64 protein-coding genes and 1 other RNA gene (2 of these 65 cut by a window edge) are annotated in these 56171 nt (G+C 51.4%); 43 read left to right on the top strand and 22 right to left on the bottom strand.

Features of this window, described 5'->3' with window-relative positions:
- A protein-coding gene (locus tag CWE23_RS13065) for a PilZ domain-containing protein (protein ID WP_126820470.1) crosses the window boundary here: on the bottom strand, positions 1–338 show its 5' portion. The gene continues 2170 nt to the left of window position 1, outside the view; the window shows 338 of its 2508 coding nt (coding positions 1–338); it begins with the start codon at positions 336–338; its stop codon lies beyond the left edge, outside the window.
- 62 nt (positions 339–400) lie between these two features.
- On the opposite strand from CWE23_RS13065, the gene radA reads away from it, so the two are divergent.
- Genes radA through CWE23_RS13045 form a run of 4 tightly spaced genes read left to right on the top strand, consistent with a single transcriptional unit; the run spans position 401 to position 4285 of the window.
- The gene (gene radA / locus CWE23_RS13060; protein WP_105306924.1) at positions 401–1768 is read left to right on the top strand and encodes a DNA repair protein RadA; all 1368 of its coding nucleotides are present in this window, start codon (positions 401–403) and stop codon (positions 1766–1768) included.
- On the top strand, positions 1758–2522 hold the full coding sequence (locus CWE23_RS13055) for an ABC transporter substrate-binding protein (protein WP_105306923.1): 765 nt from the start codon (positions 1758–1760) through the stop codon (positions 2520–2522). Before radA ends, CWE23_RS13055 begins: the two co-directional genes overlap by 11 nt.
- Positions 2519–3496, top strand: coding sequence for a FecCD family ABC transporter permease (locus tag CWE23_RS13050; RefSeq protein WP_126820469.1), 978 nt, complete (start codon positions 2519–2521; stop codon positions 3494–3496). Before CWE23_RS13055 ends, CWE23_RS13050 begins: the two co-directional genes overlap by 4 nt.
- A 24-nt stretch (positions 3497–3520) precedes the next feature.
- The gene (locus tag CWE23_RS13045; RefSeq protein WP_157982933.1) at positions 3521–4285 is read left to right on the top strand and encodes an ABC transporter ATP-binding protein; all 765 of its coding nucleotides are present in this window, start codon (positions 3521–3523) and stop codon (positions 4283–4285) included.
- Here CWE23_RS13045 and ettA read toward each other — a convergent pair.
- Positions 4282–5946, bottom strand: a complete 1665-nt coding sequence (gene ettA, locus CWE23_RS13040) for an energy-dependent translational throttle protein EttA (protein ID WP_105306920.1) — start codon at positions 5944–5946, stop codon at positions 4282–4284. The two genes, CWE23_RS13045 and ettA, sit on opposite strands and share 4 nt — an antisense overlap.
- Before the next feature lie 172 nt (positions 5947–6118).
- On the opposite strand from ettA, the gene glyA reads away from it, so the two are divergent.
- From glyA to ribBA, 4 genes are read left to right on the top strand one after another with little or no spacing between them, the layout of a single operon-like run.
- The gene (gene glyA / locus CWE23_RS13035) at positions 6119–7375 is read left to right on the top strand and encodes a serine hydroxymethyltransferase (protein WP_105306919.1); all 1257 of its coding nucleotides are present in this window, start codon (positions 6119–6121) and stop codon (positions 7373–7375) included.
- 43 nt (positions 7376–7418) lie between these two features.
- On the top strand, positions 7419–7868 hold the full coding sequence (nrdR, locus tag CWE23_RS13030; RefSeq protein ID WP_105306918.1) for a transcriptional regulator NrdR: 450 nt from the start codon (positions 7419–7421) through the stop codon (positions 7866–7868).
- Complete coding sequence (gene ribD / locus CWE23_RS13025) at positions 7861–8988, top strand: bifunctional diaminohydroxyphosphoribosylaminopyrimidine deaminase/5-amino-6-(5-phosphoribosylamino)uracil reductase RibD (RefSeq protein WP_105306917.1); 1128 nt, start codon at positions 7861–7863, stop codon at positions 8986–8988. The genes nrdR and ribD overlap by 8 nt, the downstream gene beginning before the upstream one ends.
- Before the next feature lie 10 nt (positions 8989–8998).
- On the top strand, positions 8999–10111 hold the full coding sequence (gene ribBA, locus CWE23_RS13020) for a bifunctional 3,4-dihydroxy-2-butanone-4-phosphate synthase/GTP cyclohydrolase II (RefSeq protein ID WP_105306916.1): 1113 nt from the start codon (positions 8999–9001) through the stop codon (positions 10109–10111).
- Positions 10112–10136: 25 nt separating this feature from the next.
- Here ribBA and CWE23_RS13015 read toward each other — a convergent pair whose 3' ends face one another.
- The 4 genes from CWE23_RS13015 to CWE23_RS13000 are packed head-to-tail and all read right to left on the bottom strand — an operon-like array spanning position 10137 to position 13496.
- Entirely contained in the window at positions 10137–11018 is an 882-nt protein-coding gene (locus CWE23_RS13015) for a ketopantoate reductase family protein (RefSeq protein ID WP_126820467.1), read from the bottom strand.
- Positions 11008–12339: an AmpG family muropeptide MFS transporter gene (locus tag CWE23_RS13010; protein ID WP_198678845.1), complete on the bottom strand. Its 1332-nt coding sequence runs from the start codon at positions 12337–12339 to the stop codon at positions 11008–11010. Before CWE23_RS13010 ends, CWE23_RS13015 begins: the two co-directional genes overlap by 11 nt.
- The gene (locus CWE23_RS13005) at positions 12339–12935 is read right to left on the bottom strand and encodes a peptidylprolyl isomerase (protein ID WP_105307774.1); all 597 of its coding nucleotides are present in this window, start codon (positions 12933–12935) and stop codon (positions 12339–12341) included. The genes CWE23_RS13010 and CWE23_RS13005 overlap by 1 nt, the downstream gene beginning before the upstream one ends.
- Before the next feature lie 21 nt (positions 12936–12956).
- Positions 12957–13496: a YajG family lipoprotein gene (locus CWE23_RS13000; RefSeq protein ID WP_157982932.1), complete on the bottom strand. Its 540-nt coding sequence runs from the start codon at positions 13494–13496 to the stop codon at positions 12957–12959.
- A gap of 146 nt (positions 13497–13642) precedes the next feature.
- Between CWE23_RS13000 and CWE23_RS12995 the strand changes: the two genes are divergently transcribed.
- From CWE23_RS12995 to ffs, 3 genes are all read left to right on the top strand, one after another.
- Positions 13643–14731 (top strand): ketoacyl-ACP synthase III, encoded by a 1089-nt coding sequence (locus CWE23_RS12995; protein WP_105306912.1) that lies wholly within the window; start codon positions 13643–13645, stop codon positions 14729–14731.
- Positions 14732–14790: 59 nt separating this feature from the next.
- Entirely contained in the window at positions 14791–15537 is a 747-nt protein-coding gene (locus tag CWE23_RS12990) for an enoyl-CoA hydratase-related protein (RefSeq protein ID WP_105306911.1), read from the top strand.
- 92 nt (positions 15538–15629) lie between these two features.
- An RNA gene (gene ffs, locus CWE23_RS12985) (signal recognition particle sRNA small type) lies at positions 15630–15726 on the top strand.
- A gap of 15 nt (positions 15727–15741) precedes the next feature.
- Here ffs and CWE23_RS12980 read toward each other — a convergent pair.
- Positions 15742–16650, bottom strand: a complete 909-nt coding sequence (locus CWE23_RS12980; RefSeq protein WP_105306910.1) for a histone deacetylase family protein — start codon at positions 16648–16650, stop codon at positions 15742–15744.
- A complete protein-coding gene (gene priC, locus CWE23_RS12975; protein WP_126820464.1) occupies positions 16651–17157 on the bottom strand; it encodes a primosomal replication protein PriC in 507 nt (168 codons plus the stop codon).
- Between the two features lie 492 nt (positions 17158–17649).
- On the opposite strand from priC, the gene CWE23_RS12970 reads away from it, so the two are divergent.
- The 17 genes from CWE23_RS12970 to CWE23_RS12895 all read left to right on the top strand — a co-directional run bounded on the left by CWE23_RS12970 (position 17650) and on the right by CWE23_RS12895 (position 32201).
- Positions 17650–18438, top strand: a complete 789-nt coding sequence (locus CWE23_RS12970) for a DUF3450 domain-containing protein (protein WP_105306907.1) — start codon at positions 17650–17652, stop codon at positions 18436–18438.
- Positions 18435–19805 carry a MotA/TolQ/ExbB proton channel family protein gene (locus tag CWE23_RS12965; RefSeq protein ID WP_126820463.1) on the top strand — a complete coding sequence of 457 codons (1371 nt, stop codon included), beginning with the start codon at positions 18435–18437 and terminating at the stop codon, positions 19803–19805. Before CWE23_RS12970 ends, CWE23_RS12965 begins: the two co-directional genes overlap by 4 nt.
- A gap of 4 nt (positions 19806–19809) precedes the next feature.
- A complete protein-coding gene (locus tag CWE23_RS12960; protein WP_105306905.1) occupies positions 19810–20334 on the top strand; it encodes a MotA/TolQ/ExbB proton channel family protein in 525 nt (174 codons plus the stop codon).
- A 12-nt stretch (positions 20335–20346) separates the two neighbouring features.
- Positions 20347–20748 (top strand): ExbD/TolR family protein, encoded by a 402-nt coding sequence (locus tag CWE23_RS12955; protein WP_105306904.1) that lies wholly within the window; start codon positions 20347–20349, stop codon positions 20746–20748.
- A gap of 1 nt (position 20749) precedes the next feature.
- Entirely contained in the window at positions 20750–21364 is a 615-nt protein-coding gene (locus CWE23_RS12950; protein WP_105306903.1) for an energy transducer TonB, read from the top strand.
- Between the two features lie 15 nt (positions 21365–21379).
- A complete protein-coding gene (locus CWE23_RS12945) occupies positions 21380–22663 on the top strand; it encodes a tetratricopeptide repeat protein (RefSeq protein ID WP_241970646.1) in 1284 nt (427 codons plus the stop codon).
- A 126-nt stretch (positions 22664–22789) separates the two neighbouring features.
- Positions 22790–22912, top strand: coding sequence for a hypothetical protein (locus CWE23_RS13960; RefSeq protein ID WP_262339843.1), 123 nt, complete (start codon positions 22790–22792; stop codon positions 22910–22912).
- A 42-nt stretch (positions 22913–22954) separates the two neighbouring features.
- Entirely contained in the window at positions 22955–23332 is a 378-nt protein-coding gene (locus CWE23_RS12940) for a response regulator (protein ID WP_126820462.1), read from the top strand.
- Positions 23333–23374: 42 nt separating this feature from the next.
- The gene (locus CWE23_RS12935) at positions 23375–23902 is read left to right on the top strand and encodes an adenine phosphoribosyltransferase (protein WP_126820461.1); all 528 of its coding nucleotides are present in this window, start codon (positions 23375–23377) and stop codon (positions 23900–23902) included.
- Between the two features lie 22 nt (positions 23903–23924).
- Positions 23925–25811 (top strand): DNA polymerase III subunit gamma/tau, encoded by a 1887-nt coding sequence (dnaX, locus tag CWE23_RS12930; protein WP_126820460.1) that lies wholly within the window; start codon positions 23925–23927, stop codon positions 25809–25811.
- Positions 25812–25826: 15 nt separating this feature from the next.
- Positions 25827–26153, top strand: a complete 327-nt coding sequence (locus tag CWE23_RS12925) for a YbaB/EbfC family nucleoid-associated protein (protein ID WP_105306898.1) — start codon at positions 25827–25829, stop codon at positions 26151–26153.
- A gap of 12 nt (positions 26154–26165) precedes the next feature.
- Positions 26166–26777, top strand: coding sequence for a recombination mediator RecR (gene recR, locus CWE23_RS12920; RefSeq protein WP_126820459.1), 612 nt, complete (start codon positions 26166–26168; stop codon positions 26775–26777).
- 72 nt (positions 26778–26849) lie between these two features.
- Positions 26850–28763 carry a molecular chaperone HtpG gene (gene htpG / locus CWE23_RS12915; RefSeq protein ID WP_105306896.1) on the top strand — a complete coding sequence of 638 codons (1914 nt, stop codon included), beginning with the start codon at positions 26850–26852 and terminating at the stop codon, positions 28761–28763.
- Between the two features lie 114 nt (positions 28764–28877).
- Complete coding sequence (gene adk / locus CWE23_RS12910) at positions 28878–29525, top strand: adenylate kinase (RefSeq protein ID WP_105306895.1); 648 nt, start codon at positions 28878–28880, stop codon at positions 29523–29525.
- Positions 29526–29601: 76 nt separating this feature from the next.
- Complete coding sequence (locus CWE23_RS12905) at positions 29602–30018, top strand: MAPEG family protein (protein WP_126820458.1); 417 nt, start codon at positions 29602–29604, stop codon at positions 30016–30018.
- Between the two features lie 7 nt (positions 30019–30025).
- Positions 30026–30808: an alpha/beta fold hydrolase gene (locus CWE23_RS12900; protein WP_105307773.1), complete on the top strand. Its 783-nt coding sequence runs from the start codon at positions 30026–30028 to the stop codon at positions 30806–30808.
- Between the two features lie 16 nt (positions 30809–30824).
- Entirely contained in the window at positions 30825–32201 is a 1377-nt protein-coding gene (locus tag CWE23_RS12895; RefSeq protein ID WP_105306893.1) for an MATE family efflux transporter, read from the top strand.
- Here CWE23_RS12895 and hisIE read toward each other — a convergent pair.
- The 8 genes from hisIE to hisG are packed head-to-tail and all read right to left on the bottom strand — an operon-like array spanning position 32198 to position 39278.
- Entirely contained in the window at positions 32198–32806 is a 609-nt protein-coding gene (gene hisIE / locus CWE23_RS12890; RefSeq protein ID WP_105307772.1) for a bifunctional phosphoribosyl-AMP cyclohydrolase/phosphoribosyl-ATP diphosphatase HisIE, read from the bottom strand. The genes CWE23_RS12895 and hisIE overlap by 4 nt on opposite strands.
- Positions 32807–32831: 25 nt before the next feature.
- Entirely contained in the window at positions 32832–33617 is a 786-nt protein-coding gene (gene hisF, locus CWE23_RS12885) for an imidazole glycerol phosphate synthase subunit HisF (protein ID WP_126820457.1), read from the bottom strand.
- Complete coding sequence (gene hisA / locus CWE23_RS12880) at positions 33599–34336, bottom strand: 1-(5-phosphoribosyl)-5-[(5-phosphoribosylamino)methylideneamino]imidazole-4-carboxamide isomerase (protein ID WP_126820456.1); 738 nt, start codon at positions 34334–34336, stop codon at positions 33599–33601. Before hisA ends, hisF begins: the two co-directional genes overlap by 19 nt.
- Positions 34330–34923, bottom strand: coding sequence for an imidazole glycerol phosphate synthase subunit HisH (gene hisH, locus CWE23_RS12875; RefSeq protein WP_105306890.1), 594 nt, complete (start codon positions 34921–34923; stop codon positions 34330–34332). The genes hisA and hisH overlap by 7 nt, the downstream gene beginning before the upstream one ends.
- Entirely contained in the window at positions 34920–35996 is a 1077-nt protein-coding gene (hisB, locus tag CWE23_RS12870; RefSeq protein ID WP_105306889.1) for a bifunctional histidinol-phosphatase/imidazoleglycerol-phosphate dehydratase HisB, read from the bottom strand. The genes hisH and hisB overlap by 4 nt, the downstream gene beginning before the upstream one ends.
- Entirely contained in the window at positions 35993–37063 is a 1071-nt protein-coding gene (gene hisC, locus CWE23_RS12865) for a histidinol-phosphate transaminase (RefSeq protein ID WP_126820455.1), read from the bottom strand. The genes hisB and hisC overlap by 4 nt, the downstream gene beginning before the upstream one ends.
- The gene (gene hisD, locus CWE23_RS12860; RefSeq protein ID WP_126820454.1) at positions 37060–38373 is read right to left on the bottom strand and encodes a histidinol dehydrogenase; all 1314 of its coding nucleotides are present in this window, start codon (positions 38371–38373) and stop codon (positions 37060–37062) included. Before hisD ends, hisC begins: the two co-directional genes overlap by 4 nt.
- Before the next feature lie 11 nt (positions 38374–38384).
- Positions 38385–39278 carry an ATP phosphoribosyltransferase gene (hisG, locus tag CWE23_RS12855; protein WP_105306886.1) on the bottom strand — a complete coding sequence of 298 codons (894 nt, stop codon included), beginning with the start codon at positions 39276–39278 and terminating at the stop codon, positions 38385–38387.
- A gap of 376 nt (positions 39279–39654) precedes the next feature.
- Between hisG and CWE23_RS12850 the strand changes: the two genes are divergently transcribed.
- From CWE23_RS12850 to CWE23_RS12800, 11 genes are all read left to right on the top strand, one after another.
- Positions 39655–39912: a hypothetical protein gene (locus tag CWE23_RS12850; protein ID WP_105306885.1), complete on the top strand. Its 258-nt coding sequence runs from the start codon at positions 39655–39657 to the stop codon at positions 39910–39912.
- A gap of 145 nt (positions 39913–40057) precedes the next feature.
- Positions 40058–41995, top strand: coding sequence for a DNA repair helicase YoaA (locus CWE23_RS12845; RefSeq protein ID WP_126820453.1), 1938 nt, complete (start codon positions 40058–40060; stop codon positions 41993–41995).
- On the top strand, positions 41970–42713 hold the full coding sequence (gene tsaB / locus CWE23_RS12840; RefSeq protein WP_105306883.1) for a tRNA (adenosine(37)-N6)-threonylcarbamoyltransferase complex dimerization subunit type 1 TsaB: 744 nt from the start codon (positions 41970–41972) through the stop codon (positions 42711–42713). The genes CWE23_RS12845 and tsaB overlap by 26 nt, the downstream gene beginning before the upstream one ends.
- 73 nt (positions 42714–42786) lie before the next feature.
- Entirely contained in the window at positions 42787–43086 is a 300-nt protein-coding gene (locus CWE23_RS12835) for a hypothetical protein (protein WP_126820452.1), read from the top strand.
- 27 nt (positions 43087–43113) lie between these two features.
- Positions 43114–43707 (top strand): Slp family lipoprotein, encoded by a 594-nt coding sequence (locus tag CWE23_RS12830; RefSeq protein WP_105306881.1) that lies wholly within the window; start codon positions 43114–43116, stop codon positions 43705–43707.
- Entirely contained in the window at positions 43707–44588 is an 882-nt protein-coding gene (locus CWE23_RS12825; protein WP_126820451.1) for an alpha/beta fold hydrolase, read from the top strand. The genes CWE23_RS12830 and CWE23_RS12825 overlap by 1 nt, the downstream gene beginning before the upstream one ends.
- Before the next feature lie 85 nt (positions 44589–44673).
- Complete coding sequence (fadD, locus tag CWE23_RS12820; protein ID WP_105306879.1) at positions 44674–46344, top strand: long-chain-fatty-acid--CoA ligase FadD; 1671 nt, start codon at positions 44674–44676, stop codon at positions 46342–46344.
- A complete protein-coding gene (rnd, locus tag CWE23_RS12815) occupies positions 46341–47501 on the top strand; it encodes a ribonuclease D (RefSeq protein WP_105306878.1) in 1161 nt (386 codons plus the stop codon). Before fadD ends, rnd begins: the two co-directional genes overlap by 4 nt.
- 21 nt (positions 47502–47522) lie before the next feature.
- A complete protein-coding gene (locus CWE23_RS12810) occupies positions 47523–47768 on the top strand; it encodes a YcgL domain-containing protein (protein ID WP_126820450.1) in 246 nt (81 codons plus the stop codon).
- The gene (locus tag CWE23_RS12805; RefSeq protein WP_241970645.1) at positions 47765–48808 is read left to right on the top strand and encodes a lytic murein transglycosylase; all 1044 of its coding nucleotides are present in this window, start codon (positions 47765–47767) and stop codon (positions 48806–48808) included. Before CWE23_RS12810 ends, CWE23_RS12805 begins: the two co-directional genes overlap by 4 nt.
- An 8-nt stretch (positions 48809–48816) precedes the next feature.
- Complete coding sequence (locus tag CWE23_RS12800; RefSeq protein ID WP_105306875.1) at positions 48817–49260, top strand: YcgN family cysteine cluster protein; 444 nt, start codon at positions 48817–48819, stop codon at positions 49258–49260.
- Here CWE23_RS12800 and dsbB read toward each other — a convergent pair.
- Positions 49240–49755 carry a disulfide bond formation protein DsbB gene (dsbB, locus tag CWE23_RS12795; RefSeq protein ID WP_105306874.1) on the bottom strand — a complete coding sequence of 172 codons (516 nt, stop codon included), beginning with the start codon at positions 49753–49755 and terminating at the stop codon, positions 49240–49242. The two genes, CWE23_RS12800 and dsbB, sit on opposite strands and share 21 nt — an antisense overlap.
- A gap of 149 nt (positions 49756–49904) precedes the next feature.
- Between dsbB and fadR the strand changes: the two genes are divergently transcribed.
- Positions 49905–50615, top strand: a complete 711-nt coding sequence (gene fadR / locus CWE23_RS12790) for a fatty acid metabolism transcriptional regulator FadR (protein ID WP_105306873.1) — start codon at positions 49905–49907, stop codon at positions 50613–50615.
- A gap of 66 nt (positions 50616–50681) precedes the next feature.
- On the opposite strand, the gene CWE23_RS12785 is transcribed toward fadR, so the two are convergent.
- Entirely contained in the window at positions 50682–51263 is a 582-nt protein-coding gene (locus CWE23_RS12785; RefSeq protein ID WP_105307771.1) for a superoxide dismutase, read from the bottom strand.
- Positions 51264–51464: 201 nt separating this feature from the next.
- On the opposite strand from CWE23_RS12785, the gene CWE23_RS12780 reads away from it, so the two are divergent.
- Entirely contained in the window at positions 51465–51806 is a 342-nt protein-coding gene (locus CWE23_RS12780) for a Grx4 family monothiol glutaredoxin (RefSeq protein ID WP_105306872.1), read from the top strand.
- 116 nt (positions 51807–51922) lie between these two features.
- Positions 51923–52528, top strand: a complete 606-nt coding sequence (locus CWE23_RS12775) for a peroxiredoxin (protein ID WP_105306871.1) — start codon at positions 51923–51925, stop codon at positions 52526–52528.
- Positions 52529–52580: 52 nt separating this feature from the next.
- Here CWE23_RS12775 and rnt read toward each other — a convergent pair whose 3' ends face one another.
- The gene (rnt, locus tag CWE23_RS12770; RefSeq protein ID WP_105306870.1) at positions 52581–53216 is read right to left on the bottom strand and encodes a ribonuclease T; all 636 of its coding nucleotides are present in this window, start codon (positions 53214–53216) and stop codon (positions 52581–52583) included.
- Positions 53217–53374: 158 nt separating this feature from the next.
- On the opposite strand from rnt, the gene CWE23_RS12765 reads away from it, so the two are divergent.
- A complete protein-coding gene (locus CWE23_RS12765; RefSeq protein WP_105306869.1) occupies positions 53375–54298 on the top strand; it encodes a flagellar protein MotY in 924 nt (307 codons plus the stop codon).
- Here the strand turns inward: CWE23_RS12765 and nth are convergent.
- The 3 genes in view from nth to rsxG are tightly spaced (at most 4 nt apart) and all read right to left on the bottom strand, a layout consistent with a single transcriptional unit that may run on beyond the window.
- Positions 54295–54930, bottom strand: coding sequence for an endonuclease III (gene nth / locus CWE23_RS12760; RefSeq protein ID WP_105306868.1), 636 nt, complete (start codon positions 54928–54930; stop codon positions 54295–54297). The genes CWE23_RS12765 and nth overlap by 4 nt on opposite strands.
- A 4-nt stretch (positions 54931–54934) precedes the next feature.
- Positions 54935–55627, bottom strand: coding sequence for an electron transport complex subunit E (locus CWE23_RS12755; RefSeq protein ID WP_126820449.1), 693 nt, complete (start codon positions 55625–55627; stop codon positions 54935–54937).
- A protein-coding gene (gene rsxG, locus CWE23_RS12750; RefSeq protein WP_105306866.1) for an electron transport complex subunit RsxG crosses the window boundary here: on the bottom strand, positions 55620–56171 show its 3' portion. The gene runs 108 nt beyond the window's last position; 552 of the gene's 660 nt are visible here — the last part of the coding sequence; the start codon falls outside the window, past its right edge; the stop codon is at positions 55620–55622. Before rsxG ends, CWE23_RS12755 begins: the two co-directional genes overlap by 8 nt.

Genomic DNA, 56171 nt, shown 5'->3' with positions numbered 1-56171 from the left:
CGGTTATTATTCTCGGCGTTTAAAATTTGTTCGAAGGTATCTTGGGTAAATACGCCACCATAGATTTTCAGACCGCGTTCGAAAATGTCTTTGGCAACGTCATCCAGATAATGTTTGCGGCCTAAGAACTCATAGGGTTGGCAACGGCCGCTGACGCGATTGCGCAAATCAACGGTCTGCAGACAGGGCGATGCCAGTCGTCGCAACTCCATTTTCAACTGGAAGCGCGTTGGTCCGTCCTCACCCTCGGTTAGGGTGCGGAAGATTTTGTCAAAGTCCGGCTCATTTACCACGAGTTTGAGCTGTTCGATTAATTGCTCAAAATGGTCATTCGGCATTATGGTATTTTGTTCTTATAATAGATGACTTTATTACGCATCATAGAACGAGTTGGCTAGTCATGGCAAAAACAAAAACCGCTTATGTCTGCAATGAATGCGGCGCAGACTTTCCCCGTTGGTTGGGGCAGTGCACCGAATGTAAGGCATGGAACACGCTCAGCGAAGTGCGCTTGAGCAATCCGAAAGCTCACCCCAGAGTTGCTGAGCGCAGCGGTTTTGCCGGTGCAACCCAGGCGCGGGTGCAAACCCTTAACGAAGTTTCGCTGGAAGAGCTACCTCGTTTCAGTACCACATTTAAGGAGTTTGACCGGGTGCTGGGCGGCGGTGTGGTACCGGGATCGGCGATTTTGATTGGCGGCTCGCCGGGGGCAGGGAAAAGTACTCTATTGCTACAAACCTTATGCCGCTTGGCCGAAAATAAAAAGACGCTGTACGTTACCGGCGAAGAGTCACTGCAGCAGGTGGCGATGCGTGCTCAGCGGTTGTCATTACCAACCGATAAACTCAGGATGTTGGCCGAAACGTCGATCGAAACCATTTGTCAGTTGGCGGACCAGGAAAAGCCGGAAGTAATGGTGATTGACTCCATTCAGGTCATGCACCTTGCCGACATATCGTCGGCGCCGGGCAGCGTTTCACAGGTACGTGAAACCGCAGCTTTCTTAACTCGATATGCAAAACAACACGGCGTGGCCATCATCATGGTCGGTCATGTCACCAAAGACGGTAGCCTGGCGGGTCCGAAAGTGCTGGAGCATTGTATCGACTGCTCGGTGATTCTGGACGGCTCATCTGATTCCCGCTACCGCACGTTACGAGGCACCAAGAACCGCTTTGGCGCGGTTAACGAGCTGGGCGTTTTCGCGATGACCGGCAGCGGTCTTAAAGAAGTGTCTAACCCCTCTGCGATCTTCCTGCAACGGGGCGAGGAGCAGGGCAATGGCTCTGTGGTCATGGTCGTTTGGGAAGGAACTCGCCCACTGCTGGTCGAAATCCAGGCGCTGGTTGATTATTCTGCGTTGGCAAATCCACGGCGCGTGGCGGTAGGGTTGGAAGCTACCCGGCTGGCGTTGCTGTTGGCGGTATTGCACCGCCATGGCGGATTACAGGTGTCCGATCAGGATGTGTTTGTGAACGTTGTCGGTGGTGTTAAGGTCACCGAAACCTCGGCCGATTTGGCGTTGCTGTTGGCCATTGTGTCGAGCTTTAAGGGGGAGCCGCTGGCGCGTGATTTAATTGTCTTTGGTGAAGTGGGGTTAGCCGGAGAAATTCGCCCCGTTCCCAGTGGTCTGGAACGCTTAAATGAGGCGGCCAAACATGGTTTTAAAAAAGCCATACTGCCGCTGGCGAATAAACCCAAGCAAGCGCCTGAGGGGATGACCGTAATCGGCGTTAAAAACCTGCAAGAAGCATTAGATGCGATTTAGCGGGTTATTAAGCGCCGTGGTGTTGCTGTTCAGCATCGCCTTGCCAACCCATGCTGATGAACGCTGGGTGTCGCTGAATCAGTGCGTGGACCAACTGCTGCAACGCTGGGCGCCTGAACAGTTAGCCGGTATTACTTACCTGAGCGGTGCGGACATTGATAAACCCACCCATAACGGCACGCTCGAATCGGTGCTGGCACTAAAGCCTGACCGGGTGGTCGCGACTCAGTTCAGCGATGCTAAGCTGGTGGCACGATTGCGTGACTACGTACCGGTCACCGTGTTGCCTCAACCGCAAAGCTGGTCGGCGTATCAGCAATGGTTGGCGCAGTTGGCTGAGCTGGGATTGACGGAGCAGGTCGTGCAGCATCAGCACGAAACGGAGAAAGCCTTAACACGGCTGGCGCAGCAACCACAAGACGTGGTTATGGTGATGCCAAACCAGTGGAGCTGGGGACGCAACACCTGGGCTAATGCCCTGATAGAACGGTTAAACTGGCGTAACCAGACAGCAACGTTGGGCTCGGGGTTGGTTGCCCTGCAATTGGAACAACTGATCCAATGGCAGCCGGATCGGGTCATCCTGGAAGGATTTAGCGGGCAGACGTTTGCACTGGCCAATCAATGGCAACGGCATCCGTTAATGCAACGCTGGTTGGAGCAACAACGGGTCATGGTCATTGACAGCGCGACGGCGGCATGTCCAGTGGTTAATATCGGAAACTATCTTGAACGTTTGGGAGCGGAACAATGACAGTGACGGCGCGCGGCTGGGGCTGGCTGTTCATACTACTCGCCGTGATATTAAGCGGTTGGCATCTGAATCAGGGCGCCGCCACGGTTAACTGGCTGGACTTGAACGATCTGCAGTACACCATCGTTATGGACATTCGTTTGCCGCGTTGGCTATTGGTATTGGCCAATGGTATGGCGCTGGGCCTGGCCGGTGCAGCACTGCAGCTGTTATTGCGTAATCCGTTGGCAGAGCCCGGCTTAATCGGCGTGTCGTCGATGTCGGCACTGGTGACCGTGACGTTACTGTATTTTGGCTGGTTAGCGGCATTTTCCTGGTGGTTACCGCTGGCGGCCGTTGCCGGTGGTCTGGCTGGTTTGTTACTGGTGGTGTTGCTGGCCGGCCGGCAGCATGACATCTACCGGATTATTTTAGCCGGGGTTGCGGTGTCGTCGTTAGCCGGTAGCGCGATGGGGTTGATCTTATACCTGGCCCCCAATCCGTTTGCCTTTCAGGAATGGAGTCAGTGGACGCTGGGAAGCCTGGCGAACCGCAGTTGGTCACACCTGGGCTTGCTATTACCCTGTTTACTGATTGGCACGCTGTTGCTGTGGTGGACACGGACGTTGCTGACCGCTTTAACGCTATCGGAACAGACCGTCGCTACTCTGGGTTTTCGCTTAGTCAGCCAGCGTAATGGTGTATTACTGGCCGTCGCTGTGCTGGTTGCCGGGAGTGTCGTCAGTGTCGGTATTATCGGTTTTGTTGGACTGTTGGCGCCGCATTTAGTGAGATTATTAGGGCAGGAACATCCGCAACGGGTGTTGTGGCTGAGTGCACCCGCTGGTGCCTTGCTGCTGCTGGCGATGGACATTGCTACACGGCTGATCAGTGGTGCCAGGGAATTACCCATTGGTATCGTTGCCGCATTAGTGGGTGTGCCATTATTGGTGGCGCTGTTGTTTCATCGCTATCAACGTCGTTTCTATGAGTGACCGATCATTAAGGAGCAGGGTACTGTGCTGAGTATTCAACAGCTGTCACTGGCCGGTATCCGCCGACCACGCTTGCAACAGGTGCAACTGCAATTAAGCGCCGGGCAACTGGTCGGTTTGGTGGGGGCTAATGGAGCCGGCAAAAGCTCACTGCTACAAGTGATTGCCGCGTTACTGACACCATCGGCCGGCGAAGTGCGCATTGACGGCACTGTCGTCACCTCGCTCGCGCCAGAACAGCGCGCACAAGTGATGGCTTACTTACCCCAGTATGAGCAGCCGCAATGGGACATTAAGGTACGGGAACTGGTGGATATCGGCTTGTTGCACCACCGTCTTAGTCGCCGCCAGCGGCAACTGCAGTTGCAGCATGTCCTGACGGCCTGTGATTTGTTGCAACTGGCTGAACGACCGCTATCGACCCTGTCCGGTGGCGAGCGACAGCGTGCGTTGCTGGCTCGAGCGATGGTTGGACAGCCGAAATTATTACTTTGTGATGAGCCAACGGCGGCACTCGACATTCAGCATCAGTTACAAACCCTGCAACTGCTGCAGCAACAGGCGCGCCAGGGACAACTGGTACTGTGCTGTATGCACGATCTGAGCTTAGCAGCACGTTATTGTGATCAATTGGTGTTATTGCATGAGGGGAGATTGCTGGAAGTAGGAGCGCCTGCAACGGTGTTGTCAGACGCTCATTTAGCCACTGCGTTTGGTATTCAGGCGCAGTGGTATTGTGACAGCAGCGGTGTGGCCTGGATACCACAACCGCTGCCGGCAACCGATTAACCGATAGGCTTGTATTTAATTCGGTGAGGTTCCATTGCCTGCTCACCAAATTTGTCTTTCATGTAAGCTTCGTAGTCGCTGTAGTTACCTTCGTAGAAGACCACTTCACCTTCATCACGGTAGTCAAGAATGTGCGTTGCGACACGGTCAAGGAACCAACGGTCGTGCGAGATAACCATAACGGAACCCGGGAATTCGAGGATAGCCTCTTCTAATGCCCGCAAGGTTTCAACGTCGAGATCGTTGGTTGGCTCATCGAGTAACAGAACGTTGCCGCCCGCGCGTAACAGTTTGGCCAAGTGCACACGGTTGCGTTCACCACCGGATAATTCGCCAATGCGTTTTTGTTGGTCAGTGCCGCGGAAGTTAAAGCGTCCGACATAGGCGCGGCCGTTAACTTCGAAGTTGCCAATTTTGAGGATGTCATTGCCGTCAGTGATTTCCTGGAATACGGTTTTACTGTCATCCATGTTGTCACGGAACTGATCGACACTGGCTAACTCGACGGTTTCACCGATTTCAATAGAGCCGCTGTCCGGCTGCTCCTGGCCACTGATCATTCGGAACAGGGTTGATTTACCGGCACCGTTCGGGCCGATAATACCGACAATCGCGCCTTTAGGAACGGAGAAACTCAGGTTGTCGATCAACTGGCGGTTCTCGTAACCTTTGCTGATGCCGTTAACTTCGATAACTTTATCACCCAGGCGCGGACCCGGTGGAATAAAGAGTTCGTTGGTTTCGTTGCGTTTCTGGTAGTCGCCGCTTTGCAACTCTTCAAAGCGGTTAAGACGTGCCTTGCTCTTCGCCTGGCGGCCTTTCGGGTTAGTGCGTACCCACTCCAGCTCCTGCTTGATGGTGCGTTGACGAGCTTTCTCCTGGCGTTCTTCCTGTTCAAGACGCTTCTCTTTTTGTTCCAGCCAGCTGGAATAGTTGCCTTCCCACGGAATACCGTAGCCACGGTCAAGTTCGAGAATCCAGCCGGCGACATTATCGAGGAAATAACGGTCGTGGGTAATAGCCACAACGGTACCGTTGTAATCGTGCAGGAAGCGTTCTAACCAGGCAACTGACTCGGCATCAAGGTGGTTGGTCGGTTCGTCGAGCAACAACATGTCCGGTTTTGATAACAGCAAGCGACAAATGGCGACACGACGACGTTCACCCCCCGAGAGGTTACCAATTTTCGCGTCCCAGGGCGGCAGGCGCAATGCGTCCGCGGCGCGTTCCAGGATGTTATCGATGTTGTGGCCGTCTTTGGCCTGCAACAGCGCTTCCAATTCGCCTTGCTCTTTTGACAGGGCATCAAAATCAGCGTTTTCATCGGCGTAAGCAGCGTAGATTTCGTCGAGGCGGGTTAATGCCTGTTTCACGTCAGCGACGGCCTCTTCTACGGTTTCTTTAACGGTTTTGGCTTCATCCAGTTGCGGCTCTTGCGGCAGGTAACCAATTTGAATACCGGCTAACGGGCGCGCTTCGCCTTCGTAATCCTGATCGACGCCGGCCATGATTCGCAGCAGCGTTGATTTACCGGCGCCGTTGAGGCCTAACACACCGATTTTGGCACCTGGGAAAAACGACAGTGAAATGTCTTTTAGAATGGTTTTTTTAGGGGGAACAACTTTGCTCACCCGTGACATGGAATATATATATTGCGCCATGCGACGAACAATCCTTGATTTGGTTTAAAGAGTTGCCGATAGTTTAAAGCCAAATGGCCCAAATGCCCAAATTTGTTTGTCGTTACAAACTAGGCATTACGGGTGGTTTTAGGTTAAAATGGCGGCACTCTGGGCGTATGCCCCAAGTCAAATAGGTAAAGTGGGAGCCGTAATGCAAAAATCGCAACAAAATATCGCCGAGTTTGATGCTGAACTGTGGGACGCAATGAGCAAGGAAGTAGAGCGTCAGGAACAGCACATCGAACTGATCGCCTCAGAAAACTACACCAGCCCGCGGGTACTGGAAGCTCAAGGTTCCCAGCTTACTAACAAGTACGCCGAAGGCTATCCGCACAAACGTTATTACGGCGGTTGCGAGTACGTCGATATCGTTGAAGATTTAGCCATTGAGCGCGCCAAAGCGTTGTTCGGTGCGAAATACGCGAACGTACAACCGCATTCGGGATCGCAAGCCAATACGGCCGCGTTCATGGCGTTGATGGAAGCCGGTGATACCTTCCTTGGTATGAGCCTGGCGCACGGTGGTCACTTGACGCACGGTGCCGGCGTTAACTTCTCGGGTAAACTTTATAATGCGGTGCAGTACGGTTTATCGGAAGAAACCGGCGAAATCGACTATGCGGAAGTTGAACGTCTGGCGCAAGAGCACAAACCTAAAGTGATTGTAGCCGGGTTCTCGGCTTACTCGGGTATTGTTGATTGGCAGCGTTTCCGTGAAATCGCCGATCAAGTGGGGGCTTACTTGTTGGTCGATATGGCACACGTAGCGGGTCTGGTTGCGGCAGGTGTTTACCCAAGCCCGATTCCATTCGCTGACGTGGTGACCACAACCACGCACAAAACCCTTGCCGGTCCGCGCAGTGGGTTGATCCTGTCAGGTAAAGATGATGAAAAGCTGCACAAGAAATTAAACAGTGCGGTGTTCCCTGGTAACCAGGGTGGCCCGTTAATGCACGTCATCGCCGCTAAAGCGGTTGCGTTTAAAGAAGCGCTGCAGCCAGAATTTAAAGCTTATCAGGAACAAGTTCTGAAAAACGCCAACACCATGGTGAAAACACTGCAAAGCCGTGGCTATAAAATTGTCTCTAACGGTACTCAGAACCATTTGTTCCTGGTTGACCTGATTGACAAAGACATTACCGGTAAAGACGCCGATGCTGCCTTGGGCCGTGCTTTTATTACCGTGAACAAGAACGCGGTTCCTAATGACCCACGTTCGCCGTTTGTGACGTCAGGTCTGCGCCTGGGGACGCCGGCGATTACCCGCCGCGGTTTCAAAGAAGCGGAAGCCGAACAGGTAGCGAACTGGATTTGCGACGTGTTAGACGACATTAACAACGAAGCAACCATTGAGAAGGTTCGCGAACAGGTGAAAGCCCTGTGTGCGAACTTCCCAGTGTATCAATAACGTATGATCGGAATTGGATCGTTAAGTTAATCGGAGAGCATCGATGCATTGTCCTTTTTGTGGCACCCAAGACACCAAAGTGATTGATTCGCGATTGGTGGCGGATGGCGCATCGGTGCGCCGTCGGCGCGAATGTAATCACTGCAAAGAGCGTTTTACCACGTTCGAAACCGCCGAATTAATTATGCCGCGAGTGATTAAATCCGACGGCAGCCGTGAACCGTTTAACGAGGATAAATTGCGTAACGGCTTGTTACGGGCATTGGAAAAACGCCCTGTCAGTCTGGAACTGATGGAACAAGCCATTAACAAAATTAAATCAGCGATCCGGGCGACCGGTGAACGTGAAATCAGTAGCGATTTCATCGGTAATCAAGTGATGGATAATTTAAAGCAAATCGATAAAGTGGCCTATGTGCGCTTTGCCTCGGTTTACCGTTCATTCGAAGACATCCGCGAATTTGGCGAGGAGATCGCCCGTCTTAATGACTGATCCTACCCAAGTAATCATTGATCATCAGATGATGCACCGGGCGTTGCAGCTCGGTCGCCGGGGCATGTTAACGACGGCCCCAAACCCTGCGGTCGGTTGTGTCATCACACAGCAGCAAAAAATCATCGGCGAAGGCTGGCATCAGCGTGCGGGTCAACCCCATGCGGAAGTGCATGCGATAGCCGCAGCGGCTGGACAAACTAAAGGCGCTACCGCTTACGTCACGCTCGAACCTTGCAGCCATTTTGGCCGCACGCCGCCCTGTGTTAATGCGTTGATTGATGCTGGAGTTGCGCGGGTGGTGGTGGCAATGGAAGATCCCAATCCGCAGGTGGCGGGCAAGGGCATTGCCCGCTTACGCGAAGCAGGTATCGACGTAGAGGTTGGTATTCTGGAGCAAGCGGCACGCGCACTTAATCCGGGTTTTATTCACCGCATGACCACGCAGTTACCCTGGTTGCGTTTAAAAATGGCTGCTTCACTGGATGCCCGCACCGCATTGGCTAACGGCGAAAGCCAGTGGATCACGTCGCCGCAGGCGCGTGCCGACGTGCAGTATTGGCGGGCGCATGCCGACGCGATTCTAACCGGTGCCGATACGGTACTGGCTGATAATCCGCGTTTAACCGTGCGTGCCGAGCAGTGGCCGGCCTCAAGGCCGTTACCGGATCCACTCAAACAACCGGTGCGTATTATCATTGATGGACAAAACCGTATTCACGATCAACTGGCTTTGTTTGAACAACCCGGGCCGGTCTGGCTGGTTCGTCATGAAGAAGCCGATGCCAGCCGCCACAGTCATTGTCACCAGGTGATAGTGCGGCGTACCGCGAATGGCAACGTGGATTTGCATGACATGATGCTGGAGCTGGCGCTACGTGAGATTAATCTGATCTGGACGGAGTGCGGTGCCCGACTGGCTGGCGCGCTTTGTGATGCAGGTTTAGTGAATGAAGTTTATTTATACCAATCCAATCAGTTGCTTGGTTCGGATGCCCGGGGCGTGGTTGATTTGACGTCACTGACTGCACTGACGCAAGCTCCGCGCATTCGTATTACCGATCGGCGTCAAGTGGGGCCGGATACTCGGATTATCGGTATTCCACAGAATCAACAGTAAAAGGTTAGCTATGGGCTTACACACTACCGAAGAAATAATTGAGGATATTCGTCAGGGTAAAATGGTCATCCTGATGGATGATGAGGATCGTGAAAATGAAGGCGATCTGATCATTGCCGCTGATTGCGTGACGCCGGAAGCCATTAATTTTATGGCGCGCTTTGGCCGCGGTTTAATTTGCTTAACGCTGACGGAAGAGCGTTGTAAGCAGTTAAACTTGCCGCTGATGGTGGACAAAAACAACGCGCCTTATGCAACCAACTTCACCGTTTCGATCGAAGCCGCAGAGGGCGTAACCACTGGCATATCCGCCGCCGATCGTGCGAAAACGGTAAAAGATGCAGTGGCCAAAGACGCAAAACCGGAAGACTTAGTCATGCCGGGTCATATCTTTCCGTTGAAAGCGAAAGCCGGTGGTGTATTAAACCGAGCCGGACATACCGAGGCGGGTTGTGATTTGGCGCGCTTAGCGGGTTTTGAACCTGCCTCAGTGATTGTCGAGGTACTGAACGAAGACGGCACCATGGCGCGTCGTCCGGATTTGGAAAAATTTGCCGCTGAGCATGGCATAAAAATCGGCACCATTGCCGACCTCATCGAATACCGTTCGATGAAGGAAAAAACCGTTCAGCGCGTGGCTGAATGCCGCTTACCCACCAGTGCCGGTGAATTCACGCTGATTACGTTTCAGGATTCTATTGATCAACAGGTTCATCATGCGCTGGTTCATGGTGAGGTTGACCCGAACAAACCGACCAATGTGCGTGTGCATTTGCAAGATACCTTCCATGATACCTTGCTGACTGAACGTGCCACTAAGCGCAGTTGGCCGATATACAAGGCGATGCGCTACCTGGCAGAGCATGACGGCGTCCTTGTAATTATCGGACGTCAGCAGACGCCGGAAGACATCATCGCTCAGGTCAAAGAATTTGAAGCGCAGGATCATGGTGAGCAGAAACCGACTGCGTCGGCGTCAAACGCATCGCGTAACGTTGGTGTTGGCTCGCAAATCCTGGCCGATCTTGGTATTCACAAAATGCATTTGATGAGCTCGCCCAAGCGCTACTCGGCGCTGTCAGGTTTTGGTCTGGAAGTCGTGGACTTTATCGAAGACAAATAAAACCCGGCCGGTGCCAAGCCATTGGCTAACGGAGTGCAGTTACCGCCTCGGTAACTGCACGATGCGTCGGCACATCGATCTGGTGCTGACGTGCCTGTTCAACAATGAAGCCGTTCATGGCATCAATTTCTGTGGTTCGCTGGTGTTCAACATCCACCAGCATCGACGAACGGTTAGCTGCCGTCGCCGTAATCACCTTTGCCACAGCCTGTGAAGCCTGGTGTGCATCAAAGGAATACCCGCACGCTGCGGCAACCTGCACAAACTCCTCAATCAACTGCTGTTTTATATCGCTGAAGCGGGCCGCGGCCAGTTCACCGTTGGCAACCCGATAAATGGCGGTGAGTGGATTGATGACGCAGTTGATCAACAATTTGTGCCAGCGTCGATGCTCAATATCATGAACCAGGTGCAGCGGCGGGAAGCTCTGTTGCAGTATTTCGCCAATAGCGCCCGCTAATGGCTGCGGCTGATTTATGGCCTGGGCGGCAAGCCAGCTTTCCCCATAGCCGTTGTGGCTAATGGTGTGGTTTTCGCGGCTGGCAGCATGAGTTGTAATCAGCGGAAACAGCGGTCGCTCGCTGTGGACGCTCAACATACCATTGTGACTGATGATAATTGGGCAGTCCGTGGCGATTTGGAGCTCGTCCAGCCGCTCTAAGGCGGCGGCAAGGTCGTAGGACTTTACCGCCAGAATCACCGCATCGGGGGGCGGGGCATCAGGGTAGAGCGGGGTAACAAAGCGGGTCGCTTTGCCGTTCTCAGTCAGCGTCCAGTTGACGCTGGTTTCTTCCTGGGTGTGGCGACTGAGCCAGGCAACTTGTTGCTGCTGGCGCAACAGTCCCGCCGCCAATACGCCACTAATGGCCCCGGGGCCGGTGATCAGCCAGTTGAGCTTAACGGTCATCGCGCAGGCTCTCAAGATGAGTCAAGGTATGACGAATGTGCCACAGGAACAGCAGGCTGGGTATTACCATGACCGCTGTTAATAGGAAGAACAACGTCCAGTTACCGTCGAGCGCATCAACCACCACACCGCTGTAGGACGATAGCAGGGTGCGGCCGAGGGTGCCAAGTGACGCCATCAAGGCATACTGCGAGGCGGTGAACGTACGGTTACATAACAGGCTGATAAAGGCGACGAACGCAACGGTCGACCAGGCACTGGTAAAACCATCGATAATGACTGCACTTAAAAACAGCTGCTCACTTGGGCCGACCAGAGCAATCCAGGAGAACATTAAATTGGAGGCGGCCATTGCCAGCCCGCCAAACAGCAGACCCTTGACGATGCCCATGCGCAAATTAACGGCGCTGCCAAGCAGGGCAAACAAAATCGTAACCCACCAGGTTACCAGTTTCGAGTAGGTGCCGATTTGGTCATTGGAAAAACCAATTTCCTTATAAAAGACAATCGACATGCGGCCAAGAAAGGCTTCACCAATTTTAAACAGAAAAATGAACACCAACACGGACAGTGCGAATTTAACGCCGTTGCGTTGAAAGAATTCTTTAATCGGGGCGAATAAAATGTGTTCGAGACGTCCTAGCAACCCGGCGTGGGCAAGTTGCCCATCACTATCTTGCTGGTGGTAGGTGGCTTTGCGGACAACCAAAACCACGGCAGCAATGGTCAACATGATAAAGCCCAGGATGGCGTAGGCGTCCTGCCAGTACCACTGTTGGCTGTCGACGATAAAAAAGGGAATTGCGCCCAGGCCGGCATAGCCGGTCCACCAGCCGGCGGTCGCCATCGCCGCACCGGCACTTTGCAAACGACCTTCGGTTACCGCAAAGGATTCGATGCGGTAGGCGTCGATGGCAATATCCTGTGTGGCCGAACTGATGGCAATGGCCATCGCCAGTAAACCGACCAAGTGTAAGTGCTCGCTAACCTGCAGTTGCGAGAGTGCAAAACAAGCAGCGACAATGATGAGCTGACAGGACAATATCCAACTGCGGCGCTGACCCAGCGAACGGGTCAGTATGGGAATCTTTATTGAGTCGACGAGCGGGGACCACAGGAAGTTAATTGAGTAAGCCCCAAAAACCGCACCGAAATAGCCAATCACAGAGCGGGTCAGGCCTTCTTCCTGCAGCCAGGCTGATAACGCCGAGCCGATCATGACCCACGGGAAACCACTGGCAATGCCAAGAATAAAAATCACCAGTACCCGCGGTTGTAGATAAACGCGCAGATCGTCCCGGAACGACGGTTTAACAGCCATCAGTTGGCCGGTACAACTTCAATCCGCTTTAATACCGGTGGTTGTGCCGGCACATCGCGCCAACCGGTTTCTTTGTCATAAGCTAACGACTCCAGTTGAGCCAGCTTTTCGAGCACATCGAGGCCCTCAACAACACGGCCAAAGACCGTATAACCCCAATCGCCGTTATCAGGGTTCAAGGAGCTGTTGTCGTTGAGGTTAAAAAAGAACTGTCGAGTGGCAGTATGCGGCGCGCGCTCTCGAGCCATGGCGATGGTACCGTACTCATTCAGCAGACCATTCCCCGATTCGTTGACGATGGTTTCAAAGGTTGGCTTTTCCTGGAAGTCTTTGTCGTACCCACCGCCTTGCAAAACGAAATCCGGCACCAGTCGGTGAAAGATGGTGTCGTTGTATTGCGCCTTTTTGACGTAGCGAAAGAAGTTTTCTACCGTCAAAGGTGCCGCTTCCCGGTTTAACTCAACGGTGATATCGCCGGCGGAAGTAACGAATACGACCCGTGGAAAAGGATTATCAGGCTGAACCTGTGCATGACTGTTGAAACTTGCGCTGACCAATACCAGCCCACTTAACACAATAGTTTTAACGAGCGACATGAAACGCATGGTGCCTCCTGATTAAAGATTACGTAGTTTTGGGTCGTTACTGATGTCCGCGAGCACGGAACGCAGAAGTTGTGAAAACTCCCGTTCAACGACCGCCTCATCCGGGCGACCGACACCTTTTGACTGCAAGCGACCACGATAGCTGTTGCTGTAGGTACGGTTTTCTCGTTGTGCTTCGACCCGCAGTACTATGGTATGTTGCAGTTCATAATTAAAAGCACCCAGTTGACCATCGATGAGGGCTTCGTCAATGCTGATCTGCCAACTAAGCTCGCCAGCCTGAGATGACGTCAGGTTTGTTAGTGAGTTCGAGATCACTTCTGTCAGTGGTTGCTGCGGCGGCGCAAATTCGGCTTTATCCTCGGCATGCGTGATGCGATAAAGGTAGGCGTGCGGACGTTGATCGGTGACGCTAATTTGCGCAACCGGTTGATTGAGCGGGTCGTTCACCTGAACCGCGCCGATGATAAGTGGTTGCGGTGGGCTTTGACAGCCGCTGACGAGGATGGTCGCCGCGATAAGTGCAATGGCTGACAGAACAGATCGGATCATTGTGATTCCCTCGAACATGATCATTCAACTGAATAACATTCGTGCTATGATACGGTAAAAAGGTGTTGCGCTTAAATGCTTTCATTCGGTTTTTCTGCCGCGATGTGTGTAAAAGCAACCAATTGCAGAAGTAATAAGGTTTAGCCGTGAAAAAATACGCAGAAATTACCGGTTGGGGGAAATGTTTACCTCCGGCTGTTATGACAAACGACGACCTGGCGACGTTTCTTGATACCTCAGATGAGTGGATCGTATCCCGTACGGGCATTTCTGAGCGCCGGGTCAGCCACGTCGGCACTTCAAAACTGGCAACGATTGCGGCCAAAAACGCATTGGCCGCAGCTGACTTGGATCCCGCCAGTATTGATTTAATTATTGTCGGTACTTGTACACCGGATGAAATCATTCCGAATGTCGCTTCCGCGGTACAGCGGGATATCGGTGCCAAGGATGCCGCAGCCTTTGATTTGAACGCCGCTTGCAGCAGTTTTCTGTATGGTATGCACATGGCGACACAGGCGATTAGAACCGGTGCACACCAGCGGGTACTGCTGATTGGAGCGGAACGCCTGACGAGAATTCTCGACTGGACCAAACGTGAGAGTGCAGTACTGTTTGGCGACGGTGCGGGTGCGATGGTGTTGGAAGCCACCGACAAAGAATGTGGTTTACTGGCCAGTCATATCAGTTGTGATGCGGAAGCCCGTGACGTGCTGAGCCTTGATTTCGGGCTTAGTTTTGATCGTTTCGGCTTTGACGGCATTATGCAGTTTGACTTTGTTGGTCAGGAAATCTTTAAACGCGCAGTGAAAGGCATGAATGCGGCGGTGGAAAATGTCTTCGCTCAGACAGGATTGTCGACGGACGATATCGATGCGTTGATTCCGCATCAGGCGAACAAGCGGCTGATCGACTATCTGGCCAAGTTATGCAAAGTGCCAAGTGAAAAAACCGTAATCAATATCCAAAATTACGGCAATACCTCTTCCGCAACCTTGCCGATTGCCTTTGCTGAAGCCGCAGATAACGGTACCATTAAGCCGGGTGATAAAATCATGTCGGCCGTATTTGGTGGTGGTTTAACCTGCGGTGCCGGTCTTATCCAGTGGGGTGATCGGGTGACTCCTAAGCGTGATAATCAACTGCAGTTAGAGCCCGGCGATCTCTCTGCACTCGACATGATCGTGCCATTACACGAAAAAACGGCAGCGGCCTGGCAAAAGCGTGAACTCTGACTGAAAAGCTGATAACCTCGTTCGTAACAGGTACAACCAGTTACGAACGAGGTTTTTTTATGGCAGAACAACACGTTGTGGTGACCCATCAAGATGGTGTTACACGCATTCGTTTAAACCGCCCGGAGAAAAAGAACGCCTTCACTCAGGCTATGTATAGTGCTTGTGAGCAAGCGTTAATCGACGCCGAACAACATCAGGATATTTCAGCGGTACTGTTTGAAAGTACCGGTGATAGCTTTTCGTCAGGCAATGACCTCAATGATTTTCTCGCCATCGAGAATCTCGACGAAAGCGCGCCGCCGTTTAAATTTCTGCAGACTCTGAATAAAGTCAATGTGCCTATCGTAGCGAAAGTCAATGGCCTTGCAATCGGCATTGGTACGACGTTATTACTGCACTGCGACCTGGTGTATGCCAGCGATGAGGCGGTATTTGCTTTACCTTTTGTCAAACTGGGACTGTTGCCTGAGGCCGGCTCAAGTTTATTACTGCCGCGTCTTTGCGGACATCAGCAAGCGGCAGAATTGTTGCTACTGGGCGATACCTTCAATGCCCATAAAGCGCAGCAGTTAGGCTTGGTGAATGAGGTACTCAGCGCGGAACAACTCGATGCCAGAACCGAGCAGGTGCTGACGCAGTTAACCACGCTGTCACGACAGGCGTTGCGAACCAGTAAACAATTACTGAAAGCCCCGCAGCAGTCGGTGGCCGAGCGCATCAGTCACGAAGCCGGCTTTTTTGCGAAAGCACTCAGTTCTGCTGAGGCACGCGAGGCGATAGCGGCAAAGCTGCAGAAAAAGTAGGCATTCGGCTAGGGTAGACAAAGACAAACCTTGTATCTGCCGAGCGAGTGAGTGATAATAGTCACGCTTATTCGTAAGCGTTATGGTGACTCTGCGGGTCCCCTCGCAACGCTAACTGGCGAACCCGGTCAGGCCCGGAAGGGAGCAGCCGTAGTCAGGGATGTGTGTGCCGGGGTGTGGCTGGTGGAGTCGCCACCCAATTTCTTAAGCTTTCCATACTTCATAAGCCGCTCTTAATAATTGAGCATGGGCTCTTATTAATCGATCTAACTTACGTTGATAGCCTCCGCCAATCACGGCTGCGAGCGGGATATTCTGTTCACGGGCCAGCTTCAACACCCCAAAATCGCGGGCAAAAATACCGTTAAGGCTAATTGACAAGTGCCCCAGATCGTCCTGGCGGTAGATATCGACACCGGCGTCATAAAGGATTAAATCAGGCTGCTCGCGCTCAATTAATGCTCGCAACGCATGGTCAACGGTTTCAAGGTAATCGTTATCGGTGGTGCCTTTAGGCAGCTCAATATCGACATCTGAAACCGCTTTGGTAAAGGGAAAGTTGTTAGCCCCATGGATTGAACAGGTAGTCACCCGCGGCTCGTTGGCAAATAACGTCGCTGTGCCATCACCCTGATGAACATCAGTATCAAAAATCAAGATCTTGCTGGAGGGGCGCTGGTCAAGCACCGCACGGGCAGCGAGCGCCAAATCATTGATCAAACAAAAGCCACTGCCCCAGTCGTGATGGGCGTGGTGATAACCACCCGAAAAATGAATCGCACAGCCTTCCTCTAACGCCAGTTGAGCGGTACGAATGGTGCCGGCGGCGGAGGTCAGTGTGCGCAGTAGTAACTGTTCAGACCAGGGAAAACCGATGCGCCGCCAGCGTTGCTTATCCATCCGGTTATTGGCGAGCTCGGCGATGTAGTGGGGGGCGTGCATGGTAGCCACCGTTTGCCAGTTAATGGGCGCTGGCTGAACCCACTGCGAACGGCGCGCACCATGTGCGTCGGCCCACGCTTTTAACAACTGATATTTCTGAATCGGGTAGCGATGACGCGGCGGCAATGCAAGCGCGCTGTAGCGTGGATGATAAATAAAAGGTACGGGCATCTAGCGTCCCTCTTCTAAGCGCTGAATGTCTTGTTCCAATGCCTGGATAGCCTGCTGACAACGATTTAAGCGTTTTTCCTGCTGTTGCGCTGCCAGTGTATCGTGACGGTCGCGGCACGCTTTAACGTTATCAAGCAATCGTTGTTCGTAGCCGCGGTAAGTCACCAATTTTTGGTGCAGCGCGGCGATGCGGGATTGTTGACGCAGACGACTATCACGCTTTTCGAGCGGTAATTGATTACCCCTTAATGCGGTTGATAATGCGGTTAGCTGCTGGCTTATCTGTTCGGCGATAAACGTCCGAATGTGTTCATTATTACTGTGCTCGAGCTGCGTGGCCAAGCGTTGGGTTTCTGCAACATAGTCTACCGCGAGATTAGAGCGACATTTAAAAAGGCTATGCGCAAACCATTGTTCGCTCAATTGCTTGTGGCGACGACGATTGTCGGCATCCAATTGCTCCGCCTGTTGCATTAAGTTTTGCAAGATGTTACTCAATTGTTGCACGCGCTAATCGCTTCTTTTATTAACATTTCAACCGTATTTTATAGTACCGGAGCGCTGCTACGAAACAAAGTCATCTTTACATTCAACATAGTTGGAAATAAAGATGTTTAAATTACGTTGAAATTTGTAACGAGCTGTTGTCCGCCGATCAAAAAGTGATACTATGCGAGTAGGAGCAGTATCCAGAAGTGGGTGGTTTTTGTGCCACACTAACACTGGAATGTTACCAAATAGAGATGACAGGATGTTATCTAATGCTGTTTTAGCTGGCATAAAAAACTCGGGTATCATCTAGCCCACGGCTGTTATAACGCAGTTGACGCTGGTCATCGTCAGGTTGACAGCGTATAGCCATCGTGGGAATATTCTTGAGTTATTGCTTGTTCAGCTAAAGCAAGCAACTATTGGATTTGATCTTTTCGTCACTCAAAACTGGTGTTTCACGCCATCAACGGCGTTGAAGCGGAAGTTAATTAAAATTGGTTGGGAACTATGACCAAAGTAATCAAGAGAACCAAACTCGCTGCAACCCTGATGGGTGTGATGGCGTTTGCTGGCACCGGCGTTGCCGCTGCACAGCAAGTTGATGTAGCGAAGCTACAGAACGAAGAGCAAAAGATTCTAAAGGCTCAAGAACAATCTCAAGAGAAAATCAACTCTCTGTTTGAACAAAGCCAGGATCTGCTGATCGAGTATCGCTCAGTTGTTGCGGAGTACGAGAACTTGAAGGTCTACAACGACCACGTTGCTAAACTGGTTGCTGACCAGCAGGCAACAATCGACTCGCTGCAGCGTCAAATCGATGGTATCGAAGAAACGAAACAAGGTGTCGTACCATTGATGTACGAGATGATCGACGCCCTGGAAGAGTTTGTCGAACTTGACTTACCAATCCAAAAAGAGAAGCGTCTGGAGCGTGTTGCCCGTCTGCAAGACATCATGGGTAACTCAAACGTTTCAACCTCTGAAAAATTCCGTCAGATCATCGAAGCCTACCAGGCTGAACTGGATTATGGTTCAGGTTTGATCTCGTATCAGGGTAACCTGAATGTTGACGGTCAAGAGGTTGCTGTTGACTTCTTCCACATGGGTCGCGTTGCATTCCTGGCACAGTCTCTGGACTTGAAAAATGCCTGGATCTACAACAACGAATCCGGTGAGTGGACAGCGCTTGAAGATGAGTACCTTAACCCTCTGACGACAGCGATTCGTATGTCTCGTAAGCAAACAGCTTTCGATCTTGTGAAACTTCCAGTATTCGCAGCGGAGAGTGCAGAATGAAACAATTAGTAAAATCGTTAATGATTGCAGCAGCAGTCAGCCTTTCTGCAGGTACGACTCTCGCTGCTAACGCGCAGGACAACACAGAAGCGAAAAGCTTGGAAGAGCTGATGCAGCTGGTTGAGAAAAACCGTGTGTCTTCGCGTCAATTGAGTGCCGAGCGTGAAGCTGAATTCACAGCGGCTCGTGCTGACAAGCAAGCGCTGTTAAACCAGGCGAAAAAGCAGCTTTCTGATGAAGAAGCTCGTGGTAAGCGTCTGCAAAACCAGTTCTCTGAAAACGAGATCACATTGGCGAACAAAGAACAAGAACTTGAAAATGCTAAAGGCACTTTGGGTGAAATGTTCGGTGTTGTTCGTGGTGCAGCGACTGAAACCATCGGTCGTATCGCGACGTCAATTGTTAGCTCTCAATATCCAGGTCGTGAAGACGTTCTGGAAAGTTTAGCAGAAGCAAAAGAATTGCCTACACTGCCTGAACTTGAAGAGCTTTGGATGGCATTGCTGACGGAAATGATCCAGTCAGGCAAAGTGGTGACTTACAACACAGACGTATTCCAGTTGGATGGCGGTGTTGAAAATAAAGAAGTGACTCGTGTTGGTGTATTCAACTTAGTCGCTCAGAACGGTGAATACCTGACTTACAATGACACAACTGAACAGGTTCAGCCATTAGGCCGTCAGCCTGAAGGTTATGTTATTAGCCAAAACAGCGAATTCACTGGTACATCAGAAGGTTATGCAGGTCTTTACCTCGACCCTTCACGTGGTCAAATCCTGGGTCTGTTAACACAGAAAGCAACGCTTGAAGAGCGTTATCACCAAGGTGGCACGGTAGGTTATGTCATCACTGTTGTGCTGATCATCGGTCTATTGATTGCAGTTTACAAGCTGGTCACATTGACGGCTGTTGGCGGCAAGATGCGTTCGCAACTTAAGAACATCGATAACCCTTCAGACAAGAACCCACTGGGTCGTGTCCTGAAAGTTTATCATGCGAACAAGAACAGCGATGCTGAGAACCTTGAACTGAAACTTGACGAAGCGATTCTTAAAGAAACGCCTAAGATCGAAAGCGGCATTAACGTTGTTAAGATCTTTGCAGCTATCGCTCCGTTATTAGGTCTATTGGGTACGGTAGTTGGTATGATTGGTACCTTCCAATCAATCACACTATTCGGTACCGGTGATCCGAAAATCATGGCAGGCGACATCTCAATGGCGTTGGTAACAACGGCTATGGGTCTGATCGCAGCAATCCCATTGATTTTGGCTCACAGTATTGTGGCAGGTCGCAGCAAGTCTATCGTTCACATCCTGGACGAACAGGCTGCTGGTATCGTAGCGGCTCACTCGGAGAAGGAGTAATCCCATGCTTTACCTGATGGAACTTTGGGAATCTATCAGGGATTTTATTGCGACCGGTGGTGATGTTTTATACATCATCATGGGGGTACTCTTTCTAATGTGGGTACTAATGATTGAGCGTTATTGGTTCCTATCGGGCTCGTTCCCTAAACTCCGCAAAAAAATTATTGCGGAGTGGGACGCCCGGAAAGACACCACCTCATGGTACGCACATAGAATCCGTGAAGCATGGATTTCCGAAGCTAACGATAAACTGAATGCACGTATTCTGTTGATTAAAACCTGTGTTGCGCTTTGTCCTCTCGTAGGGCTGTTAGGTACTGTGACCGGTATGATTACGGTATTTGAAATCATGGCAGTGCAGGGTACGGGTAATCCCCGTTTGATGGCGTCGGGTATTTCGATGGCAACAATCCCGACAATGGCGGGAATGGTTGCAGCGTTATCCGGTATGTTTTTCGCGACACGTTTAGAAAGTAAAGTGCGTCGCGCGAAGCAAAGCCTGGTCGACAGTCTGCCACATCACTAAGAGAGTAAAATTATGGCACGTAATCGTATTCGCGAAGAGGAAGATGCGGCGATTGATATGACGCCGATGTTGGACATCGTCTTCATCATGTTGATCTTCTTTATCGTAACGACCTCTTTCGTTAAAGAAGCGGGTATTCAGGTCAATAAGCCTGAAGCTAACCAAGCGAACAAGGAGCCTTCAGCTAACATCTTTATCGCGATTCGCGATAACGGTGAAGTCTGGATGGATAAACGTCAGGTTGATGTTGAACGCGTAGCAGCAAACTTAGAACGTATGCTTGCTGAGCAGCCAACGGATCTTGTTGTTATCCAGGCAGACAAACAAGCTGAACATGGTCGTGTTGTTGAAGTTATGGACCAAGTTAAGGAAGCGGGTATCGATAAGATATCCATAGCAGCGGAGAATAACTAATATGGTGCGCTTTTTAGTATCTTTACTACTAGGTGCCGCCGTTACGTTTGCTCTGTTTGCTTTTATGGCTTACTTAATCGGCGGGGGGGCGAAAAGTAATGAAGCTCCGCCCCCATCGCCGGTCATCGAGATCGTAACGTCGCCACCTGAGTCCGACGTTCAACAACGGCAGCGGACACCACCGCCGCCGCCACCGCCGCCGGAGCAGCCTCCTGAGACACCTCAGGCAGAACCTGATACCAGCGACAACAGTGGTATGAACATGAATATGGGCTTTGACGTAGATGTAGGTGGTGCTGACACCGGTTTATCGGGTCCAGGCAACCTTCTGAATCAAGACGGTGACGCAACACCGATCGTGCGTATCGAACCGCGTTATCCACCATCAGCTGCCCGTAACGGCACCGAAGGTTGGGTACAACTGCGTTTCACCATCGCACCTGACGGTAGTGTGACCGATGTTGAAGTCATAGACTCTGAACCACGTCGAGTTTTTGACCGAGAGGCACGCCGCGCATTATTGCGTTGGAAGTACAAGCCTAAGGTCATAGATGGTAAAGCGGTTAGTCAACCGGGTATGACCGTGCAGCTCGACTTCACTATGGATGGGCAATAAGAAATGAAAGCAGCAATGAAGACATTTGTTAGTGCCCTTGCCTTTGCTTCTGTGCTTGCGACCGCTCCGGTTGCAGCACAGGACCTGGGACTTGATATCCCAAGCAAAGAAACCGTAGAGGCGCAAAAGAAAAACCGTAAGAACCAAGCCGCAGGTCAGAGTACCGGGCGGGCGATTATGGATGCTTTTGAGCTGTACGAGCAAGAGCAACTTCAAGAGGCGATTGCCATTCTTGAAGAAGAGTACCCCGATCTGGACCCTGGTTACGACCAGGCCTACATGGGGCGCTTCTTAGGTACCCTGTATGCGCAAGACGAGCAGACAAAACGAGCGTTAGATATCCTGAAAAACTCGGCTGACCAAGATATTCTCGGTTGGAACGATCAGGCCGCGGTATTGAAATTGGTTGGTCAGTTGGCACTTCAGGAAGAACGCTACGATATGTCGATTGACTACCTGACGCGTTGGTTAGAGTTTACCGGTGATCTTGACCCGCAAATTCTGACTTTCGTTGCGAACGCTTACTATCAGAAGAAAGAGTTTGCTGAAGTGGTGCCGTTTGCACGTGCAGCCCTGAACAACTCTGAAGAAGCTGACAAGAACATTTATACGTTGCTGATGGCGTCTTACTACGAACGTAAGATGTATCCTCAAGCAATCGAAGTTCTTGAAGAGGGTATCAATAAGTTACCTGGCGTTACGCAGTGGTGGCCTCAATTGGCGCAGTTCTACATGATTGAAGAGAACTACGACAAGTCGCTGGCTACGATGGAAATCGCCTATCTGGCGGGTTACCTGGATAAAGAGAACCAATACAAAATGCTGGTTCAACTTTATGACAACTCAGGTATTCCATATAAAGCTGCAGTAACCATGGCGAAGCACATCGACAACGGTGATATTGAGGGAACGGCGAAGAATTTCGCGACCGTTGCCAACAGTTTCCACCGTGCGAAAGAGTTCGATGAAGCTGTGGCTTGGTATCTTCGCGCTGCTGAAGCCGCTGAAGATGCTGACGACAAAGGCGAGTACTATCGTAAACGCGGTAACTTGTTAATGCTTAACGAGCAGTATGCTGAGGCAGTAGCCCCGCTACGTCGTGCGCTTGACTACTTAGAAGGTGCTGACGAGGGTCGTGTGTACATGTCACTGGCAGAAGCTTATTTCTACAGTGAACAGTACCCGGAAGCCCTGCGCGCAGTAAACCGCGCAGCAGAGTTTGACGGACAGCGTCGCAGCGCCCGTAGCTGGCGTGGCTTCATTCAGTCAACAGCGGAGCGCAAAGGCGTTAAGCTGTAACGATTGAAAGTCGCTCAACGATAAAAAAGCCCTGCCTTATGGCGGGGCTTTTTCTTTGTAAAGCGGTTTGTTAAATCGGAGATTATCGAGTATGATCTGCGCCGACTTTCATAAGAGGAATGTATTATGGCTGCCGATAATTATAAAGAACCTGCTGGCTTTAAGTTTTTACTGGCTGGATTGGTTTTATTTGTGGGCATTAGTTGCCTGCCGCTTGTACTTCGGATTGTCCAATTTTTCTCAGCGTAAAACATCCCGTTTTACCATCGCACTTAATAGGTGAATACTGACATGTCAGTCTCTATACTCGTTGTCGAGGATAAAGACCGTACGCGCGAGCATGTGCTCGATGTATTAGCGCCACTCAACTTCCATATCGTTACGGCCAAAGACGGCCTTGATGGTTTGAGCAAAGCCAAGACTGAGTCGTTCGATATGATCCTCACCGATCATAAGATGCCAGTGATGGATGGCTTAAGCTTATTAAAAAATCTGCGTGAGCTTGAGCCCTATCGAGACGCACCGATATTCTTTATGACCACTCAGGATTTAACCGAGGTTGAACCCAAGGCTCTCAAGGCCGGCGCAACCGCCTGTTTTAGTAAGCCATTGCAGGCAGAGCCGGTGCGTGAACAGATTAAAACGCACATCCAACGCTCCGTCGCCTGATCATTTAATTATCGTCTTAACGACAAGGGAAACTACCGGGTCATGACGCTTGAGCAACTCAAAAACACCATTGCTGCGATTGAAGATTATCCTAAGCCGGGTATCACCTTCCGTGATATTACACCACTGCTGCAAAATGCTGAGGCATTTTCAGCGTGTATCGATTTTTTTGTCGAGCGTTACATTCAACAGGGCATTACCCAGGTTGCTGCCGTTGAAGCGCGCGGATTTATTTTCGGTGCCGCGATTGCCAAGGCACTGGGCTGTGGGTTGACACTGCTGCGCAAACCGGGGAAATTGCCGGGTAACGTCATCACTCAACGCTATCAGCTGGAATACGGCGAAGATCAGTTGCAAATGCGATCGGACTCGTTGAAGGCGTCTGATAACGTCCTCATTGTCGATGACCTGCTGGCGACCGGGGGTACCGTAGAAGCGGCCGCAAAACTGATTAAACAGACACAGGCACGGATCCACGAAGCGGCTTTTTTAGTCACCCTCGATGGTTTGCCGGGTGAACAAAAATTGCAGCAACAAGGGTTAGCATGCTATACCTTGTGTCGGTTTTAACGATTAAGTGAGCTAAGCAAACATGAGCTACCAGGTGCTGGCACGAAAATGGCGTCCGTCACAATTCAATGAAGTGGTAGGACAAACCCACGTGTTAGAGCCATTGCGTCATGCACTGGAGAACAATCGTCTGCATCACGCCTATTTGTTCACCGGTACGCGAGGTGTTGGGAAAACGACCATTGCGCGCATTCTGGCTAAGGCGCTTAACTGTGAGCAAGGGGTTTCGGCGACGCCTTGCGGAACCTGTCAGTCATGCCGTGAAATTAACGAAGGCCGGTTTGTCGATCTGTTAGAAATCGATGCGGCGTCGCGGACCAAGGTCGAAGATACCCGTGAACTGTTGGACAACGTTCAGTATCGGCCTTCTCAGGGGCGTTTTAAAGTATATCTGATTGACGAAGTGCATATGCTTTCACGGCACAGTTTTAATGCACTGTTAAAAACCCTGGAAGAGCCCCCCGAACACGTCAAATTTTTGCTGGCGACGACAGACCCACAAAAATTGCCGATTACCGTGGTTTCACGGTGCCTGCAGTTTAATCTGCGCGCATTAACGCCAGATTTAATCACACAACAACTGCAAACGGTATTATCCGCCGAAACCATTGACTACGACGCTGAGGCATTGCCGCTATTGGCCCGCGCCGCGCGAGGGAGTATGCGGGACGGACTCAGTTTGACCGACCAAGCCATCGCCCAGGGCAGTGGTGCGGTTAACCTGCAAAGTGTGCAACAAATGCTCGGCAACGTACCGCGCGCGGATATGATTGGCTTATTGAGCAAGATCGCCGCGAACGACGCCAACGGTGCGTTCGCGCTGCTTGATGAAATGGCAGCACTGGTGCCTGATATTGGCATGGTATTGGCTGAATTACAGGCGTTATTACACCGTCTGGCGTTAGTTCAGCAGTTACCGGAACTGGCAACGGATGAGGAGCAGCAGGGCGGCTTTAAACAGCTGTTAAGACAACTTCCTGCGGAAGTCATCCAACTCTATTATCGATTGGTACTTGAAGGCCGTAAAGAGTTACCGCACAGCGTTGATGACCGCAGCGGTGTTGAGATGACGCTGTTACGACTACTGGCGTTTCGTCCGGTCGACGGACTAACGGTCGATGCTACGATCAACGAAACGGATGAGCGCACAACCGCGACACCCTCTGCGGTATCCTCCGATGCGGTCGCTGAAGTGACTCCTGAGCCATCGCCGTCGGCGAGCCCGACGGCAGCGTCGACACCGCCAGCGCCGGACACTCCGCCGGAAACTGAGGTTGCCGGGGACTTAAGTGATTTATTGCAGATGCGAGAGCAGTTGCGTTCTGCTGATCGTGGTCAGACCGACGGCGAAAAAAAAAACGACATTGAACCGGCCACAGTAGAGGCCACATCCGTAACCGATACGCCTTTTGCGTCGCCTCAGGCACCATCACCGGTAACAACAACAGCCTCGGATCCGGAGGCCGTACCGAATCAACCTGAGCTCACGTCGCTGTTACCGCAACTCACCCCCGATATTCGACTCGCGGAGCAAGTCGATGATTGGTCGGCATTAATTGCGGCGATGGATATCAGCGGGTTAGGGCGGCAATTGTTGTTAAACTCAAATTTGGTGAAGGTCGCCGACAACCATTGGCTGATTAATGTCGCCCCTGCGCAGCAAAGCCTGCTGAGCGACGCGACGGCTGAATCGGTGCGACTGGCGTTGCAACAAAGTCTGGCGGCACAAGGAAAATTTGAGTTTAGGGTTGAAGAGCCCCGGGTACCAACCCCATTAATGATTCAACAACATATCGATGCCTATCGCCATCAGCTTGCGGTAGAATGGGTACAGAACGATGCAGCGGTGCTGGAATTAAAACAGCGCTTTGCCGCAGAAGTTGATGAATCAACGATTAAAGCCGTTTAAAAAGAGGAAAACAACATGTTTAAAGGTGGTATGGGCAATATGATGAAGCAGGCGCAGCAAATGCAGGAGCGCATGCAGAAAGCTCAGGAAGAGATCGCCAACCTGGAAGTCACCGGTGAAGCTGGCGCGGGACTGGTTAAGATTACGATGCTCGGCAACCACAATGTCAAGCGCGTCAGTATTGACCCTAGCCTGATGGACGATGACCAGGAAATGCTGGAAGATTTGATCGCCGCTGCAACCAATGATGCGGTGCGCCGCGTTGAAGAGACCAGCAAAGAAAAAATGGGCGAAGTGACCGGCGGTATGGGTTTACCCCCGGGTTTTAAAATGCCGTTTTAAGGACAGTACAGCATGGCACAGGGTATCAGTCCGGCAATTGACGCATTAGTCGATGACCTAAAGCGCTTGCCGGGTGTCGGTCAGAAAACAGCGCAACGTATGGCCTTTCACTTGCTCGAGCGGGATCGCTCCGGTGCTGCGAGTTTAGCAAGCAGTCTGCAGCGTGCTGTTGAGCAGGTCAGTCATTGTCAACAATGCCGAACTCTGACCGAAGAGCCGCTGTGCCGCATCTGTGCCAACCCCGGGCGTCGTGAGAGCGGCTTCCTCTGTATTGTTGAGACGCCGGCGGATGTGTTAGCCATTGAACAAACGTCGCAGTTTAAAGGACGTTATTTCGTGCTAATGGGTCATTTGTCACCGCTGGATGGCATTGGTCCGGCCGACATTGGTTTGGATGAACTTGAGTTACAGTTAAAACAAGGGCCGATAGAGGAAATCATTTTGGCCACTAACCCAACCGTCGAGGGCGACGCAACGGCGCATTATATTGCCGATATTGCTGAGCAGTTAAACATCAACACCACGCGTATCGCCCATGGGGTACCGGTTGGCGGTGAGCTGGGTTACGTTGATCAGACCACCTTAGGACACGCATTTAGCGGTCGAAAGCAATTTTCTCGTTAACAAAACGCTTGAATTTCTCCGACTCATCCCCATTTCTACAGCAGATTGCTAAGATGATAGGAGAAAACCACTATGGCGGAAGCCGGTCAAACCGAAAAACATGGATTTCAGACAGAAGTAAAACAACTTCTGCATTTGATGATCCATTCGTTGTATTCCAACAAAGAGATTTTTCTGCGCGAGCTGGTATCAAATGCCTCTGATGCCGCTGATAAATTGCGCTTTAAAGCGCTGAGTGACAATTCACTATACGGCGATGACAGTGAACTGCATGTGCGGATTTCACTGGATAAAGACGCTCGCACCATCACCATTAGCGATAACGGTATTGGCATGACCCGTGATGAGGTGATGAACAACCTCGGTACCATCGCAAAATCGGGCACGGCTGAATTTTTTGGACAGCTGTCGGGTGATCAAGCTAAAGACAGCCAGCTGATTGGTCAGTTTGGTGTGGGTTTCTATTCGGCGTTTATCGTTGCAGACGAGGTGGTGGTGCGCACTCGTTCGGCGCTTGATAAAGGCAGTATAGGCGTTGAGTGGCGTTCAAAGGGTGAAGGTGAATTCGAAATCACTGAAACCGAAAAAGCTCGACGTGGTACGGATATTATCCTGCACCTGAAAGAAGGCGAGGATGAATTTCTGGATGAATTCCGTTTGCGCGGTATCATTAATAAATATTCCGAGCACCTGAGTATTCCGGTACAAATGTGGAAAGAACCGGTTCCTGAACAGGAAGGCGAAGACGGTGAAAAGACCCCGGCAGAACCCGGTAAATGGGAAACCGTTAACTCAGGTAAAGCGTTGTGGACACGTGACAAAGCCGAGATTTCCGACGACGAATACAAAGAGTTTTACAAGACCGTTGCGCACGATTTTGATGATCCGTTACTTTGGAGTCACAACAAAGTTGAGGGTACCACTGAGTACACCAGCTTGCTGTATATTCCGAAACGAGCGCCATGGGATCTGTGGAACCGTGAACAGCAGCACGGTGTTAAGCTTTATGTAAAACGCGTCTTTATCATGGATGACGCAGAGCAGCTGATGCCAACGTATTTGCGTTTTGTTAAAGGCCTCATTGATACCAATGATCTACCGTTGAACGTATCACGTGAGATCTTGCAGGATAACAAGATCACCCGTGCGATGCGCAACGGCAGCACCAAAAAGGTACTGCAAATGCTGAAGAAGCTGGCGAAAGATGACAGCGAGCAATATCAGCAGTTCTGGGATACCTTTGGTAATGTCCTGAAAGAGGGCCCTGCGGAAGATCACGCCAACCGAGAGCGCATCGCCGAGTTGCTTCGTTTTAGCTCAACGCATGGCGATTCATCGGCTCAAACGGTCAGTCTGGATGACTACATTGAGCGCATGAAAGAAGGTCAGGATAAGATTTACTATATTGTTGCTGACAGCTATGAAGCGGCGAAAAATAACCCGGCACTGGAAATTTTCCGTAAGAAAGGGGTTGAAGTGTTGTTGTTGTCTGACCGCATCGACGAGTGGTTGATGAGTCACCTGACGGAGTTCAAAGACAAACCGTTGCAGTCGGTCACCCGTGGCGATCTGGACTTGGGTGAACTGGATGATGAACAGGATAAGCAAGAACAGGAAAAAGCCGAAGAGGCCTTCAAAGATCAGTTGAAGCGTTTTGAAACGGCTCTGGGCGATAAGGTGAAAAAGGTGCGGGTAACCCACCGTTTGACCGACTCGCCGGCGTGTATCATTACCGACGAACACGATATGAGCACGCAAATGGCGAAACTGATGGAAGCGGCCGGACAAAAAGTACCTGAGACCAAGTACATTTTTGAGGTCAACCCGAATCATCCTTTAGTCGTAAAAATGACGGCCAAAGATGACGATGCGTTTAAGCAATGGGCGGAGGTCTTACTGGACCAGGCAACCCTTGCAGAGCGCGGTAGTCTTAAAGATCCGGCGTCTTTTGTCACTAAGCTGAATAAGTTAATGCTTGACGCTTAACCCACCTTAATGCCGTCGCAGCAACCGCGCTGCGACGGCGCTTCTTGCTTGTAATAACGGCTTCATCGGGGTAAAGTTCCCAACAAACTTTTAAATCAAAAAATGAGGCTGTATATGCGCATCATTCTCTTAGGCGCTCCCGGAGCTGGGAAGGGAACTCAAGCTCAGTTCTTGATGAACACGTTTGGTATTCCACAAATTTCAACAGGCGATATGCTTCGTTCTGCCATCAAGTCGGGTTCAGAACTCGGCAAAAAGGCAAAGCAGGTGATGGATGCAGGCCAGTTGGTGTCGGATGAGATCATTATTGAGCTGGTGAAAGAACGGATCGCTGAACCCGATTGCCAAAACGGTTTTTTATTGGATGGCTTTCCGCGCACCATTCCACAAGCTGACGCTATGCGAGAGCACGGAATCGAGGTCGATTATGTGCTTGAATTCGACGTGCCGGACGATGTTATCGTTAAGCGCATGAGTGGACGTCGCGTCCATCCTGGCTCAGGCCGTGTTTACCATGTTGAGCATAATCCGCCGAAAGAAGAAGGCAAAGATGATGTTACCGGTGAAGAATTAGTCGTTCGTCCGGATGACCAGGAGCAGACGGTACGTAAACGTCTGGCGGTCTACCACGAGCAGACAGAGCCATTGGTTGAGTATTATCAAAAACTGGCTAACGAAACAGATACTGAGTACCATAAGATCGATGGTACCAAAGCTGTTGAGCAAGTCAGTAAAGAGCTGGGTGAATTGCTTCAGCAGTAATCCCGGGGTTTAACCGACTTAACCTTACCAGAAAGGCTCACCGCAGGTGGGCCTTTTTACATAAAAGGAACAAACGATGACACCGTCATTCACTCCTTCGTTAACCATAACCGGCTTTTACGCCGCTCTGTTAACGCTGCTCTATCTGATTCTGGCTGTACGAATTATCCGTCTGCGCTGGAAGCACCGCGTGGGTATCGGTACCGGTCAGGCCGAGGATTTGAAAGCCGCCGTGCGCGTGCATGGTAACTTCATTGAATACGTACCACTGGCGCTGATTCTGTTAGCCATTATCGAATTCAGTGGTATCGCGACGCTGTGGGTGCATGGGCTAGGTATCGTGCTGGTGATCGCGCGGTTGGCTCATGCGGTGGGGCTCACTCGTACGGTCGGAGCGTCAACGCCCCGCGCCATTGGGGTTGCAGGAACGTTCGCCGTGTTGATACTGGAAGCAGGGATTTTGATCGGTCGTTATATTGGCACACTATGGTGAGGTGGTGATGAAGGAATTGCAGGCAGGTGTGTATTATCGTCCGGCAGCGCAGCCGGATGCCGATACGGTGTTGCTGTTACACAGTTCGCAAAGTGCCAGCTCGCAGTGGCGTCATTTCATTCAGACGGTGGGTGAGCGGGTGAACGTGCTGGCGGTGGATTTGCTGGGCTACGGCAATGCGCCACAGGCATCGATAACGACGCATTTTCGTTTACAACATGAGATTCCTCGGGTGCAGGAAGCCATTGCCGCGGCGGCGGTGCAACAGCCGTTAACGGTCGTTGGTCACTCTTATGGTGGTGCGCTGGCGTTAAAAATTGTCGCCGACCAAGCGCTAGCCGTAAACAAGGTGGCGGTATACGAGCCGGTTTCATTTCATGTGTTGCCGGAGGACTCGCCCGGCATGATGGAAATTCGCGCCATCAGTGATGCGATGCACGGAAAAGACGCAACCGCATGCACCCGTACTTTTGTCGACTATTGGAATCAACCGGGCTATTTTGACGCGCTGCCGGCTAAGATTCAGGCGCTGATGGTAAGTCAGGCAGAAAAAGTCAGCCTCGATTTTGACGCCTTACTGAACGAACCATTGCAGCTTGATGATTACGCCCGCATAAAGCAGCCGGTATTATTGATCAGCGGCGAATATACCCGGCGCAGTGCACAGGCCGTCGTCCGGGCCTTGAGCTCGGTATTACCTAACCTGACGGAACAGCAGGTTGCGGCTGGGCACATGGGACCACTGACGCATCCGGCTGAGGTATCTCCTTTGTTATCCGACTTTATTTAGAGAGTGATGTCGTTAAATGACCCGACCAACAACTGAAATAACCAAACTTGCGCGCCTCACCGGACCCATTTTAATCGCGCAGTTGACGCAAATGTTGATGAGTGTGGTTGATACGGTTATGGCCGGCCGTAAAGGCGCCGTAGATTTGGCTGCGGTATCCGTTGGTGGCAGTATTTTTGTGCCGGTGACGTTGTTGATTTTTGGCCTCGCGCTGGCACTAGCTCCGGTCATTTCGCACTTTGACGGAGCGGGTCGGCACCGCCGCATTGCCAATATGCTGCAACAGGGATTCTACGCCTGCGCCATTATCGGTCTTTTGACGTTGTTATTGATGAGTGGCTCGCCTTACATCCTGGATGCGATGGAAGTTGAGCAACAGTTCCGGCAAACGACGCTCGACTACTTGTTTTACATTGCTTTTGGTGTGCCTGCCTTTGTTGTTTATGCGGTACTGCGTAACTTCTGTGAAGGCCTATCGAACACCATGCCATCGTTGGTGATTGGTTTTATTGGTCTCATGATCAATATTCCGGCGAACTACATTTTTATTTATGGCCATTTTGGCGCTCCCGAACTGGGTGGGGCCGGTTGTGGTCTGGCGTCGGCATTGGTGTTGTGGGGCATGGCGATTTCGATGGCGGTGTACGTACTCTACGCCAAGCGCTATCGCAAACTGCGTTTGTTACGACGCTGGTATCCGCCGAACTTTGATGATGTAACCTATATCATGCGACTGGGCTTTCCGATTTCGATGTCGCTGTTTTTTGAGGTGAGTTTGTTTGCGGCTGTGGCGCTATTGATCTCGCCGCTTGGCCCAACCGTGGTCTCGGCGCATCAAATTGCACTCAACATCAGCTCATTGGTTTATATGGTACCGCTCAGTATCTCCATGGCCGTTACCTTACGAGTGGGCTTTGCGCTGGGCGCCGGAGACCCGAAAAATGCGATGCTGAGCTTTCGTATGGCGCTTTGGATAGGTGGCGTTTTTGCCGCGGTTAACGGTCTGATCATGTGGTTAGGCGGCGAATGGCTAGCCAGCTTATACACGCCTAATCGCGAGATCATTGAGCTGGCCGGAACCCTGATGGGGTTGGCGGCAATCTTTACCTTATCGGACACCTTTCAGGTGGTGGCGATGGGCACGTTGCGTGGTTATAAGGATACCAAGTACCCGATGCTCATGGCGTTTATCTCATACTGGCCGTTTGGCCTCACCGTTGGGGTGGTGCTGGGGCTGACGGACTGGATTGTACCGGCGATGGGAGCGGCTGGTTTCTGGATTGGTTTTATCAGCGGTTTGTCCGTTGCGGCGGTGCTGCTGACGATACGACTGCGTCATATCGCCAGCAACTACGAGCGCCGTCACTATCAACAGCAACTCAATGCGGACTAGCTCTGGCGTTGCTTTAACACCTTGAGCACGGCTTCCAGATCCGTGTTTGAGGCTTGCAGTACCACCAGCAAATGATAGAGCAAGTCGGCACTCTCGTTATGCAGTTCGTCGATGTCACGAACGGTGGCGGCGAGGGCGACTTCGACACCTTCCTCGCCGACTTTTTGTGCGGCCCGCTTAATGCCGGCGGCAAACAGCTTAGCGGTGTAACTTTCGCTCGGGTCGGCGTCTTTGCGTGAGCCGATCAAGCGGTCAAGTTGCTGCAGCAGTGGTGCCGGCGCTTCGGCGAAACAACTACGGGTACCGAGATGGCAGGTCGGGCCATTCGGGAGCGCCAGCGCCAGCAACGCGTCATTGTCACAATCACTGTACAAGCCCTGTAGCTCCAGTGTATGCCCGGAACTTTCACCTTTGGTCCATAGGCGCTGTTTACTGCGGCTGTAGAAGGTCACCAGCCCCTTGTCCAGCGAGGCGGTGACGGCTTCCGCCGACATATAGCCGAGCATCAAAACCTCACCGGTCAGCGCGTGCTGTACGGTACAGGGCAACAAGCCGTCCATTTTGTCCCAGCCCAACTGCGCCTGGTTTTGTTGTGTTAACTTCATGAAAATGCCTTCCTGTCTGCGTTTTTTAAGGCTGCTCAAGCGGGCGTACAACCACATGATTGGCCAGTAATTGCTGCTTCAGTTCTGCCATGCTGATGATGTTTTTATGAAACACCGAGGCCGCCAATGCGCCGTCCACATTCGCCTGTTTAAACACATCAATAAAGTGTTCGATGCTACCGGCACCGCCGGAGGCGATCAACGGTATATCGCATTGCGCGCGAAGCGTACGCAGTTGTTCGATATCATAACCTTGGCGGACGCCATCCTGATTCATGCAGTTCAGCACGATCTCACCAGCACCGCGGGCGACCACTTCTTTCACCCAGTCTTTGGTTTGCCAGGCGGAGCGACGTGATTTACTCTCGTCGCCGGTGAATTGGTGGACTTCGTACTCGCCGCTCTCGGCGTTGAAAAAGCTGTCGATACCAATCACCACACACTGCTGACCAAATTCATCGACCAGTTCATTGATCAAATCTGGGTTTAACAGTGCCGGTGAGTTTATCGATATTTTGTCCGCGCCCATCGACAATAACGTTTGTGCGTGGGCTTTACTGCGGATGCCGCCGGCGACGGTAAAGGGAATATCAATCTCGCGCGCAACACGCTCTACCCAGGACTTGTCGACCGTACGGCCATCGGAAGACGCTGTGATGTCATAGAACACCAACTCATCAGCACCGATTTCGGCATACCGTCGCGCCAACGGTAAAATATCACCGATTAACTCGTGGTTACGAAACTTAACGCCTTTGACCACCTGACCATCGCGAACATCAAGGCAGGGAATTATGCGTTTTGCCAGCATGCGATCGCCTCCTGCAGCTCAAACTGTCCGGTTAAAAGAGATTTGCCCAAAATGGCGGAATCACAGTTGACGCGTTTCAAATCGATCAAATCCTGAAGATTACTGACGCCCCCGGATGCCTGCCACTGAATTTGTGGGTACAGCGCTTTGTAGCGCTGATAGAGCGCCACATTGGTGCCGCTTAGAGTGCCGTCTTTAGCGATGTCGGTACAGAGTACATGGCGACAACCCACATCAAGAAAACGGTTTAACACGTTGTCAAGGGTCAGTTCGCTGCTCTGCTGCCAGCCGTGCGTTGCGACCATGGCTTTGCCGTCATCGGCAATGTTGACATCCAGAGCCAGTACAATGGCGTCGGTACCGTACTCGGTAAACCAGTGACGGACGCGGTCAGGTTGATTGACGGCGGTTGAGCCTATCACGACACGCTCAATACCAGCGGCAAAGAGGTCGTCTAAATCCTGCTGAGTACGAATACCGCCACCGGCCTGACAGCGTAGTCCGGATTGTTGGGTAATCTCTTTTAACAGCGCCTGTTGGCGTTTGGCCGGATCTTTGGCGCCGTCCAAGTCGACCAAGTGCAGCCACTCAGCGCCCGCCGCTTTGTATGCTTGAGCCTGTTGAACGGGATCCAGAGGGTATTCCGTCTTCTGTGCGAAGTCACCCTGGAAAAGGCGTACAACACGGCCATCGATTAAATCAAGCGCAGGAATTAACATGTACCTAGCTCCAAAAATTGTTTCAACAATTGACGCCCGGCTGCGCCAGAACGTTCGGGGTGAAATTGCGCCCCGATAAAGTTGTCTTTTTTGATCATTGCGGCAAAAGGTTCACCATAGTTGCAACGGGCAATGGTGTACTGATCTTCGGCCACGGCATAACTGTGAACAAAATAACAGTAGGGCGTTTCCGCGGCGGCCAACAATGGATTTTGATTAACCGCACTGATGGTATTCCAACCCATATGCGGCAGAGGAAGTCCTTCGGCCTGCATACGTTTGGTCTGCGCCGGAATAACGCCTAAACAATCGACGTCGCCTTCTTCTGAGTGCGCGGTCATCAATTGCATTCCCAGGCAAATCCCCAGTACTGGTTGGGTGAGGTTTTGCAGTGGTGCCACCAGTTGTTTACGCTGCAAATTGCGCATCGCTGCGGCGGCGGTACCAACACCCGGTAAAATCACCCGATCAGCCGCGGCGATGAGCGCTGCGTCATCGGTAATCAGCGGTGACACACCGAGTCGCTCAAAAGCGAACTTAACCGAGGTTAAGTTCGCGCATTCGGTATCGACAATGACGACCTTCATGCCAACATTCCTTTGCTCGACGGTAATTGATTGTCGCCAGTACGGGCAATGGCCTGACGTAGCGCGCGACCAAACACTTTAAACAGACTTTCGACCTGATGATGGCTGTTGCCCTCAGTGGTTGAAAGGTGCAGGCTCATTGCCATGGCGTCGGTCAGTGAACGGAAAAAGTGTTCAACCATTTCGGTTGAGAGTTCACCGACTTTATCGCGGCTAAATTCAGCGTCCCACTTAAGATAAGGACGGCCGGATAAATCGATCAAACATTCGGCGCGGCACTCGTCCATCGGCAGTGCAAAACCAAAGCGGCCGATGCCACGCTTATCACCCAGTGCCTGCCGCAGTGCCTGCCCGATAGCCAGCGCGGTATCTTCTACGGTGTGGTGATCATCGATGTGTAAGTCGCCCTGAACCTTTACCTGTAAGGCAAAACCTGCGTGGGTCGCAATTTGCTCCAACATATGGTCGAAGAAACCAATGCCGGTGGCAAACTCACGCGGTCCCTGTGCGTCTAGGTCCACGCCGATAAAAATATCGGTCTCGTGTGTGGTACGAGTAACCTGTGCGGTACGCGGGCGAGTAATCAGTTGCCGGCAAATGGCGTCCCAGTCACATTGCTTACGATCGTAGCGAATACCGCGGATGCCCATGCTTTGCGCCAGTTGCATATCGGTTTCCCGATCGCCGATAACGTAGCTGTCGGTGAAGTCGATAAGACCTTCCTGCAAATAGCGCTGTACCAGGCCCAATTTAGGTTTACGACAACTGCAGTTATCGTCATCAAAGTGTGGGCAAATCAACACGTCCTGAAAACGAATGCCCTGCGATTCAAATACGCTCATCATTAATTGATGAGGACCTTCAAAATCAGCCGTCGGAAAGCTGTCGGTACCCAGCCCATCCTGATTACTCACCATCACCAGTTGGTATCCGGCTTGCTGCAATTTAAGTAAGGCGGGAACCACATTAGGTTCGAACACCAGTTTGTCGAATCGGTCCAGTTGCTTGTCGACCGGCGGCTCTTCTACCAGGGTGCCGTCGCGGTCGATAAATAACCAACGCTGCTTACTCATGCTGATACTCCAAAATAATCATTCAATTCGTTTAAAAGTGCCTGGTTTTGCGCTTCATCACCAATACTGATGCGCACGCATGAGGGCAGATTGCGCTGCGCTGACTGGTTGCGGATCAAAATACCCTGGCCGGCTAGAGCCTGGATAAGTTGCTCAGCATTGTCGACAGCATACAATAAAAAGTTGGTATCGCTATCGGCAATCCGTCGCATGGGTAATGGGTCTAATGCCGATGTGAGACGCTCGCGCTCGGTGACCAAGGCGGAAACTTGTTGTGTTAAACGTTGTAGCCCCTGTTGACTCAATGCCTGTGTGGCAACTTGTACGGTCAGATCCGGCAACGGATAAGGCGCCAGAACTTTTTTCAGAACAGTAATGACGTCACTGTTCGCTAACGCAAAGCCACAGCGAGCCCCGGCTAACGCAAAGGCTTTCGATAACGTACGCAATACCACCAGGTTGGGGTATTGGTTCAGTTGTTGCGCAACCGATGCTTGTGGGCAAAATTCGATGTAAGCTTCATCAACCACCACCAGGGTATCCGGACATTCCGTCAATACCCTATGCAGGTCTTCAGCCGCCAGACGTTGTCCGAGCGGATTCGAAGGTGAGCACAAAAATACCAGTTTGGCCGCAGCGGCACGGGCGATCAGCGCCGTCATGTCCAGTTGCCAATTGTCCTGCAGTAAAGGTACTTCGATCACCTCCGCGCCATGAGTCTGTGCGGAAATGGCGTACATACCGTAGGTCGGCGGGCAAATAACTACCGCGTCCCTGGCTGGCTCGCAAAAGGCACGGATGAGTAACTCGATGGCTTCATCGGAGCCACGGCAGCTCATAACTTGGTCCTGCTCGACACCGGCATAATCGGCATAGGCCTGGTTCAGTGCGCTGGATTGAAACGCCGGGTAGCGATTGAGCTGACTGTCATCCAGTTGGTAGCTGTTACAGTAGGGTGATTCATTGGCGTTTAACCAAACGTTGCCACCGCTCATGCTGCGACGGGCGGAGGCGTATGGCACCAGCTCAGCCAGGTGCGGGCGTTGCAGTTTATCAGCTAACTTCATGAGTTCACCTCTGTACGGATGGTAACAGCTCGGGCGTGGGCATCCAGACCTTCCAGTTCGGCCAGTGTGGTAATCGCATCAGCCAGACCTTGCAAACCTTCGCGACTGGCTTCTTGAACCGTATAGCGACGGTAAAAGTCGGTCAGTCCCAAACTGCTGTAATTGCGGGCATAACCGTAAGTTGGCAACACGTGGTTAGTACCGGTGGCGTAGTCACCGCCGGACTCCGGTGTGTAGTGACCAACAAAGACGGAACCGGCTCGTGTTAACTGCGGCAACGCTTCGCGGGCATCATTAAACTGCAGCGACAAGTGTTCCGGCGCATAACGTTCAGACAGCGTTAATGCTTGCTGTAGCGAATCAGTAACCAGCAACCGGCTGTTGGTTAGTGCCTGAGCGGCAATGTGTTGGCGTGACAACTGTGCGCATTGCTGCAGCAATTGCTCGCGAACCTGAGCCGCTAATGATTCTGACGGTGTTAACAGGATTACCTGCGAGTCAGCACCATGCTCTGCCTGCGACAATAAATCTGCCGCAACAAACGCCGGACTGGCGCTGTCATCAGCGATAACTAAAAGCTCTGAAGGGCCGGCCGGCATATCAATGGCGACGCCACTTTGATCCTGACTGACCTGTTGCTTGGCTTCAGTGACAAAGGCGTTACCCGGGCCAAAGATCTTATCGACGGGTTCGACCGACTCGGTACCGTAAGCCAATGCCGCGATCGCCTGAGCGCCACCGCATAGCAGGATGTCATCGATCTCGCACAATTCGGCAACATAGGCAATGGCTGCCGGAATCGAACCGTCTTTGGCCGGAGGGGTGACCAACACTTTACGCTGGCAACCGGCAATCTGCGCCGGTACACCGAGCATTAGTGCGGTTGACGGCAATGTTGCGGTACCACCGGGAATGTACAACCCGACCGACTGCAAGGCAACGTAACGTGACTCGCAGACTACGCCTGGGGCCGTTTCAACCTTGAGATCACGGGGACGTTGCTGCTGGTGGAACCGACGGATGGTTGCGTAAGCGGTATCGATGGCCGCTTTGACCTTAGGCGTCAGCGCAGCAATTAATGCCTGACGCTGTTGTGCTGTCATCAGCAGTTGACTGGCATTGGCGTCATCAAACTGGCGGGTCAGCTTAAGTACGGCGTCATCACCACCCTCGCGAACCTGTGCCAGAATGTCGCTGACACTCTGTTTTAGCTGTGCTGAACGACTTTGTTCCGGGCGTGCAAGACGCGCAGATTGTTGTTCAGCGGATAACTCATTCCAGCGTTCAACTGCAATCGTTAATGCGGACATCGACGACCTCCTTAGCCCATCATTTTCTCAATTGGCAGCACTAGAATCGAGCTACAACCAATCGCTTTAAGATCTTCCATAGTTTCCCAGAACAGCTTTTCGGTACTGACCATGTGTACCGCAACTTGTTCATCGGTGTGGCTCAGCGGCAACACCGTCGGGGTTTCCGCACCCGGCAATAAGGCAATCACTTCGTCAAGCGCGGCTTTGGGGGCGTGCAGCATGATGTACTTACTTTCTTTTGCCAGTTGTACACCATCGATTCGTGGCAGTAATTGGTCAATCATTGCCTGTTTTTCCGGTGATAACGGCTCGTTACTTTGAATCAATTGCGCCTGCGAACGAAAAATAACTTCTTTTTCCACCAAGCCATTGGCTTCCAGCGTGGCTCCGGTAGACACCAAATCACAGATAGCATCAGCTAACCCAGCGCGCGGCGCCACTTCAACGGAACCGGTAAGGTTGACGTTCTTAGCACTAACGCCGTTGTCTTTTAAATAACGTTGCAACAGGTAGGGGTAGGTGCTGGCGATACGCTTACCGTTAAGGTCAGACAGCTTTTCAAACGGCGTTTCGCGGGGCACGGCGATGGATAACCGGCAACCACCAAACTCCAGTGGCCGTAGCGGCTTGTATTCGGCAGCGTCGCCGACGGCTTCGCGCTCTAAGCGAACTTCCTCTAACACGTTCTCGCCGACCAGTCCTAAGTCGACGACGCCGTCCATGACCAGACCCGGAATGTCATCATCACGTACACGCAATAGATCGATAGGGTGGCTGGTGCTGTGAGCAATTAAACGCGCTTCGTTGATGCTGAACTTAACGCCACAGGCGTTCAGCAGTGCCAGCGACTCTTTACTCAGTCGTCCCGATTTTTGAATGGCGATGGTTAAACGTTCGGTCATAATTGCTCCTAAAATTAAAAAACCCTTCGAAAGTCGGCCTTTCGAAGGGTTGTATAGTCATGCGAAAGGCTAGCGTTATTCGGCTAGCCCATAGACAAACTGATGGCTAGCCCATGTAAAACCAATGATGATGGTGGTGCTGGCGCATTTCAGTTTGCATTTCGCGACTCCAATGTGGGTGATTAACAAATAAGTTGTATAGCATGATAACGACTCACAGGATAAATGCAACCCTCAGGTTAAATTTAATCCAGCCGATAAGGTTGAAAAGAGCCGGTTAAAATTTGTACAAATGGAAAAGGGTCTGTATACTCAAAACGAGGTCTGAGCCTGAGCTCAGTCCTACCGAGGCAACCCGTCAGCAGAGAGAACGAACGTGGCAAACTTCGATGCAATGGTACCTTTGATTCCGCGTGATGCGCGTATTCCGATCGATCAGGATCGCGAGCAATTGCGCGTCAATCAGGTAGAAAAAACCAAAGAAGTGGCTAAAATCAGTGATGAGGAAAGCAATACCATCACCGATAACGACGCTCGTCGTCAGTCCGGCAAGCAAGGGTCACAACAGCAGCAAAATGCGCCGCAGCAGGATGCTGACGGCGATAATGATGGTCATATTGATACCTACGCCTAAGCCATTCTCCCGTTATCTGCCGTCAACCGAGCCAGGGCGGCTCGAATCAATAAACACAATTGCCAGTTCGATCACGCGTGTTGCTGTGTCATAATGCCCGCCTAATTTGAGTGTTCAGATAAGACCTTAGGAAGCAGTGCCTGTTATGAGTAAAGTCGCCGACGTGTTTAAACCGGGTGGGCAACTGTCGGCCGCTATTGATGGCTTTCAGCCGCGCGATGCGCAGCTTGAGATGGCTACGGCCATAGAAAAGACCATTCGCGCCGGCCGTCAGTTAGTGGTGGAAGCCGAAACCGGCACCGGTAAGACCTTTGCCTACCTGGCGCCGATTCTGCTTGCCAAAGAAAAAGCCATTGTTTCGACGGGCACTAAAAACCTGCAGGAACAGCTGTTTCATCGAGACCTGCCAACGCTGCGTAAAATTCTTGCCCCAAAGAAAGTGATTGCGCTGCTAAAAGGCCGTGCCAATTATTTGTGCATTTATCGGCTGGAACAGGCGCAGCAGCAGGCAGGGCAGTTGCCAAAAACAACCCAGCACCAGTTGTTAAAAGTTAAGCGCTGGTCAACCATGACCCGCAGTGGCGATATTGGCGAACTCAACGAACTGCAGGAAGACGCACAGGTGATGCCGCTGGTTACCAGCACCAAAGATAATTGTCTGGGCCGTGACTGTCCGGTTTACGACGAGTGTCACCTGGTTACCGCCAGAGAAGAAGCCAAAAAAGCCGATATTGTGGTCGTCAATCACCATCTGTTTTTTGCGGATCTTGCGGTGAAAGATACCGGCTTTGGCGAAATCATTCCTAACAGTGATGTGGTGGTATTTGATGAAGCGCATCAGGTACCGGACATTGCCAGTCAGTATTTTGGCGATGCGATATCATCACGCCAGCTCACCGAACTGTGTGAAGAAGTAACTCGTTTGTGTCTGACTGAGCTGAAAGATTTGTCTCAGGCGACGCAAATGGCACGTACCTTTGAACAGGTGGTGAAGGATTGGCGACTGCAGTTTCCCCGCGATCCAATGCGCGGCAACTGGCGGGAATGGCGGCAGCAGGATGCCATGCAAGAAGCCACCAGTCGGGTTCAGGAAAAATTAGAAACCTTGGTGCAAGTGCTGCAGACGGCACGTGGTCGCCACAAAGACATGGATAACCTGATTGAACGAGCCGAAGAATATTTAAGCTTGTGGCAGCAGTTAATGGATACCGACGAAACCGGCTATAGCTACTGGTTTGAGACCACGGTTCGGCATGTGGTGCTGCACCAGACGCCGTTAAGTGTGGCAAAAAAATTCGGCGGCTTAGTGCGGCATAGCCAGCGTTCCTGGGTATTTACCTCGGCAACCATCGCAGTCAACGAAAAGTTTGAGCACTTTACCCATCGGCTCGGTATCTACGATGCTGAAACGTTATTATTAGCCAGTCCTTTCAATTTTGCCGAGCAGGCGCTGCTGTGTCTGCCGCGCTACTTGCCGGAAGCCAATGACTATAATCGTCATACGCTGCTGGCTGATATTGCGCAGCAGTGCATAGACCATAATCACGGCGGTACCTTTTTGTTATTTACCAGCCACCGAATGCTGCAGCAAATGGCGGACTTTTTACGCGATCGTATTGACCGTAAAGTACTGGTGCAGGGCGACGCCGGTAAAACGGAGTTGATTAATCAGTTCACTAAGGCCGCCAACGCGGTATTACTGGGAACATCCTCGTTCTGGGAAGGGGTCGACGTGCGTGGCGATGCGTTACGTTGCGTCATTATCGATAAACTGCCCTTTGCATCTCCCGATGATCCGTTGTTAAATGCCCGCGTTGAAGACGCGCGCTTACGTGGCGTCGACGCGTTCAGTACCATCCAGCTACCACAGGCTATTATCGCGTTAAAGCAGGGGGCCGGACGGTTAATCCGTGACCAGCGTGATCGCGGTGTGCTGATTGTCTGCGATAACCGGCTGGTAAACCGCTATTACGGCGCACGATTTTTAAAAAGCCTGCCGCCGATGGCGCGCACCCGGGATCTGCAGAAAGCTTTAGATTTTTTAGACGAGAGCAACCATGACAAACACACTACTGGCAATTGATACTTCAACCGAAAATTGTTCGGTTGCCCTGTTGGCCGGCGATCAACTCTATCAGCGGGTACAAGAAAGTCCGCGGGAACATTCACAACGGCTGTTGCCTTTTGTGGATGACGTATTGGATGAAGCCGGCTTAACTCTTGCGGATGTGCAGGGGCTGGTGGTTGGCAGTGGCCCGGGCAGTTTTACCGGCGTACGTATAGGCGTGTCGGTTGGTCAGGGGTTAGCCTTTAGTGGTCAGTTTCCCGTGTATCCGGTGTCGAGTCTGCAGGCGCTGGCGCAAAAGAGCATTCGTTGTAACAGCGCGGCTACCGTTGACAAAGGTCATCAGCCGCCGCAACTGGTGTTAGCCTGTATTGACGCGCGGATGTCAGAAGTTTATTACGCGCTGTACGAAAACGTAAATGGTATTGCCGTGGCGATAACCGAACCGGCCGTCGCCAAACCTACCGCGGCGTTGTTCAGGGAACCGCTGCTGGCGCTGAATCTGAACGGTGACGAGAAGGTAACCACCGCCGGAACCGGGTGGGATAACTACAGTGAGCTACTGACGGCTGATTTACCGTTAAGCGTCAATTTAAGCAACGATTGTCGTTTGCCCGAAGCGCGCGATATGTTGACGTTGGCTCAGGCCGGACAAGCGAATGCGGTTGATGCGGAGGCGCTGGAACCTTTATATGTACGCAACGAAGTGACCTGGAAAAAGCTACCCGGACGTTAATTTTTGTGGATGACTTGGCATAAGCAGCGGAACTCGCCATAATGAGATCAGTCAAAGTAATGAGTAGCGAGCGGTGAATATAAACAGTATTGGCCTACAACCCGTTGATCGCTTTGCGTCCAAGGCGCCGCAGCGAGCGCAGCCGGTTGCTGATAACGCCGAGCAACGCGCATCGGAAACGGCACGGCGCAACGATGTGGTTGTGCCGGCTGATAACGGTCGTCAGCGCGCACAACGCTGGCAACAGCTTAATACATTTTATGATGCACCTCCGCCGTCATCGCGGCGCGCGCTGGAAGCCTATCAGGGCGTCCAGTTGAACGAGCGCAGAGAAGAAGTGAAATCAATGTTTGGCGTTGATCTCTACGCCTGACAGGTCGTCATCAACAAGGGTGGTTATATGAAGAACAGCTTGATTTTTGTTACGGCGCTTTTGCTGGCGGGCTGTACTACGATTCCTGAACCTATTAACACAGCGGAAGACGTACCGTTAGTGAGCTATTCCGCCGCGCTGAATAACCCCGAACAAGTGGTCGGGCAACAGGCGCGTTGGGGCGGTGTTATCGCGGATGTACGCAACGCTGAAGATGAAACCATTATCGAAATGGTTAACTTCTCGTTGAAAAGTTGGGGACGTCCGTTGGTCAGTGATGACAGTAATGGTCGGTTTCTTGCCATTATCGATGGTTTTGTCGATCCGGAAGTGTATCAACCGGGACGCAGCTTAACGGTGTTAGGCACCGTTCAGGAAACGCGTATCGGTAAGATTGATGAATATACCTATCGCTATCCGGTGTTGAAGGCGACAGGGTACTATTTGTGGCCGAAGGAAAAACCAAAAATTGAGGCGCAAATCGATTACTCACCACTGTGGTTCCGGCATAACTTTTATGCCCCTTACCCGTATCGTCCTTATTATATCCCGCGGCCGCCCATTTCCAACGACGGTGGGTCAGATAAAAACTCCGGAAGTCCGAGTAAAAACCGTCACTAATGGCTGGACAGTTTCGTGAAACGCTCGCCGCCGCGACGGCGGTGAGCTATAAGTTGCCGTGGGGAACGGTACGCGGACTTTGCTGGGGAGATCCTAAAAAAGTACGGGTTATTTGTACTCATGGTTGGCTTGATAACGCCCACAGTTTTTTACCCATAGCACATCACTGGTCACGCAGAAAGGGTGGTTTATTGGCGTTAGACTGGGCCGGACATGGGTTATCCGATCACCGTCCGCCCGGCACACATTACCATTTTATTGATTATGCCTATGATCTGTGGACATTGCTGGAACAACAGAACTGGCAGGATATTGTATTAGTCGGGCACTCGATGGGCGGTTTTGTCAGTAATGTGGTAGCCAGTTTATGCTCACAACGATTGCGTCACCTGTTGTTGATCGAAGCCTTTGGGTTACTGGTCAGTGACGGTGAAGACGCGCATCAACAGTTGCTCAGCGGATTTCAGTCACGGCAAAAACTCAGCGGGTCTAAGTGGCGGGACTACAGTGAATTGAGCAGCGCGGTTGAAGCGCGGATGAAATCTGCCGATTTTTCTCAACCGTTGGTCGAAATACTGGTGCAGCGAGGTTGCTATCGAAACCCGCAGGGGCGCTGGCAATGGCGCGCCGATCCCCGGGTAAAAGCGACTTCACCGTACCGTTTGCCGGCGTCGACGTTAGAGCAACTACTTCAGCAAATTTCTACCCCTATCACCTTGATTCGCGGTGAAAAAGGCTATGACAAAGTGGAACCGGCGATCGCTCGCTGGGGACATTGCGTGGAACAATTGAACGTTCACCGCGTTGCCGGTGGACACCATGTACATATGGAAAATCCAGAGCCTTTTGCGCGGCTTATCGCCGATATTACTGCATCTTAGCAACTAGGATTAACTGGTCGGATATGCGATGATGCGCGTACAACTATAAACATAATAATAGAAACTATTCGATTCGGAGCCTGATATGGATAAAATTTGGCTGAAAAACTACCCTGCAGGGGTGCCAGAAACTATCGATCCAGACCACTTTGCCTCGCTCGTTGATATTCTCGAAATGAGTGTAGACAAGTACGCTGATAAAGTTGCTTTCGTCAACATGGACCGTGAGATGAGCTTTGCCGAGTTGGGTGAAAAAGCTCAGCAATTTGCAGCGTATTTGCAAAGTACGGGCTTGAAAAAGGGTGACGCCGTTGCCGTAATGATGCCTAACTTGTTGCAGTACCCGGTCGCTTTATTCGGTATTCTGGCGGCAGGCATGACGGTGGTTAATGTGAATCCACTATACACGCCACGGGAACTCAAGCATCAACTGACCGACTCCCATGCGAAAGGCATCGTGATTCTGGAAAATTTCGCGCATACCCTGGATAAAGTGCGGGCTGAAATTCCCGAATTGCAGCAGGTGATTACCACACAAATTGGCGATATGTTACCGGCGCCCAAGCGTTGGATCGTCAACGTTGTGGTTAAGTACGTGAAACGTATGGTAGAAGGACACAACCTTAAAAAAACCATCGACTTCAACGGAGCCTTGGCGAAAGGTGCTTCGGCGTCTTACCAGCGACCAGAAATTAGCGGTGACGATTTAGCGTTTCTGCAATACACCGGTGGCACCACGGGCGTGGCCAAAGGTGCGATGTTATCGCACCGTAATATGGTGGCGAACCTGGAACAGGTTTCCTCGGTTATTACGCCGATTATGAGCGACGGTGAAGAGATCATCATCACCGCGTTACCGCTGTATCATATTTTCGCGTTAACCGCGAATTGCCTGACTTTTATTAAACACGGCGGGCGCAATATTTTGATCACAAACCCACGTGATATGCCGGGTTTTGTGAAAGAGCTTAGTAAGTACAAATTCTCGATGATTTCTGGTGTGAATACCTTGTTCAACGGCCTGTTGAATACCCGCGGCTTCAAAGACCTGGACTTTTCCAATCTGAAGGTAGCGCTGGGCGGGGGAATGGCGGTACAAAAAGCAGTCGCTGAACACTGGGAGCGGGTAACCAAGTCGCGCTTACTGGAAGGTTATGGCTTAACCGAGTGCTCGCCGGTAGTTACCGTTAACCCATACGACATCGAGCACTATACCGGTAGCATCGGTTTGCCGGTACCCAGTACGGAGATGAAAATCTGCGATCCTGAAACGGGTGAAGAACTGCCAATTGGCGAGCCGGGAGAACTGCACGTAAAAGGTCCACAGGTTATGGTCGGCTATTTGAACCGCCCTGACGCGACTGCAGAATCCATCAAGGACGGTTGGTTTGCAACCGGCGACATGGCCACCTGTGACGAGCGCGGCTACTTCAAAATTGTCGATCGCAAAAAAGACATGATTTTGGTGTCCGGTTTTAACGTCTACCCTAATGAAATCGAGGACGTGCTGGCGGAGCATCCAAAAATTCTGGAGTCGGCAGCCATCGGCGTACCACACGAGTCATCGGGTGAAGTGGTAAAAGTCTTTATTGTTGCCAAAGACAAATCATTGACCGAGCGTGAAGTCATTGAGTTCTCGAGAGAAAACATGACCGGCTACAAGGTGCCGAAACTGGTTGAGTTTCGCGATGAATTACCGAAATCGAACGTCGGTAAAATTTTACGTAAAGAATTGCGCGATGAGGAAAACGCTTGAGTCTGATAGATGTTCCTAAGTCGGTACTTGATTATCAGTTAATCGATACGACCGATGCCTTGCAGGACTTTTGTGAATCAGCCCGCTCTGCGGGCTGGTTTGCAATTGACAGTGAATTTGTACGACAACGTACCTATTACGCCAAACTGGGGTTGCTTCAGGTTCATGCGGCCGGCACCACGGCGGTGATTGACCCGTTAGTGAAACTGAATTTGGCGTCGTTATGGCAGTTGATTGCGGACCCGGCTGTGACGTCCGTATTGCACGCGGGTGGTGAAGATATTGAACTGTTTTACAATCAGTCCGGTAACGCGCCGCAACGTATTTTTGACACACAAATTGCTGCGGGCTTTTGCGGGCTCGGTAGTGCCATGGGCTACGCCAAACTGGTGGAGCAATTGTGTGGCGGAGTGGAGTTGGATAAAAGTTTATCGCGCACCGACTGGCTGCGGCGCCCGTTAACCCCGCAACAATTGGACTATGCGGCTGCCGATGCCAGTTACTTATCAGCGATGTATCCCTATTTGCTGCGCTTGTGTGAAGATAAAGACGTATTGGACATTGTGCTGGCGGAAAGTCGGCTGCAAGTCGAAAAACGTACTCAGGAAATCGCGCCGGATTTACTCTATCTGTTCATTGGCAATGCCTGGCAACTGAACCCGCAACAGCTAGCGGTGTTACAGCGCTTAACGGCGTGGCGTCAGCGTAAGGCACAAAGTCGTGATATGCCGATTGGCTTTGTCTTCAAGGATGGCGTGCTGCTGGAGTTGGCGCGTCGTCAGCCGAGCTCAGAGAAGCAACTGCACGGGATTGATGGACTGCCACCGTTGACGCGGAAGTATTCCGGTGCCGAACTGATAGAAGTGATTCAGGATAGCCGACAACGGCCGCAGAGCGACTATCCGGCGCCGTTGCAACGCTTAGATGACATGCCGGGCTACAAAGACGCGGTGAAAACAATAAAACAGGGTATTCAGCGAGTGGCGACGGAACTGGATGTTGACCCGGTGCTGATTGCCTCACGCAAGCAAATCAATGACTTTTTAAACTTCCATTGGCAATTTTCATCGCATCAACAACAACGGCTACCGCAGCCAGATTTAAAGCAGGGTTGGCGCTGGCGCCTTCTTGAGGCAGAATTAAGTGGTTTAATTTAGGTTGTACGGGAGGTACCACGGATGCTGTGTGACGTATTTAGCAGTCGGCGTAAGGCGGATACCTATCTGTATTTGCAGCATGGCGCTGACTTTGACGATGTGCCGGAACCGCTGCGAGAGAGCTTTGGGCCACCGACAAAAGTATTGACGGTTAACTTGGCCAAGCGCGATCAACTGGCGCGAATTTCTTCGGCGGATTTGATAAAACACCTCAAAGAAACTGGGTTTTATCTTCAACTCCCCCCTCAGCAGGAGTCACTCAAGTGAATAAATTTTCGATGTTAGGCGCGGCGGCGGTGGTCGCCTCGCAATTATTGGTCATGCCATTAGTGAATGCCGCAGGGCACGATCCTGAAGACGGTGAAAAACACAGTCACGAACAGGATCAAGCACAGGTTCAGCAACAGTTTAACGACTATGTTGCCAAGCTCAAACAGGAAGCCCTGGCAGCCGGCTATCAGCAGCAAACGTTGGATTTAGCCTTCGCCGACGTTGAGTACTATCAGCGAGCGGTTGAACTGGATAAGAATCAGCCGGAATTTAAACTGACGTTGGACACCTATCTGCCGCGCGCAGTGCCAGAATGGAAAGCCGACAAAGCGCTGGAAAAATACCGTGAACACCAGCAACTGCTGGAAAAAATTGGCGCAGAGTATGGGGTTCAGCCTCGCTTTATCGTGGCCCTTTGGGGGATCGAAACCAATTTCGGGTCGTTCACCGGTGGCTTTAAGGTGGTTTCTGCGTTAACCACGCTGGCGTTCGACGGCCGTCGTGAGGCGTTTTTCAAGAAGCAGTTATGGGAAGCGTTAACCATCATTGAAGAAGGGCACATTAAGCCTGAACAGATGAAAGGCTCATGGGCCGGCGCTATGGGACAAACTCAATTTATGCCGAGCTCGTTTATGAGCTATGCGGTCGATTATGACGGCGACGGTAAAAAGGACATCTGGAACAGTTACGGAGACGTGTTCGCGTCGGCGGCGAATTACCTGAAATCCGTTGGTTGGCGTGATGACGTCACCTGGGGCCGGCAGGTACAGTTGCCTGAAAATTTCGATACCACGCTGGCGGATTTGGATGTCAAAAAGTCACTGGATGAATGGCAGGCACTAGGGATCACGCGCATGGATGGTTCGGCACTGCCTAACCGTAATGATATCAAAGCTTCTGTGGTGATTCCTGACGATAAAGAAGGACGCGTTTATCTGGCGTATGCTAATTACGACGCGCTGATGCGCTGGAACCGTTCACATTATTTCGTTGCCGCGGTTGGCTATTTATCTGACCGTATTCGCTTTCCTCGATAGTGGCGGTAATGGCCTGGTATGACAAGCCACTTGAGCGCCTCTCCAACGATGAGTGGGAGGCGCTGTGTGACGGCTGTGGCCAGTGTTGCTTAAATCAACTGCAGGACGAGCAGGACAACCTCTATCAAACCGATGTCGCTTGCCGTTTGCTGGATACCGGCAAAGCACTTTGCAAAGACTATGCAAACCGCACCCAACGGGTGCCGGAATGTGTGCCGTTAAGCCCCGATAATCTGGCGCAAGTGTATTTCATGCCGAAAAGCTGTGCTTATCGATTGCGGGCGCAGGGTCAAGCACTTCCCGATTGGCATCCGCTTCGGCATGGAGGAGATAAAACGCCAATGAAAAAGGCCGGCTACCACGTTGCCGGCCGTTGCATCAGCGAGTCCGAGTTTGCTGGCGAACTTGAGGATCGGATTGTAACCTGGCCGCTACTGCCGGCCTCGGATTAAGTGCAGTAACGCAACAATCACCGCTAAGCTCAGCAAGCCGGCGAAGATAAAGGTCATCCAGCCGGGCATGCCCATCCCTAAAAAGGCCCAGTCGATATCGCCACACAGGCCCGGTGCGGCAAAAAAGCCAGGAATCCACTCGTGTAAGGGTAACCAGGCCGGAAAATTAGGCGCGCTTTCGCACACCGCAAAGAATGCGTTTTTCGACGTTTGTAAATCCCAGTGATCGTAGGCGATGCGCAGGCCTTCAAATGCGGCATAGCCCCATCCTAAAAGCCCCAGCCAACGTGTCAGCCAAAATTTATAACCTAAGCCGCCAACCAGTGCCGCCAGTGCAATACCCAACACCGCTGCACGTTGATACACACATTTTACGCAGGGCTCCAATCCCATGCCGTGTTGAAAATACAGTGCGATAACAAACAGCAACATGGTGCCGAGAAAAAGCAGCAGCCAGGGAGTCTGGCGGGCAGGCCATTGGGCAAGCGGGGTCATGATCAGTCCTTTTGTTGATTTGGTTATAAAAATGCGCCTAAACCTTACCGAACTGACGTCATGATGTCGATATAAAGCGTGCGCCTTGCTTGTCCGACCTCATAGAAGGCTGGTAGAATTCAGGTATTGTTTCGCAGACAGGCAAAAGAATGATTATAAAAGCAAAAAGCCCCGCGGGGTTTGCTGAAGAATATATTGTTAAATCAATTTGGAATGGTCATTTTGCACCGGGCACCATTTTGCCGGCCGAACGCGAGCTGTCAGAGTTGATTGGTGTTACTCGAACCACGTTGCGCGAGGTATTACAGCGGTTAGCCCGTGACGGTTGGCTGACCATTCAGCACGGCAAACCGACCAAGGTGAATAACTTCTGGGAAACGTCCGGCCTTAATATTTTGGAAACGCTGGCACGGCTGGACGAAGACGGCATGCCGGAACTGGTTGATCAACTGTTATCTGCACGCACCAACATCAGTGCTATTTACATTCGTGCTGCAATTCGTCATAACCCGGCACGGGCTCTGGCATTGTTAGAGCAGGCCGCGGATCTGGATGATGACGAAACCGTATTTGCGGAATTTGATTATCAGTTGAACCACGACATGGCCATGGCGGCTGATAATCCGATTTACGTACTTATCCTTAATGGCTTTAAAGGGCTTTATTCGCGCATTGGTCAATATTATTTTTCCTCGCCGGAAGCGCGTCAGCTCGCCCGCGATTATTACGCGAATTTGGCGGCGGTGGCCAAACGTGGTGATTACAACGAGTCAGTTAATCTGGTGCGTCGTTACGGTTACGAATCGGCAGAAATTTGGCACAGCTTACGTGGTGATATGCCGGAAGATTTGGTCGATTAGGCTTTGCGCTTTAGGCTGCGCGGTATAGGTAACTTGCGCCTGGCGGCGCAAGTTACGGTATGGGGATTACGCGAAGTTTTTGTTCACGAAGTCCCAGTTAACCAGTTTCCAGAACGCTTCCAGATAGTTAGGGCGTGAGTTGCGATAGTCGATGTAATAAGCGTGTTCCCAAACATCAACCGTCAGCAGCGCTTCTACGCCGTCATGAGCCACTGGGGTGTCGGCATCGTCGGTGTTCAAGATGTCAACAGAGCCATCAGATTTTTTCACTAACCACGTCCAGCCTGAACCGAAGTTACCGGCCGCGCTGGCGTTGAATTCTTCCTGAAACTTCTCGAAAGAACCCCATTTGGCATTGATCGCATCAGCGATTGCGCCAGTAGGAGCGCCACCGCCGTTTGGCGACAGACAGTTCCAGTAAAAGGTGTGGTTCCAAACCTGTGCGGCGTTGTTAAACAGACCACCTTTTTCAGATTTGATGATGTCTTCCAGTGATTTGCTTTCTAAATCAGTACCTTTAACGGCATCGTTGAGCTTGCTTACATAAGTAGCGTGGTGCTTGCCATAGTGGTATTCAAGCGTTTCTTCAGAGATGTGCGGTTCCAGGGCGTTCTTCTCGTAGGGAAGAGCGGGAAGTTCAAATGCCATAATGTCCTCTCCATAGTTTTCTTTTTGCAAAAAGCAACTTACACAATAGCGAAAGTGCAAGCTCATTAGTAGTACTCACTACGATATATAGGGACGATTGGTTTCATTTTCAAGGCAGAAATTGTAACTTGCGTCTGCTATAATACTTGAGTATTTTAATCAACCATTAGCAGTCACCGAGACGTTAGAAATAGAGGTCCTATGGAAACCATCGATAAGATTAAACAGCAAATTGCTGAGAACCCAATTCTTTTATACATGAAAGGTTCGCCTAAGCTACCAAGCTGCGGCTTCTCATCGCAAGCTTCACAGGCGCTGATGGGCTGTGGTCAGCCGTTTGCCTATGTCGACATTCTACAAAATCCGGACATTCGCGCCGAATTACCGAAGTACGCTGACTGGCCAACGTTTCCACAGCTGTGGGTAGAGGGTGAGTTAATTGGCGGATGTGATATCATTATTGAGATGTTCCAGAATGGCGAACTACAACAATTGATCACAGAAGTTGCTGAGCGCCACCCGGAGCCAACAGAAAAGGAATAAATCAGCAAACAGGTTGGGGCGGGTCTTGAAATCGATCCAACTGACCCCCATCCTCGTACTGTACTGATTTAACGCTTTAGTTAAGCTACTTTCATATCAACAAATGGAGAGAATCAATGGCTGTATTAGTAGGTCGTAAAGCACCTGATTTCACTGCCGCAGCAGTATTGGGTTCAGGCGAAATCGTTGAGAATTTCAAACTGTCTGACCACATCAAAGGCAAAAAAGCGGTAATCTTTTTCTACCCGCTGGACTTCACGTTCGTATGCCCTTCAGAATTGATCGCATTCGACAAGCGTTTAGAAGAATTCAACAAACGTGGTGTGGAAGTAATCGGTGTCTCTATCGATTCTCAGTTTACTCACAACGCATGGCGTAACACTTCAACTGACGCTGGCGGTATCGGTCAGGTTAAGTACCCACTGGTTGCTGACGTTCGTCACAGCATCTGCAAAGCGTACGATGTTGAGCACCCAGAAGCCGGTGTTGCTTTCCGTGGTTCATTCCTGATCGACGAAGACGGCGTTGTGCGTCACCAGGTTGTTAACGATCTTCCATTAGGTCGTAACATCGACGAAATGCTGCGCATGGTCGATGCTCTGAACTTCCATCAGAAGCACGGTGAAGTTTGCCCTGCAGGCTGGGAAGAAGGTAAAGAAGGTATGAAAGACAACCCTGAAGGTGTTGCTGCTTACCTGTCGAAGAACGCTGACAAACTGTAAGTTAGCGTTGAGTTGATAAGAAACGCCGCTGATGAGCGGCGTTTTTTTATGTCTAGTCGTTGGCGCGTGGCCAACCACCCAGCACTTTCCACTCATTGACCATCCAACAGAACAGCTCTGCAGTGCGCTCGGTGTCATAAATGGCCGAGTGAGCCTGTTGTTGATCAAAGGCAATGCCTGCCGCTTTGCACGCCTTTACCAGCACCGTCTGGCCCAGGGTTAAAGCTGCCAACGAGGTGGTATCAAAGCTCACAAAGGGATGAAATGGATTGCGTTTAATGTTGCTCCGCTCAGCGGCTGCCATCATAAAACTGTGGTCAAAGTTGGCGTTGTGACCGACCAGTACTGAACGTTGGCAACCTGCCGCTTTCTGCGCTTTACGAATGGGTTTAAACATTTCTTTTAATGCCACATCTTCGGCGATGGCGCCGCGCAGCGGTGAGTGAGGGTCGATACCGTTAAAATCAATGGCTGCCTGTTCGATGTTGGCACCTGCAAAGGGCTCAATATGGTAATGCAACGTTTCCGTTGGTTTTAACCAACCGTCATCGTCGAAGTCCAGCAACACCGCGGCGATCTCCAGTAACGCATCCTGGCGGGGGTTAAAACCGCCGGTCTCGACATCAATAACAACCGGTAGATAACCTCTAAATCGCTGTTTCATTAAAGACTCTGTTGAGTCGGACATGCGCGCTCCATTTGCCTGGTAATTACGAAAGTTGCCATAGTATGCCAAAAACCACCGGTGGTTGTCGCCTTAACCGTTAAAGGATTCGCGGTGACGGCCGATAGCACTGATAGAAAACCGGTGAGCTTAAGCATTTAATTTGTACGGTAGGAACCAATATGCCAGTAATTAAAAACTGTCGCCTCAAACACACTCTGGTCGCCAACACGGTTGTTGCGGTGCTGGGGTTGCTGACTGTTCCTGCAGGTTCGGCAAACGCGGTACGCCATTATAGCGCTAACCTCGACAACTCTATGTGGTATCTGGCCGAAAACAGCCGTCTTGAGTGTGGTCTTGAGCACACCATTCCGCGGTATGGCAAAGTAGAATTTAACAGCGAAGCGGGTAAGCAGCTCAATCTGCGTATGCAACTGGATATGCAGCAACTGCCGGATGGTTATGGGGTTGCAAAAATTGAGTCGGTAGCGCCGCGTTGGCAGCCAGGACAAGCGACCTACGCGCTCGGTGATATGCAGTTTTACAAACAGTTTGACGGTGAGATACAAAAGCAAATGGCGTGGACACTGTTGTCTGAATTGGAAAAAGGACGCTACCCCACGTTCTATTATCAAGATTGGTATAACCAAACTGATACCGTAGCGGTGGCTTTGTCCTCGGTTAATTTCCGAGATGCCTATGATGCCTTTCGCAGTTGCATTAACGCGTTACTGCCGTTCAGTTTTGAAGACATTGCTTACACGGTGTTGAATCATGAAGATGACAGTGAAAAACTGACGCCGGCGTCGCAGCGTAAACTGGAACAGATCAGTCAGTATCTCGCCGTAGACGACGAATTGGAGCTGGTACTGGTGAATGCCTACACCGACGCCCTTGGCGCCCGAGAACCCAATCAGGAATTGTCAGAGAAACGCGCGGAAGAAATTAAAAATTTCTTTGTCGAACGTGGCATCGCGGAACAACGCATCGAAACGGTTGGGCATGGCGAAGACCGGCCAATAGCCGGCAATGCCAATGCGCTGGATCGGGCGAAAAACCGCCGCGTGGTGGTGCGGCTGTCAAAACCTACCGGGGTGCAGCTCTAGTCGCTGGTTTTCTGTTTAAATTCGCAGAGGTCTTCGATCACGCACGAGCCGCAGCGGGGTTTCCGCGCGACACAGGTGTAACGGCCATGTAAGATCAGCCAGTGGTGCACATCCACTTTAAATTCTTTGGGCACTACTTTTATCAGCTTTTCTTCAACGTCTTTGACGTTTTTACCCGGAGCCAGTCGGGTACGGTTCGACACGCGGAAAATATGCGTGTCAACGGCGATAGTGGGCCAGCCGAAAGCGGTATTGAGAACGACATTCGCGGTTTTACGCCCGACACCGGGCAGTGCTTCGAGTGCCTCGCGGCTTTCTGGTACCTCGCCCTGATACTTTTCCACCAGGATCTTGCAAGTCTTATAGGCATTCTCGGCTTTCGAGTTAAACAAGCCGATGGTCTTAATGTGTTCCTTGATGCCATCAACGCCTAATGCCAGCATTTTCTCGGCGGTTGGCGCGACTGGAAATAATTTACGGGTGGCTTTATTAACACCGACATCCGTTGCCTGCGCCGACAATAACACCGCAATCAGCAACTGAAATGGCGTTTCGTATTCCAGCTCGGTGGTGGGGTTTGGGTTGTGTTCCCGTAAGCGACTTAAAATTTGATAGCGTTTTTCTTTATTCATACTGTTACGACTCTGCGGTGACTCGTGCACGAGTGACCGTTTTCTCAATTTTTTCTGCTTTAGCCTCACGTTTGGCATCAATCCAGTTCTTACCGGCAATAATAAAACCCAGCCCGATAAAGGCTCCCGGTGGTAAGATCGCCAGCAGCAACGGGTAATTGACTTCAAATAATTCAATACGCAGCTGCGCTGCCCAGTCGCCAAGCAACAGTTCAGCACCATCAAACAGGGTGCCGTTGCCGATAATCTCCCGCATTCCACCCAGTAACATCAACACTAAGGCAAAACCGACGCCCATAACCAAACCGTCAAAGGCTGCTTTGGGCCATGGATTTTTCGAGGCGTAGGCTTCAGCACGACCAATGATCGCACAGTTGGTCACAATCAATGGAATGAAGATGCCAAGTGACTGGTACAACTCGTAAACGTAGGCGTTCATCAGCAGTTGGATGATGGTAACAAAGGTTGCGATGACCATCACAAATACTGGAATTCGAATTTCTTGTGGTACCCATTGGCGTACCAGCGACACGGTAATATTCGAGCCGACCAGTACGAACAAGGTGGCTAAGCCCAAGCCCATGGCGTTGGTGATTGAAGCGGTGACCGCCAGCAGTGGACATAACCCCAGCAGTTGCACCAGCGCCGGGTTATTTTCCCACAGCCCCTGGCGGGTAAGTTCTCTAAATTCACTCATCGCTGACCTCCATTACCTGCTCCTGCTGACAGCGGGGCAAGTCGGCGGCAAACAGCGTGTCGCTGTTTTGCTGTAAAAATAATGTTGCCCGCTTAACCGCCTGAACGACGGCACGAGGTGTGATGGTGGCACCGGTAAATTGGTCAAACATGCCACCGTCACGTTGCACTGCCCAACGTTTATCGTCGGCCGAACGAACCCGTTTACCACTAAAGGAACGGATCCAATCGCTTTTTTGTGTTTCTATTTTGTCACCCAGTCCCGGCGTTTCCTGATGCTCTAACGTGCGAACGCCCAGCACGGTGCCATTGGGATCGATAGCCAACAGCAAACGAATAGCCCCTGAATAACCGTTAGGGGCGATAATTTCAGCGGCCAACGCACTGCGTCGGTCATCGTTAAATGCACGATACAGAGCGGTAGGCTCTGATGTGCCCAACGCCGGTTCTTGGATCAGCCGGCAAGACTGATAAAGATCGTTATCGTGTAAGGTTGATGGAATAATTTCATTAAGACTACGAAGCGTCTGAGCGCGCTGCTGTGC

This window comes from Idiomarina aquatica, from assembly GCF_003987185.1.
In the GTDB taxonomy this organism is placed as follows: Bacteria; Pseudomonadota; Gammaproteobacteria; order Enterobacterales; family Alteromonadaceae; genus Idiomarina; species Idiomarina aquatica.
Note: the sequence above shows the minus strand (reverse complement) of the source record. Positions and strands in the feature narration are given on the sequence as shown.

Excerpts from the sequence above, each read along its gene's own strand:
- recR (WP_126820459.1), top strand. The coding sequence starts at position 26,166 with ATGGCACAGGGTATCAGTCCGGCAATTGACGCATTAGTCGATGACCTA.
- nrdR (WP_105306918.1), top strand. The coding sequence starts at position 7,419 with ATGCATTGTCCTTTTTGTGGCACCCAAGACACCAAAGTGATTGATTCG.
- CWE23_RS12800 (WP_105306875.1), top strand. The coding sequence starts at position 48,817 with ATGGCCTGGTATGACAAGCCACTTGAGCGCCTCTCCAACGATGAGTGG.
- hisH (WP_105306890.1), bottom strand. The coding sequence starts at position 34,923 with ATGAAGGTCGTCATTGTCGATACCGAATGCGCGAACTTAACCTCGGTT.
- CWE23_RS12845 (WP_126820453.1), top strand. The coding sequence starts at position 40,058 with ATGAGTAAAGTCGCCGACGTGTTTAAACCGGGTGGGCAACTGTCGGCC.
- dnaX (WP_126820460.1), top strand. The coding sequence starts at position 23,925 with ATGAGCTACCAGGTGCTGGCACGAAAATGGCGTCCGTCACAATTCAAT.
- CWE23_RS13050 (WP_126820469.1), top strand. The coding sequence starts at position 2,519 with ATGACAGTGACGGCGCGCGGCTGGGGCTGGCTGTTCATACTACTCGCC.
- CWE23_RS13960 (WP_262339843.1), top strand. The coding sequence starts at position 22,790 with ATGGCTGCCGATAATTATAAAGAACCTGCTGGCTTTAAGTTTTTACTG.
- CWE23_RS12960 (WP_105306905.1), top strand. The coding sequence starts at position 19,810 with ATGCTTTACCTGATGGAACTTTGGGAATCTATCAGGGATTTTATTGCG.
- CWE23_RS12780 (WP_105306872.1), top strand. The coding sequence starts at position 51,465 with ATGGAAACCATCGATAAGATTAAACAGCAAATTGCTGAGAACCCAATT.
- CWE23_RS12935 (WP_126820461.1), top strand. The coding sequence starts at position 23,375 with ATGACGCTTGAGCAACTCAAAAACACCATTGCTGCGATTGAAGATTAT.
- CWE23_RS12765 (WP_105306869.1), top strand. The coding sequence starts at position 53,375 with ATGCCAGTAATTAAAAACTGTCGCCTCAAACACACTCTGGTCGCCAAC.
- radA (WP_105306924.1), top strand. The coding sequence starts at position 401 with ATGGCAAAAACAAAAACCGCTTATGTCTGCAATGAATGCGGCGCAGAC.
- rnt (WP_105306870.1), bottom strand. The coding sequence starts at position 53,216 with ATGTCCGACTCAACAGAGTCTTTAATGAAACAGCGATTTAGAGGTTAT.
- CWE23_RS13010 (WP_198678845.1), bottom strand. The coding sequence starts at position 12,339 with ATGGCTGTTAAACCGTCGTTCCGGGACGATCTGCGCGTTTATCTACAA.
- CWE23_RS12830 (WP_105306881.1), top strand. The coding sequence starts at position 43,114 with ATGAAGAACAGCTTGATTTTTGTTACGGCGCTTTTGCTGGCGGGCTGT.
- hisC (WP_126820455.1), bottom strand. The coding sequence starts at position 37,063 with ATGAAGTTAGCTGATAAACTGCAACGCCCGCACCTGGCTGAGCTGGTG.
- CWE23_RS12900 (WP_105307773.1), top strand. The coding sequence starts at position 30,026 with ATGAAGGAATTGCAGGCAGGTGTGTATTATCGTCCGGCAGCGCAGCCG.
- CWE23_RS12905 (WP_126820458.1), top strand. The coding sequence starts at position 29,602 with ATGACACCGTCATTCACTCCTTCGTTAACCATAACCGGCTTTTACGCC.
- hisF (WP_126820457.1), bottom strand. The coding sequence starts at position 33,617 with ATGCTGGCAAAACGCATAATTCCCTGCCTTGATGTTCGCGATGGTCAG.
- hisD (WP_126820454.1), bottom strand. The coding sequence starts at position 38,373 with ATGTCCGCATTAACGATTGCAGTTGAACGCTGGAATGAGTTATCCGCT.
- CWE23_RS12940 (WP_126820462.1), top strand. The coding sequence starts at position 22,955 with ATGTCAGTCTCTATACTCGTTGTCGAGGATAAAGACCGTACGCGCGAG.
- CWE23_RS13000 (WP_157982932.1), bottom strand. The coding sequence starts at position 13,496 with ATGATCCGATCTGTTCTGTCAGCCATTGCACTTATCGCGGCGACCATC.
- CWE23_RS13055 (WP_105306923.1), top strand. The coding sequence starts at position 1,758 with ATGCGATTTAGCGGGTTATTAAGCGCCGTGGTGTTGCTGTTCAGCATC.
- fadR (WP_105306873.1), top strand. The coding sequence starts at position 49,905 with ATGATTATAAAAGCAAAAAGCCCCGCGGGGTTTGCTGAAGAATATATT.
- CWE23_RS12895 (WP_105306893.1), top strand. The coding sequence starts at position 30,825 with ATGACCCGACCAACAACTGAAATAACCAAACTTGCGCGCCTCACCGGA.
- hisB (WP_105306889.1), bottom strand. The coding sequence starts at position 35,996 with ATGAGTAAGCAGCGTTGGTTATTTATCGACCGCGACGGCACCCTGGTA.
- CWE23_RS12980 (WP_105306910.1), bottom strand. The coding sequence starts at position 16,650 with ATGCCCGTACCTTTTATTTATCATCCACGCTACAGCGCGCTTGCATTG.
- hisA (WP_126820456.1), bottom strand. The coding sequence starts at position 34,336 with ATGTTAATTCCTGCGCTTGATTTAATCGATGGCCGTGTTGTACGCCTT.
- CWE23_RS13005 (WP_105307774.1), bottom strand. The coding sequence starts at position 12,935 with ATGTCGCTCGTTAAAACTATTGTGTTAAGTGGGCTGGTATTGGTCAGC.
- ribD (WP_105306917.1), top strand. The coding sequence starts at position 7,861 with ATGACTGATCCTACCCAAGTAATCATTGATCATCAGATGATGCACCGG.
- glyA (WP_105306919.1), top strand. The coding sequence starts at position 6,119 with ATGCAAAAATCGCAACAAAATATCGCCGAGTTTGATGCTGAACTGTGG.
- CWE23_RS12785 (WP_105307771.1), bottom strand. The coding sequence starts at position 51,263 with ATGGCATTTGAACTTCCCGCTCTTCCCTACGAGAAGAACGCCCTGGAA.
- CWE23_RS12775 (WP_105306871.1), top strand. The coding sequence starts at position 51,923 with ATGGCTGTATTAGTAGGTCGTAAAGCACCTGATTTCACTGCCGCAGCA.
- adk (WP_105306895.1), top strand. The coding sequence starts at position 28,878 with ATGCGCATCATTCTCTTAGGCGCTCCCGGAGCTGGGAAGGGAACTCAA.
- CWE23_RS12810 (WP_126820450.1), top strand. The coding sequence starts at position 47,523 with ATGCTGTGTGACGTATTTAGCAGTCGGCGTAAGGCGGATACCTATCTG.
- CWE23_RS12990 (WP_105306911.1), top strand. The coding sequence starts at position 14,791 with ATGGCAGAACAACACGTTGTGGTGACCCATCAAGATGGTGTTACACGC.
- CWE23_RS12825 (WP_126820451.1), top strand. The coding sequence starts at position 43,707 with ATGGCTGGACAGTTTCGTGAAACGCTCGCCGCCGCGACGGCGGTGAGC.
- hisIE (WP_105307772.1), bottom strand. The coding sequence starts at position 32,806 with ATGAAGTTAACACAACAAAACCAGGCGCAGTTGGGCTGGGACAAAATG.
- ribBA (WP_105306916.1), top strand. The coding sequence starts at position 8,999 with ATGGGCTTACACACTACCGAAGAAATAATTGAGGATATTCGTCAGGGT.
- nth (WP_105306868.1), bottom strand. The coding sequence starts at position 54,930 with ATGAATAAAGAAAAACGCTATCAAATTTTAAGTCGCTTACGGGAACAC.
- htpG (WP_105306896.1), top strand. The coding sequence starts at position 26,850 with ATGGCGGAAGCCGGTCAAACCGAAAAACATGGATTTCAGACAGAAGTA.
- CWE23_RS12955 (WP_105306904.1), top strand. The coding sequence starts at position 20,347 with ATGGCACGTAATCGTATTCGCGAAGAGGAAGATGCGGCGATTGATATG.
- ettA (WP_105306920.1), bottom strand. The coding sequence starts at position 5,946 with ATGGCGCAATATATATATTCCATGTCACGGGTGAGCAAAGTTGTTCCC.
- dsbB (WP_105306874.1), bottom strand. The coding sequence starts at position 49,755 with ATGACCCCGCTTGCCCAATGGCCTGCCCGCCAGACTCCCTGGCTGCTG.
- CWE23_RS12925 (WP_105306898.1), top strand. The coding sequence starts at position 25,827 with ATGTTTAAAGGTGGTATGGGCAATATGATGAAGCAGGCGCAGCAAATG.
- hisG (WP_105306886.1), bottom strand. The coding sequence starts at position 39,278 with ATGACCGAACGTTTAACCATCGCCATTCAAAAATCGGGACGACTGAGT.
- CWE23_RS13015 (WP_126820467.1), bottom strand. The coding sequence starts at position 11,018 with ATGACCGTTAAGCTCAACTGGCTGATCACCGGCCCCGGGGCCATTAGT.
- CWE23_RS12950 (WP_105306903.1), top strand. The coding sequence starts at position 20,750 with ATGGTGCGCTTTTTAGTATCTTTACTACTAGGTGCCGCCGTTACGTTT.
- CWE23_RS12970 (WP_105306907.1), top strand. The coding sequence starts at position 17,650 with ATGACCAAAGTAATCAAGAGAACCAAACTCGCTGCAACCCTGATGGGT.
- CWE23_RS12945 (WP_241970646.1), top strand. The coding sequence starts at position 21,380 with ATGAAGACATTTGTTAGTGCCCTTGCCTTTGCTTCTGTGCTTGCGACC.
- fadD (WP_105306879.1), top strand. The coding sequence starts at position 44,674 with ATGGATAAAATTTGGCTGAAAAACTACCCTGCAGGGGTGCCAGAAACT.
- CWE23_RS12755 (WP_126820449.1), bottom strand. The coding sequence starts at position 55,627 with ATGAGTGAATTTAGAGAACTTACCCGCCAGGGGCTGTGGGAAAATAAC.
- CWE23_RS12965 (WP_126820463.1), top strand. The coding sequence starts at position 18,435 with ATGAAACAATTAGTAAAATCGTTAATGATTGCAGCAGCAGTCAGCCTT.
- tsaB (WP_105306883.1), top strand. The coding sequence starts at position 41,970 with ATGACAAACACACTACTGGCAATTGATACTTCAACCGAAAATTGTTCG.